This is a genomic window from Psychrobacillus sp. BL-248-WT-3, from assembly GCF_012843435.1.
Classification (GTDB): Bacteria; Bacillota; Bacilli; order Bacillales_A; family Planococcaceae; genus Psychrobacillus.
Genome location: NZ_JABAFC010000001.1, coordinates 230,687 through 288,357, shown reverse-complemented (window position 1 = coordinate 288,357; position 57,671 = coordinate 230,687). Strand labels below are relative to the sequence as shown.

General features: G+C 36.6%; 69 protein-coding genes and 1 other annotated feature (2 of these 70 running past the window's edge). Of the genes, 12 read left to right on the top strand and 57 right to left on the bottom strand.

Annotated elements, in window-relative coordinates; genetic code table 11:
* The 4 genes in view from HF876_RS01480 to HF876_RS01465 are tightly spaced (at most 38 nt apart) and all read right to left on the bottom strand, a layout consistent with a single transcriptional unit that may run on beyond the window.
* Positions 1-18, bottom strand: partial view of an alpha-ketoacid dehydrogenase subunit beta gene (locus tag HF876_RS01480; protein ID WP_169358257.1) — the beginning only. It extends 999 nt beyond the left edge of the window; only the first 18 of its 1,017 coding nucleotides appear in the window; the start codon lies at positions 16-18; its stop codon lies off the left edge, out of view.
* A gap of 3 nt (positions 19-21) precedes the next feature.
* Positions 22-1,077, bottom strand: a complete 1,056-nt coding sequence (pdhA, locus tag HF876_RS01475) for a pyruvate dehydrogenase (acetyl-transferring) E1 component subunit alpha (RefSeq protein ID WP_169358256.1) — start codon at positions 1,075-1,077, stop codon at positions 22-24.
* Positions 1,078-1,097: 20 nt separating this feature from the next.
* Entirely contained in the window at positions 1,098-2,237 is a 1,140-nt protein-coding gene (locus HF876_RS01470; protein ID WP_240949559.1) for a Leu/Phe/Val dehydrogenase, read from the bottom strand.
* Between the two features lie 38 nt (positions 2,238-2,275).
* Positions 2,276-2,671, bottom strand: coding sequence for a thioesterase family protein (locus tag HF876_RS01465; RefSeq protein ID WP_169358255.1), 396 nt, complete (start codon positions 2,669-2,671; stop codon positions 2,276-2,278).
* A 379-nt stretch (positions 2,672-3,050) separates the two neighbouring features.
* Here HF876_RS01465 and HF876_RS01460 point away from each other — a divergent pair, with 379 nt between their 5' ends.
* Positions 3,051-3,683, top strand: a complete 633-nt coding sequence (locus tag HF876_RS01460) for a GntR family transcriptional regulator (protein WP_240949557.1) — start codon at positions 3,051-3,053, stop codon at positions 3,681-3,683.
* 27 nt (positions 3,684-3,710) lie between these two features.
* Here HF876_RS01460 and HF876_RS01455 read toward each other — a convergent pair whose 3' ends face one another.
* Positions 3,711-4,679: an NAD(P)H-dependent flavin oxidoreductase gene (locus HF876_RS01455; RefSeq protein ID WP_169358253.1), complete on the bottom strand. Its 969-nt coding sequence runs from the start codon at positions 4,677-4,679 to the stop codon at positions 3,711-3,713.
* Between the two features lie 81 nt (positions 4,680-4,760).
* Here HF876_RS01455 and HF876_RS01450 point away from each other — a divergent pair, with 81 nt between their 5' ends.
* Positions 4,761-5,300, top strand: a complete 540-nt coding sequence (locus tag HF876_RS01450) for a gamma carbonic anhydrase family protein (protein WP_169358252.1) — start codon at positions 4,761-4,763, stop codon at positions 5,298-5,300.
* Positions 5,301-6,250: 950 nt separating this feature from the next.
* On the opposite strand, the gene paaX is transcribed toward HF876_RS01450, so the two are convergent.
* The 4 genes from paaX to HF876_RS01430 all read right to left on the bottom strand — a co-directional run bounded on the left by paaX (position 6,251) and on the right by HF876_RS01430 (position 9,685).
* Entirely contained in the window at positions 6,251-7,132 is an 882-nt protein-coding gene (gene paaX / locus HF876_RS01445) for a phenylacetic acid degradation operon negative regulatory protein PaaX (RefSeq protein WP_169358251.1), read from the bottom strand.
* Between the two features lie 219 nt (positions 7,133-7,351).
* Positions 7,352-8,317 carry a hypothetical protein gene (locus HF876_RS01440; RefSeq protein ID WP_169358250.1) on the bottom strand — a complete coding sequence of 322 codons (966 nt, stop codon included), beginning with the start codon at positions 8,315-8,317 and terminating at the stop codon, positions 7,352-7,354.
* 90 nt (positions 8,318-8,407) lie between these two features.
* Positions 8,408-8,914 (bottom strand): hypothetical protein, encoded by a 507-nt coding sequence (locus HF876_RS01435; RefSeq protein WP_169358249.1) that lies wholly within the window; start codon positions 8,912-8,914, stop codon positions 8,408-8,410.
* Between the two features lie 228 nt (positions 8,915-9,142).
* Positions 9,143-9,685 carry a TetR/AcrR family transcriptional regulator gene (locus HF876_RS01430; RefSeq protein ID WP_240949554.1) on the bottom strand — a complete coding sequence of 181 codons (543 nt, stop codon included), beginning with the start codon at positions 9,683-9,685 and terminating at the stop codon, positions 9,143-9,145.
* 166 nt (positions 9,686-9,851) lie between these two features.
* Between HF876_RS01430 and HF876_RS01425 the strand changes: the two genes are divergently transcribed.
* Positions 9,852-11,291: a DHA2 family efflux MFS transporter permease subunit gene (locus HF876_RS01425; protein ID WP_169358248.1), complete on the top strand. Its 1,440-nt coding sequence runs from the start codon at positions 9,852-9,854 to the stop codon at positions 11,289-11,291.
* A 79-nt stretch (positions 11,292-11,370) separates the two neighbouring features.
* On the opposite strand, the gene HF876_RS01420 is transcribed toward HF876_RS01425, so the two are convergent.
* The 10 genes from HF876_RS01420 to paaA all read right to left on the bottom strand — a co-directional run bounded on the left by HF876_RS01420 (position 11,371) and on the right by paaA (position 19,524).
* Positions 11,371-12,573 (bottom strand): acetyl-CoA C-acyltransferase, encoded by a 1,203-nt coding sequence (locus HF876_RS01420; RefSeq protein ID WP_169358247.1) that lies wholly within the window; start codon positions 12,571-12,573, stop codon positions 11,371-11,373.
* 2 nt (positions 12,574-12,575) lie between these two features.
* Entirely contained in the window at positions 12,576-13,436 is an 861-nt protein-coding gene (locus HF876_RS01415) for a 3-hydroxyacyl-CoA dehydrogenase (protein ID WP_169358246.1), read from the bottom strand.
* 74 nt (positions 13,437-13,510) lie between these two features.
* Positions 13,511-15,028 carry an aldehyde dehydrogenase family protein gene (locus HF876_RS01410; protein ID WP_169358245.1) on the bottom strand — a complete coding sequence of 506 codons (1,518 nt, stop codon included), beginning with the start codon at positions 15,026-15,028 and terminating at the stop codon, positions 13,511-13,513.
* A 12-nt stretch (positions 15,029-15,040) separates the two neighbouring features.
* Positions 15,041-15,814, bottom strand: a complete 774-nt coding sequence (locus tag HF876_RS01405) for an enoyl-CoA hydratase-related protein (RefSeq protein ID WP_169358244.1) — start codon at positions 15,812-15,814, stop codon at positions 15,041-15,043.
* Between the two features lie 15 nt (positions 15,815-15,829).
* The gene (locus HF876_RS01400) at positions 15,830-16,603 is read right to left on the bottom strand and encodes an enoyl-CoA hydratase/isomerase family protein (RefSeq protein WP_169358243.1); all 774 of its coding nucleotides are present in this window, start codon (positions 16,601-16,603) and stop codon (positions 15,830-15,832) included.
* A complete protein-coding gene (locus HF876_RS01395; RefSeq protein ID WP_169358242.1) occupies positions 16,603-16,905 on the bottom strand; it encodes an EthD family reductase in 303 nt (100 codons plus the stop codon). Before HF876_RS01395 ends, HF876_RS01400 begins: the two co-directional genes overlap by 1 nt.
* A gap of 13 nt (positions 16,906-16,918) precedes the next feature.
* Positions 16,919-17,419: a 1,2-phenylacetyl-CoA epoxidase subunit PaaD gene (gene paaD, locus HF876_RS01390; RefSeq protein WP_169358241.1), complete on the bottom strand. Its 501-nt coding sequence runs from the start codon at positions 17,417-17,419 to the stop codon at positions 16,919-16,921.
* A gap of 26 nt (positions 17,420-17,445) precedes the next feature.
* Positions 17,446-18,249, bottom strand: a complete 804-nt coding sequence (paaC, locus tag HF876_RS01385; protein WP_240949553.1) for a 1,2-phenylacetyl-CoA epoxidase subunit PaaC — start codon at positions 18,247-18,249, stop codon at positions 17,446-17,448.
* A complete protein-coding gene (gene paaB / locus HF876_RS01380; RefSeq protein WP_169358240.1) occupies positions 18,246-18,590 on the bottom strand; it encodes a 1,2-phenylacetyl-CoA epoxidase subunit PaaB in 345 nt (114 codons plus the stop codon). Before paaB ends, paaC begins: the two co-directional genes overlap by 4 nt.
* Before the next feature lie 16 nt (positions 18,591-18,606).
* A complete protein-coding gene (gene paaA / locus HF876_RS01375) occupies positions 18,607-19,524 on the bottom strand; it encodes a 1,2-phenylacetyl-CoA epoxidase subunit PaaA (RefSeq protein WP_205963960.1) in 918 nt (305 codons plus the stop codon).
* Between the two features lie 451 nt (positions 19,525-19,975).
* Between paaA and HF876_RS01370 the strand changes: the two genes are divergently transcribed.
* From HF876_RS01370 to HF876_RS01360, 3 genes are read left to right on the top strand one after another with little or no spacing between them, the layout of a single operon-like run.
* Positions 19,976-20,545, top strand: a complete 570-nt coding sequence (locus HF876_RS01370; protein WP_346764017.1) for a bifunctional transcriptional activator/DNA repair enzyme AdaA — start codon at positions 19,976-19,978, stop codon at positions 20,543-20,545.
* Positions 20,542-21,273, top strand: coding sequence for a DNA-3-methyladenine glycosylase family protein (locus HF876_RS01365; RefSeq protein ID WP_169358238.1), 732 nt, complete (start codon positions 20,542-20,544; stop codon positions 21,271-21,273). The genes HF876_RS01370 and HF876_RS01365 overlap by 4 nt, the downstream gene beginning before the upstream one ends.
* Positions 21,273-21,761: a methylated-DNA--[protein]-cysteine S-methyltransferase gene (locus HF876_RS01360; RefSeq protein ID WP_205963946.1), complete on the top strand. Its 489-nt coding sequence runs from the start codon at positions 21,273-21,275 to the stop codon at positions 21,759-21,761. The genes HF876_RS01365 and HF876_RS01360 overlap by 1 nt, the downstream gene beginning before the upstream one ends.
* 400 nt (positions 21,762-22,161) lie before the next feature.
* Here HF876_RS01360 and HF876_RS01355 read toward each other — a convergent pair whose 3' ends face one another.
* The 4 genes from HF876_RS01355 to HF876_RS01340 all read right to left on the bottom strand — a co-directional run bounded on the left by HF876_RS01355 (position 22,162) and on the right by HF876_RS01340 (position 24,529).
* Complete coding sequence (locus tag HF876_RS01355; protein WP_346764016.1) at positions 22,162-22,656, bottom strand: hypothetical protein; 495 nt, start codon at positions 22,654-22,656, stop codon at positions 22,162-22,164.
* 167 nt (positions 22,657-22,823) lie between these two features.
* Positions 22,824-23,414 (bottom strand): SMI1/KNR4 family protein, encoded by a 591-nt coding sequence (locus tag HF876_RS01350; RefSeq protein ID WP_169358236.1) that lies wholly within the window; start codon positions 23,412-23,414, stop codon positions 22,824-22,826.
* 63 nt (positions 23,415-23,477) lie between these two features.
* Complete coding sequence (locus HF876_RS01345; RefSeq protein WP_481900271.1) at positions 23,478-23,681, bottom strand: hypothetical protein; 204 nt, start codon at positions 23,679-23,681, stop codon at positions 23,478-23,480.
* A 266-nt stretch (positions 23,682-23,947) separates the two neighbouring features.
* Entirely contained in the window at positions 23,948-24,529 is a 582-nt protein-coding gene (locus tag HF876_RS01340; RefSeq protein WP_169358235.1) for a GNAT family N-acetyltransferase, read from the bottom strand.
* Between the two features lie 153 nt (positions 24,530-24,682).
* Here HF876_RS01340 and HF876_RS01335 point away from each other — a divergent pair, with 153 nt between their 5' ends.
* The gene (locus HF876_RS01335) at positions 24,683-25,042 is read left to right on the top strand and encodes a VOC family protein (RefSeq protein WP_240949551.1); all 360 of its coding nucleotides are present in this window, start codon (positions 24,683-24,685) and stop codon (positions 25,040-25,042) included.
* A gap of 99 nt (positions 25,043-25,141) precedes the next feature.
* Here the strand turns inward: HF876_RS01335 and HF876_RS01330 are convergent, their stop codons facing one another.
* Genes HF876_RS01330 through HF876_RS01310 form a run of 5 tightly spaced genes read right to left on the bottom strand, consistent with a single transcriptional unit; the run spans position 25,142 to position 28,956 of the window.
* Positions 25,142-26,179, bottom strand: a complete 1,038-nt coding sequence (locus HF876_RS01330) for a collagenase (protein WP_169358233.1) — start codon at positions 26,177-26,179, stop codon at positions 25,142-25,144.
* 9 nt (positions 26,180-26,188) lie between these two features.
* Positions 26,189-27,214: an aldo/keto reductase gene (locus HF876_RS01325; RefSeq protein ID WP_169358232.1), complete on the bottom strand. Its 1,026-nt coding sequence runs from the start codon at positions 27,212-27,214 to the stop codon at positions 26,189-26,191.
* Positions 27,211-27,765: an NUDIX hydrolase gene (locus HF876_RS01320; protein WP_169358231.1), complete on the bottom strand. Its 555-nt coding sequence runs from the start codon at positions 27,763-27,765 to the stop codon at positions 27,211-27,213. Before HF876_RS01320 ends, HF876_RS01325 begins: the two co-directional genes overlap by 4 nt.
* Positions 27,766-27,822: 57 nt before the next feature.
* Complete coding sequence (locus tag HF876_RS19225) at positions 27,823-28,164, bottom strand: zinc ribbon domain-containing protein (RefSeq protein WP_169358230.1); 342 nt, start codon at positions 28,162-28,164, stop codon at positions 27,823-27,825.
* 18 nt (positions 28,165-28,182) lie between these two features.
* Entirely contained in the window at positions 28,183-28,956 is a 774-nt protein-coding gene (locus HF876_RS01310; protein ID WP_169358229.1) for a phosphotransferase family protein, read from the bottom strand.
* A 179-nt stretch (positions 28,957-29,135) separates the two neighbouring features.
* Here HF876_RS01310 and HF876_RS01305 point away from each other — a divergent pair, with 179 nt between their 5' ends.
* Complete coding sequence (locus tag HF876_RS01305) at positions 29,136-29,918, top strand: hypothetical protein (RefSeq protein ID WP_169358228.1); 783 nt, start codon at positions 29,136-29,138, stop codon at positions 29,916-29,918.
* Between the two features lie 217 nt (positions 29,919-30,135).
* Positions 30,136-30,927, top strand: coding sequence for a M15 family metallopeptidase (locus HF876_RS01300; RefSeq protein WP_169358227.1), 792 nt, complete (start codon positions 30,136-30,138; stop codon positions 30,925-30,927).
* Between the two features lie 104 nt (positions 30,928-31,031).
* On the opposite strand, the gene HF876_RS01295 is transcribed toward HF876_RS01300, so the two are convergent.
* The 22 genes from HF876_RS01295 to HF876_RS01190 form a co-directional block, all read right to left on the bottom strand.
* Positions 31,032-31,472: a YhfM domain-containing protein gene (locus HF876_RS01295; protein WP_169358226.1), complete on the bottom strand. Its 441-nt coding sequence runs from the start codon at positions 31,470-31,472 to the stop codon at positions 31,032-31,034.
* 160 nt (positions 31,473-31,632) lie between these two features.
* Positions 31,633-32,202 (bottom strand): 5' nucleotidase, NT5C type, encoded by a 570-nt coding sequence (locus tag HF876_RS01290; RefSeq protein WP_169358225.1) that lies wholly within the window; start codon positions 32,200-32,202, stop codon positions 31,633-31,635.
* Positions 32,203-32,277: 75 nt separating this feature from the next.
* On the bottom strand, positions 32,278-33,378 hold the full coding sequence (ribD, locus tag HF876_RS01285; protein WP_169358224.1) for a bifunctional diaminohydroxyphosphoribosylaminopyrimidine deaminase/5-amino-6-(5-phosphoribosylamino)uracil reductase RibD: 1,101 nt from the start codon (positions 33,376-33,378) through the stop codon (positions 32,278-32,280).
* A gap of 10 nt (positions 33,379-33,388) precedes the next feature.
* The gene (locus HF876_RS01280; protein ID WP_169358223.1) at positions 33,389-34,135 is read right to left on the bottom strand and encodes a GTP cyclohydrolase II; all 747 of its coding nucleotides are present in this window, start codon (positions 34,133-34,135) and stop codon (positions 33,389-33,391) included.
* Positions 34,136-34,668: 533 nt separating this feature from the next.
* On the bottom strand, positions 34,669-34,950 hold the full coding sequence (locus HF876_RS01275) for a hypothetical protein (RefSeq protein WP_169358222.1): 282 nt from the start codon (positions 34,948-34,950) through the stop codon (positions 34,669-34,671).
* Between the two features lie 318 nt (positions 34,951-35,268).
* Entirely contained in the window at positions 35,269-35,520 is a 252-nt protein-coding gene (locus HF876_RS01270; RefSeq protein WP_169358221.1) for a hypothetical protein, read from the bottom strand.
* 44 nt (positions 35,521-35,564) lie between these two features.
* Complete coding sequence (locus tag HF876_RS01265; protein WP_169358220.1) at positions 35,565-35,924, bottom strand: hypothetical protein; 360 nt, start codon at positions 35,922-35,924, stop codon at positions 35,565-35,567.
* A gap of 344 nt (positions 35,925-36,268) precedes the next feature.
* On the bottom strand, positions 36,269-36,991 hold the full coding sequence (locus HF876_RS01260; RefSeq protein ID WP_240949549.1) for an HAD-IIB family hydrolase: 723 nt from the start codon (positions 36,989-36,991) through the stop codon (positions 36,269-36,271).
* A complete protein-coding gene (locus tag HF876_RS01255) occupies positions 36,954-38,177 on the bottom strand; it encodes a glycosyltransferase (protein ID WP_169358219.1) in 1,224 nt (407 codons plus the stop codon). The genes HF876_RS01260 and HF876_RS01255 overlap by 38 nt, the downstream gene beginning before the upstream one ends.
* 243 nt (positions 38,178-38,420) lie before the next feature.
* Positions 38,421-39,230 carry a YitT family protein gene (locus HF876_RS01250; protein ID WP_169358218.1) on the bottom strand — a complete coding sequence of 270 codons (810 nt, stop codon included), beginning with the start codon at positions 39,228-39,230 and terminating at the stop codon, positions 38,421-38,423.
* Between the two features lie 290 nt (positions 39,231-39,520).
* The gene (locus HF876_RS01245; protein ID WP_169358217.1) at positions 39,521-40,300 is read right to left on the bottom strand and encodes a sulfite exporter TauE/SafE family protein; all 780 of its coding nucleotides are present in this window, start codon (positions 40,298-40,300) and stop codon (positions 39,521-39,523) included.
* A 65-nt stretch (positions 40,301-40,365) separates the two neighbouring features.
* Positions 40,366-40,593 (bottom strand): sulfurtransferase TusA family protein, encoded by a 228-nt coding sequence (locus HF876_RS01240; protein WP_169358216.1) that lies wholly within the window; start codon positions 40,591-40,593, stop codon positions 40,366-40,368.
* A gap of 90 nt (positions 40,594-40,683) precedes the next feature.
* Complete coding sequence (locus HF876_RS01235; protein ID WP_169358215.1) at positions 40,684-41,811, bottom strand: MBL fold metallo-hydrolase; 1,128 nt, start codon at positions 41,809-41,811, stop codon at positions 40,684-40,686.
* Positions 41,812-41,886: 75 nt separating this feature from the next.
* Positions 41,887-42,282: a DsrE/DsrF/DrsH-like family protein gene (locus HF876_RS01230; RefSeq protein WP_169358214.1), complete on the bottom strand. Its 396-nt coding sequence runs from the start codon at positions 42,280-42,282 to the stop codon at positions 41,887-41,889.
* A gap of 1 nt (position 42,283) precedes the next feature.
* Positions 42,284-42,844, bottom strand: a complete 561-nt coding sequence (locus tag HF876_RS01225) for a sulfurtransferase TusA family protein (RefSeq protein WP_169358213.1) — start codon at positions 42,842-42,844, stop codon at positions 42,284-42,286.
* Between the two features lie 53 nt (positions 42,845-42,897).
* Entirely contained in the window at positions 42,898-43,194 is a 297-nt protein-coding gene (locus tag HF876_RS01220; protein ID WP_169358212.1) for a rhodanese-like domain-containing protein, read from the bottom strand.
* 12 nt (positions 43,195-43,206) lie between these two features.
* Complete coding sequence (locus HF876_RS01215; RefSeq protein WP_169358211.1) at positions 43,207-43,548, bottom strand: rhodanese-like domain-containing protein; 342 nt, start codon at positions 43,546-43,548, stop codon at positions 43,207-43,209.
* Positions 43,549-43,558: 10 nt separating this feature from the next.
* The gene (locus HF876_RS01210) at positions 43,559-44,035 is read right to left on the bottom strand and encodes a DsrE/DsrF/DrsH-like family protein (RefSeq protein ID WP_169358210.1); all 477 of its coding nucleotides are present in this window, start codon (positions 44,033-44,035) and stop codon (positions 43,559-43,561) included.
* A 50-nt stretch (positions 44,036-44,085) separates the two neighbouring features.
* The gene (locus HF876_RS01205; RefSeq protein ID WP_169358320.1) at positions 44,086-44,346 is read right to left on the bottom strand and encodes a metal-sensitive transcriptional regulator; all 261 of its coding nucleotides are present in this window, start codon (positions 44,344-44,346) and stop codon (positions 44,086-44,088) included.
* A 166-nt stretch (positions 44,347-44,512) separates the two neighbouring features.
* On the bottom strand, positions 44,513-45,544 hold the full coding sequence (locus tag HF876_RS01200) for a TlpA disulfide reductase family protein (protein ID WP_169358209.1): 1,032 nt from the start codon (positions 45,542-45,544) through the stop codon (positions 44,513-44,515).
* Positions 45,545-45,596: 52 nt separating this feature from the next.
* Positions 45,597-47,288: an FAD-dependent oxidoreductase gene (locus HF876_RS01195; RefSeq protein ID WP_169358208.1), complete on the bottom strand. Its 1,692-nt coding sequence runs from the start codon at positions 47,286-47,288 to the stop codon at positions 45,597-45,599.
* 767 nt (positions 47,289-48,055) lie between these two features.
* Positions 48,056-48,460, bottom strand: a complete 405-nt coding sequence (locus HF876_RS01190) for a VOC family protein (RefSeq protein WP_169358319.1) — start codon at positions 48,458-48,460, stop codon at positions 48,056-48,058.
* A 111-nt stretch (positions 48,461-48,571) separates the two neighbouring features.
* Between HF876_RS01190 and HF876_RS01185 the strand changes: the two genes are divergently transcribed.
* Together HF876_RS01185 and HF876_RS01180 are read left to right on the top strand one after the other, a co-directional pair.
* Positions 48,572-49,267 carry a Type 1 glutamine amidotransferase-like domain-containing protein gene (locus HF876_RS01185; protein WP_169358207.1) on the top strand — a complete coding sequence of 232 codons (696 nt, stop codon included), beginning with the start codon at positions 48,572-48,574 and terminating at the stop codon, positions 49,265-49,267.
* 232 nt (positions 49,268-49,499) lie between these two features.
* Positions 49,500-49,664 (top strand): Spo0E family sporulation regulatory protein-aspartic acid phosphatase, encoded by a 165-nt coding sequence (locus HF876_RS01180; RefSeq protein ID WP_346764014.1) that lies wholly within the window; start codon positions 49,500-49,502, stop codon positions 49,662-49,664.
* Positions 49,665-49,713: 49 nt separating this feature from the next.
* Here the strand turns inward: HF876_RS01180 and HF876_RS01175 are convergent, their stop codons facing one another.
* Positions 49,714-50,466 carry an SDR family NAD(P)-dependent oxidoreductase gene (locus HF876_RS01175; RefSeq protein ID WP_169358206.1) on the bottom strand — a complete coding sequence of 251 codons (753 nt, stop codon included), beginning with the start codon at positions 50,464-50,466 and terminating at the stop codon, positions 49,714-49,716.
* A complete protein-coding gene (locus HF876_RS01170) occupies positions 50,453-51,397 on the bottom strand; it encodes an MBL fold metallo-hydrolase (protein ID WP_169358205.1) in 945 nt (314 codons plus the stop codon). The genes HF876_RS01175 and HF876_RS01170 overlap by 14 nt, the downstream gene beginning before the upstream one ends.
* Before the next feature lie 120 nt (positions 51,398-51,517).
* Positions 51,518-51,727, top strand: a binding site (T-box leader).
* Positions 51,728-51,994: 267 nt separating this feature from the next.
* On the opposite strand from HF876_RS01170, the gene proC reads away from it, so the two are divergent.
* A complete protein-coding gene (gene proC, locus HF876_RS01165) occupies positions 51,995-52,807 on the top strand; it encodes a pyrroline-5-carboxylate reductase (protein ID WP_169358204.1) in 813 nt (270 codons plus the stop codon).
* 224 nt (positions 52,808-53,031) lie between these two features.
* On the opposite strand, the gene rnz is transcribed toward proC, so the two are convergent.
* The 5 genes from rnz to HF876_RS01140 form a co-directional block, all read right to left on the bottom strand.
* Positions 53,032-53,976, bottom strand: coding sequence for a ribonuclease Z (gene rnz, locus HF876_RS01160; protein WP_169358203.1), 945 nt, complete (start codon positions 53,974-53,976; stop codon positions 53,032-53,034).
* 180 nt (positions 53,977-54,156) lie between these two features.
* The gene (locus HF876_RS01155; protein ID WP_169358202.1) at positions 54,157-55,017 is read right to left on the bottom strand and encodes a YitT family protein; all 861 of its coding nucleotides are present in this window, start codon (positions 55,015-55,017) and stop codon (positions 54,157-54,159) included.
* Positions 55,018-55,054: 37 nt separating this feature from the next.
* Entirely contained in the window at positions 55,055-56,296 is a 1,242-nt protein-coding gene (locus tag HF876_RS01150; protein WP_169358201.1) for a DNA polymerase IV, read from the bottom strand.
* A gap of 117 nt (positions 56,297-56,413) precedes the next feature.
* Positions 56,414-56,902: a chemotaxis protein CheW gene (locus tag HF876_RS01145; protein WP_169358200.1), complete on the bottom strand. Its 489-nt coding sequence runs from the start codon at positions 56,900-56,902 to the stop codon at positions 56,414-56,416.
* Between the two features lie 21 nt (positions 56,903-56,923).
* Positions 56,924-57,671 carry the 3' portion of a M20/M25/M40 family metallo-hydrolase gene (locus HF876_RS01140; protein WP_169358199.1) on the bottom strand. Its footprint extends 365 nt past the window's final position, so 748 of the gene's 1,113 nt are visible here — the last part of the coding sequence; its start codon lies off the right edge, out of view; the stop codon is at positions 56,924-56,926.

Here is a 57,671-nt window from a genome sequence, read left to right as displayed (position 1 = left end):
TTGTTTTAACTGGGTCATTGATCATTGCCTCCCTAAATATGCAAGATAAGCATCTTTTTGTTCGGTTAGCTGAGCAGGCATTTCGGCAAACACATGGTTAAACACATCTTCTACTTTTGGAGCTGGAAAACTTTCCATTTCTTCTATAGCTACATCTATTTCATTACTAATCTCTTCAGTAGTAGCTTGCAACCATTCTTCATTCCAGTAACCGTAGTTTTTCATAAATAACTCCAGTCTTAGAAGGGGATCTACAACATGGTCTCCCATGGTAGCATCTCTATATTTGGATGGGTCATCTGCAGTCGTATGAGCACCTTTTCTCCATGTGACAGCCTCTATTAAGGTAGGTCCATCCCCTGCTCGTGCTTTCTCTACTGCTTTAAGCGTTTCAAAATATACAGCAAGGCTATCATTTCCATCTACTCTAACACCAGCCATTCCATAAGCCACTGCTTTTTGTGCAATGGTTTCTGAATTCATCTGTTTTTCAGTAGGAACAGAAATTGCAAAGCCATTGTTTTGATTGAAAAAGATAGCAGGTACTTTAAAGACGCTAGCAAAGTTTAAGCCCTCATGGAAATCTCCCTCGGATGTAGCACCATCACCAAAATAAGCGATTGCTATATTTTTTGTGCCCTTTCTTTTTTCTGCCCAGGCTGCTCCAGCTGCATGGGGAAGCTGAGTAGCTATTGGTACAGCAGGAGGGAATATGTTTCTATTCTTTGGGGATAAGCATCCCTCTATTCTTCCATTCCAGTATAAGAAAGTTTTGGCCATACTCTTACCAAAAGTTAAAGTTGCCCCATGATCACGATAGGTCGGAAAAACCCAGTCATCTTCCGTTAATGCAAGCGCGCTACCAACCTGAGCTGCTTCTTGGCCCTCAAATGGTGCATAGGTTCCTAATCGACCTTGTCTCTGTAGGTTAATAGCCTTCCGGTCGAACGTTCGAATGCGGAGCATGTGAAAATAAAGTTCTTTGACTAAGCTTTCCTCAATTTGTTCTTTGAATTGTTCATCTAGTAGTGTCCCTTCATCATCCATTATTCTTTTTAAAGGATAATTATGCTTCACTTAGCTTCCCTCCAAACGACTTATTTGCGAATACTCCACTTTGGCTTTAATGGTGCTGAATAAAAGTTATTGCGAGCTTTTCTGTTCTTAATACGCTTTTCACACATCGTATTTGCTGCTTCTTCCGTTGTATTTCCGGTTAGGGAAGCCTCCTTATATACCTCTAATAAGGTATGATATATTTGCTTCGTTTTAGCTAGAACTCGCTCATGGTTAAAGCCATATAGCTCATCAGCTACTTGAATCAGACCGCCTGCATTGACGATATAGTCTGGTGCGTATAGTATTCCTTTTTCTCTGAGCATTCTTCCATGTCGATCTGCTAGTAATTGATTGTTGGCAGAACCTACTATAGCCTTTACTCTCAACTTAGGAATCGTCATATCATTTATAATCCCACCATGTGCACAAGGAATAAAAACGTCGGCATCAGTAGAGTAAATTTCATCATTTGATACAATCTTTACGTTTCCTTTTAAATTTGCTGAAATCTGCTGAATGGAATGAAGGCTTTCGTCATTTATATCAGCTACAAAAAGGTTCGCTCCAGCTTCTAGTAAACTAACAGCAACTTTATATCCTACTTTTCCTAGTCCTTGAATTGCATAGCTTTTCGTTCCGAGTTCTTCATCTCCAAACAGTGTTCGATTTGTAGCTTTTAATCCATTTATAACTCCAGCTGCTGTTGGGATCGATGAATCCCCTCCACCACCATAGGCCTCAGGTAGTCCATTAATGAAATTAGTTTCCTTCATCGCATGTATGAAATCTTCCATCGTCGTGCCCATGTCTGTACCTGTGTAAAAACGGCCGCCAAGTGAATTGACAAATTGACCAAATGCTCTGAATAGCTCCGGTGATTTATCCTTTTTAGGATCACCAATAATGACTGCTTTTCCTCCCCCAAAGTCCACATCTGCTGCTGCACACTTATACGTCATACCTTTTGAAAGCCTTAGAACATCCTCGAGCGCATCTTCCACACTATTATAAGGTTGCATTCGACATCCACCGAGAGCTGGACCAAGGGTCGTATTATGGATAGCGATAATCGCTCGTAGGCCAGTAGTGGGATCATTACAAAATACAACCTGCTCATGAGAAGCCATTCGATCGAAAAGCTCAAATTCTTTTGTCATTGATAATCTTTCAGCTAGCATTAGATCAGTTCCTCCTTAGGCAATTTCAGTGTACATTCTTACGCTGTAGCCTCGTTCCATTTTGTTTTTATTGTAGCCTTTGGCAAAATAACCTGAGTTACCTCACCCAGACCGATAACACCAGCTTGACTCTCAGCTACCACTTTTGTTATTACTTTATTGTCTCGAAGCTCTGTAACAGTAGCAGTTAAAGTAACAAGACTTCCATAAGGAGCGGGTGAAACATGCTTGATCTTAACTGCAGCTCCCATTCCCTCTTGTTCAGCGCTTAAAAAAGGTAAAATTATTTTCCTAGAAACCCATTCCATATGATATGTCATACTCACCGTCGAATAGACAGGGTGTACTACTTCTCCTTCAAATGCAGCAAACATCAATTCTGTAACTGTGATTTGAATGGTCTCTTTACTCCCAATCTCTAAGCCTTCTAACATATAACTCACCTACTTTAATCATTTAGTTTTTAAGGAACACACATCACACTTTTGGAAGCGCTTACAAGTAGATGAAATGAATTACTCCTTTCTTTTATCGAGCAAGCAGGAGAAATTTCGTTAAATATTTACAAATATCATATATCATTTTATATATTATTACAATATTTTATCAGAATTTATTTTATTATCAGAATATATATTTGATATTATGTTCTACTCTACTAATAGGAAGCGTATAAATCTCACTATTTTCTATATTTAGTTCGTATCTTGACAAAATAACTGTATAAATTGTTTCAGTAATTTTTAAATAATCTATCTATTTATTGATTTCATATATTAAATGATATACAATTCGATTATTATGAAAACTAATATGAATAAACGCCAATATGCTTACAAAGTTATTCGTACAAGAATAGTAGATGGTACTTACGCACCTGGTCAACGAATCATTATCAATCAAATTGCAAAGGAGGTCGGCTCTAGTCATATTCCCGTCAGGGAAGCAATTCATCAGCTCGAATCAGAAAAGCTTCTTGAATTTAAACCTAATATTGGAGCAATCGTCAAAGGAATTGACAATCAACTATATAAGGAATCATTGGAAGTACTCGCTTTGCTTGAGGGCTATGCTACGGCTATTAGCGCCACAAGCATTACAGCTGATGGTATTACAAAGTTAAAAGAAATTAACCGAGAAATGAAAATCATGCTTGATAACTATGAATTAGATAAACTAGGAGCACTTAATAGAGAATTCCATTTTCATATTTACTCATTTTGTCCAAACGAATTACTAATAAAAAATATTGAAGAAACATGGGGGCGACTAGATATAGTGAGACAGGCTGGTTTTACGTTTTATCCTAAGAGAACCCCCCAATCCATTGAAGAACATGAGACCCTTATACAACTACTAGAGGATAAGGCGAGCAGTTCTTCTATCGAGCAGTATGCTAGAAATCACAAACTAAAAACGCTTGATGCCTTTAAAATGAGAAGTTAAATTCGCTGACCGGAGTGGTCTTCGTTTTTAGCTTTCTTTTTTTAATTGTCTAATTTCTATTAAATCATTTTGAAGTTTTTGTTCTGCTTCGATCATCATTCTATTGAACAAATCTTCTACTGAAGGCAGATCATCCAACAAACCAGCTATTTGGCCACTGTTTAAAAAACCACTTTCTAGGTCTCCCTCTATCGCTCCTTTTTTATGGTGCTCCTCCGTCGTACTTTTTAAATAATCATCGATAGTCAGCCCCTGTTTTTCTCGGTCAATCAACCGACTCGCATAAGGAGTATTTAACACTCTCCGAATTCTACCAACACTTCGCCCAAGCAATAGCGTATCTAAATCACCAGCTTGAATTACTCTTTTTTTATACATTTCATGAAAGGGAGCATCTTTCGTCGCCACTAGCCTTGTTCCTAGCTGCACCCCACTAGCACCTAGAGATAGTGCGGCCGCCAATCCTTTCCCATCACCAATTCCTCCTGCCGCAATAACAGGTACCCTCACATGTTTTACTAGCTGAGGAATTAACGTGAAGGTGGTCAATTCAAGACTAGAATTAATACCTGCAGCTTCAAAACCTTCACCAATTATCATATCTGCCCCTGCTTGTTCTGATTTTAACGCCTGTTTTACAGAAGCGACAACCGTCATCACTTTAATCCCGTTTGCTTGTAAAATAGGAATATAGGGTGCTGGGTTTCCAGCCGATAAAGATACAATCGGAACTTCGTGTTTTATAACAAGTTCTATCAGTTCTTCTACAAATGGTGAAACATTAATGGCAATATTAATAGCAAATCTTTTTTTGGTTATCTCTTTTGTTACTAGTATGATTTGTTCCACTTCTTTGGGTGTCATCGTACCACAACCAATTGTACCTAATCCTCCAGCTTCAGACACTGCAGCTGTAAGCTGAGCGTTACTTATGTTTCCCATCCCTCCCTGAATGATTGGATAGGAAATACCTAACAACTTACAAACGTATATCATTATTTATCAACCCCTATAAAAATATGTTATATTATAATTAGTAGAATGACAATTGCTAATATTTAAAAAGGAGGAAATTATTTGATTATTTCATTCAAAGGAAAGTCACCTAGTATAAGTGATAACGCAATGGTTGCACCAGGAGCGAAGATTATTGGCGATGTACGAGTGGGTGAGGAATCCACTATATGGTTTAACGCTGTTTTACGTGGTGATGAGGCACCAATAACGATTGGTAATAGATGTAGCATACAGGACAATTCAACGATTCACTTGTATGAAGATGCTCCAGTTATTATAGAAGATGAAGTGACTGTAGGACATAATGTCATTCTACATGGCTGCAGGATTGGTAAACGGTCCATTATTGGAATGGGATCTACTATTTTAGACCATTCCGAGATTGGTGAGGAATGTATCGTAGGGGCTAACACCCTAGTGCCATCAGGTAAAAAATTTCCTCCTCGTTCATTAATCGTCGGCTCCCCTGGAAAAGTTGTGAGGGAGCTTAACGATAAGGATCTTGAGCTTATACAACTATCAATTGATACTTATGTACAAAAAGGGTATGATTACCGAGAAATTTTTGAAGACACCTTGTCAGTTAAAACTGCAGATTAGTCTACGAACAAGACTTAGTTAAAAATGATCAAAGTCACTTAGAGCTTGGAGATACAGTTCCCAGCTCTTTTTTAAGTGTATCATTAAATATATGTCTACATTTATCAGTGAAGGGATTTTCAGTTTAAAATGTAAATGATGTTCTCAATAAAATGGTTTCCATTTTTATAGACACCCGAACTTGAAAGTGACAAATTTATTGCAAACAAGAAAAGCGGAATCGCCTGTCACTGCCCCGACAGGCAAATGGGAAAAGCGAGGAGGCAGTTCCTCAGCCACCGGAGCTTTTACCCATTTGACCCGAGAGGCAAGGCGATGAAGCTAGACATCAAGAAAAGCGGAATCGCCTGTCACTGCCCCGACAGGCAAATGGAGAAAAGCGAGGAGGCAGTTCCTCAGCCACCGGAGCTTTTATCCATTTGACCCCGAGGGGCAAGGCGATGAAGCTAGACATCAAGAAAAGCGCAATCGCCTGTCACTGCCCCGACAGGCAAATGGATAAAAGCGAGGAGGCAGTTCCTCAGCCACCGGAGCTTTTATCCATTTGACCCCGAGGGGCAAGGCGATGAAGCTGGACATCAATTTACCCACAGATTCATAACTTTATAATTTCATAAACAATTAAAAAAGACACCATTTGGCATGGTGTCCCCATCATATTATATCCCATCAAAAAGATTTCCTATCGCTCTACCAATACCTCGAAGTATCCAAAATACAAAACGAATTGGCAGTATAATAATATCTGCTAAAGTGAAAAAAAATCAAAATAACTCCACTTTGATACTTGGATTTTATTCTTTTTTCTTTTAATGCTTACCTCTTTTTTACGCTTCCACCATTCCATCATCTAAGTAAACCTCCATTTTGTATTCATATACTTACGAATAACTGTTAAAGAAGTTTCTACTATTTATTTATTTATTTATTTATTAGGAATAGCACTACTCCTAGAGTTCTTTTAATAGAGGGTGATAATTAACATCATATTCTTCATCTCTTCTTTTCAAATCATTATCCTCTTGGAAAACACCCTCAAAAAATTCACTTGCTAATGGTGCAAGTAATTTATAGTATTGCTCGAACAAAAGAGCAGCATGATTTCCGTTCCAGATCTCTGGCAGTAGCTCCTTCGGAAGACCAGGATCAATAAAAAGAAACTTTCGGTATTCATGGACTAACCTTGTTCGTTCTACAAAACAGTCTGCAGAGGACATTTTATTATCATTTATCATACTCTGATGCACAATATACTGATGACTATAAGCTGCTATAAATTCCTTGTACTTTGCTTCTATTTCAGTAAGTGGCCAGCTTTTTTCAACCAATGCTTGGTTCTCTTTCGGACCTTTATAGTCAGATACAAAAAAATCAACATACTCATGTGTTTCATATTTATCTATTAAAAATTTGACTTCTTTTTCTAGATTATTCGGAGAGATCCAGCAACCACTAGAAAAACTTCCAAAACCACTCCAAAGCAGCTCTTTTCGAAGCTCATCTCTTATTTGTCTTTTTTCCTCGGGAATTGTGTACATTAACATACGCCATTTCCCATCCCATTCGTTAGGCATAAGCTTAAATATTCGATTTGCCGCTTCTTCCATTCTTACTTTGCCTCGATGAGTTAGAAAATAATAGCTTTTATTACCTTGTTTTTCAGACTCAAGCCAACCTTGTTTCATCATTCTAGAAACTGCTACGCGTACGGATTGCTCATTATGTCCGAATTCCTTGAGTAGGCGAATCAGACTTCCAATCCATATTTTATTGCCGTAGTGCCTTATATAGTCACCATAAACAGTGAAGATCATTGACTGTGTATTAGACATGTTATTAATCACTCATTTCTATTTTACCTAATTAATAATATATCACTTTTTCAGAATTTTTTCTTTAATTTGTTATAAGGGTATACTAATTATTTCCCCGAAAATAATTTAATTTTCTGAATTAGTTTTCACAATATTGTCGGGCCCATATTATTGCACGAGATTCAGAAAGAACTACTACATATTGTTCGTCATTCTGTATATAATTTCTATGCCATCTTAACTCTCTTGTTGTATATGTGTAATCATACAATTTGTAAATAAGCTTTTTACTTTTTCAAAATTTAGTACACTCTGTAGGACAATCCCTTGTGCATCATGATCGAATGTTAGAATGATTTCATCACCTGATTTAAAAATTCGATTACGGCCAGTTCGTATATTCAGCTTATTTTGAGACACGATGAATGCATCGTTTTGATAGGCTAAGTAAAATAGCTCTTCGAACACAACTTTTAATTCATCGGTGTTTTTTACTGTTAAAAAGAAGCCTGGGACTTCCGCATGATACATTCCTTTTGACGAAAGGGTAAACACCCGCTGCCCGGAGTCTATATATTCTACACCATACTTCGCCCAATCCTTTTGCATTTGATACTGCTCTCCATCGTGCTTTTCAATATAGATAGACAATGGATAAAAATAAAGGTTTTCAATTGTTTCAAAAGCAAGTTTCTCAATCCAATCATAGTGCGTGCTAATATAATAAGATTTAGCCTGGTCTTGTAACTCTATTTCCCATTCCCTATCTATTTCACGGTTATAAATTTCAATTTGAATTGGTAGCTCTTTGACCAGTAATATACTATTTGCCATAGACACTTTTTCATAAAACGACACATGTCTATTAAAATCCGCAATCACATTCTCATTTTTATCATATATAACGCTTGTACATTCACTTAAATTATTTGCTAAAATCCATTTTTTTGCAGTATCATCTAAAAAGAACTTGTAGCATCTAGCTCTATGTTCCGTTCTTATTTGCTTATTTTTAAAAAGCTTCTTCATTTGCTTTATCGTCTTCTCTTCATTTAAACCTTGGTATACCAATATATCCACTGTAGAGGCCTTCATAATAAAATAATCAAAAAGCATATCTCGTTGATTTTTAATTTCGTCATTCCGCACATCAAACTCAGGTAAATCTACATCCCATTCGTTCGTTTGATCTAAAATATACACAACTTCACCTCAAGCTCGTTCATTAAATTTTTTTTATTACACCTTTTCATACCCATCTTGAAGTCATCTACCCGTAAGTTTAACAACTTACTAACCATTATGAATTTCAAAGCAAAAATACCCAAATGGCAAATGTTCTTCTTTTAACTTCATTTCTGACTTTGCTATTTTCATCATCCTCGGTAATGTCTGCCTTAAAGACTCCTTATATTCTACAAGTGCCTTTTGATATGAAGCAATATCGTTATGTTTACATAATGGATAAAGTAAGGCACCTAGCTTCACATCATTAAGTCTTCTAGGGGAATCTAGTGGATTAAGACAATCTAAGATATGTTTCTTTTGGTCTTTCTCATCAAAACCATCTCTACATTCTATATAAAACATGAATTCCTCGAATTCAATTTGCATATCCACTTCCTCATTTATGTAGAATGGAGTAATCCTAATATATTCGGTAGTTGAATCAGAACTAATAATCTCATCTAATATTCCTTTTAACTCAGTAATAGTCGGGTAAATCTTATATTTTCCATTATAATAAACTGTATTATTGTAAACTATTTCGTTTATTTCACCTTTGTCTATCCGTTTCATTTTCATCTCCCCTTTATTACATATTTCAGCCCACTTACTTTAAATCTAAAAAAAAGTTACCGAAGCAACCCCACGAACTGTACTACCGCCCTTTAGTTCAAAAAAAATATCGTTTCTTCACAATCTCACTACCTTCAAGACTGTATATGACAACGTCAGATCCCAAATGCATTTCTATCCATTAAAGCAACTATTACTACCTGTATGTTATTAAAACAGCAAATAAATTTATCTTCTAAATAGTAATTCGATTTGATTGACGATATATTCTGAGCTATGCTCCGTACCTTCTTCCAACCACCATTCAATCACCCCAAACATTGCAGAAGCAAGTATATCCAGTGAGAAACGTTCTGGCCCATCCAATACTTGTCTGTTTGTTCTCCTCGCTTTGATAAATGACTTTATTTCTTTATGCATTTTGCGCTTAAAACGGTCTTCTTTAAATAAAACGGAGAACATGATGCGATGGTTATAGAAATAGTCTAAATATGATAATAACTGAGTTCGTTCATTAGAGCTTTCTAATAGGAGTAAGGGTTTTAACTTTTCTTCTAAATCTGAAAATATGTCCTTTACTAGATCTTTTAATAAGTCATTTAAATCTACGAAATGTAAATAAAATGTTGCTCGATTCAATTCTGCCTTGTCTGCCACTTTTTTAACCGTCAGCGCTTGCAGTTCAGTTTTTTCGTTCAACAATGCTACTAATGCCTCTTTAAGCATCCTCTGAGATCGCATTGCTCGCGGATCTTTTTTATTTGTAGACATGTTTTGATCACTCCATCTATGATCTGTAACTTCTTTGACACTATGTCTATTATTGTAGTTTAAACCACATTATTATGTAAACTGTTTATGTTATTTCATAAAAATAGTTGGTATAATCAACTTCATTGACACGGTGTCGATGAAGTCAAATAGGAAGGATTTTTGTATGTCTACTAATATAAATAAGAAAGTATTAATGACAGTTTTAATCATAGGATGTTTTTTATCAACATTAAATCAAACTCTATTAAATGTTGCGCTTAGTAGTTTAATGGACGTATTTAAAGTATCCCCAAGTACAGTACAATGGCTAGCGACAGGATTTATGTTAGTAAATGGTATACTTATACCATTTACAGCTTATTTAATGAAGCGCTTCTCCACCAGACAGCTATTTATAAGCTCAATGACCCTTTTGCTGTTGGGCACCATTTTTTGCGCACTTGCTCCGAACTTTAGTATTCTTCTAACTGGTCGAATGATTCAAGCAGCTGGAGCTGGAATAATCATGCCGTTAATGATGAGTATTGTTATGTTCATATATCCACCTGAAAAACGTGGAAGTGCAATGGGCTTAATCGGTTTTGCTATTATCTTCGCTCCAGCCATCGCTCCTACATTAGCTGGATTTATACTTGAATATTTTTCATGGCGCTGGCTATTTATTGGTTTATTGCCTTTTGTCGTATTCATTATCGTACTTGCACTTAAATACTTGATCAATATATCTGATCAGGAAACCGCTCAGCTAGATTGGCTAAGTGTTATATTATCTACACTTGGATTTGGATTTTTACTTTACGGTTTTAGTAGCGCAGGCAGTCAAGGCTGGACTAGTCCAATTATTATAAGCTCTATAGTTGCTGGAATAGTCATTACCTACATTTTCTGCATGCGTCAATTACGATTAGAGGATCCGTTGCTCAATTTAAATGTCTTTACAAATAAGACATTCACTATGACATCCATAATTAATGTGCTTGTTACGATGATTATGTATGCAGATATGATTTTACTGCCCATTTACTTGCAGGACGGTAGAGGCTTTACAGCTCTTGATGCTGGGTTATTATTATTACCAGGAGCGTTAATCAACGCTTTCATGTCACCAGTTACAGGAAAACTATACGATAAGTATGGTGCCAAACCATTGTTTATAACTGGATTGTTATTCATTATTCCAACCATGTGGGTCGTGACAGATTTAAATGATTCGACGTCCTTTACATTTTTAATGATTCGAACGATTTTCTTGCGTATTGGGCTAAGCTTCATCACGATGCCGCTAAATACAGCTGGGCTAAATGCCTTACCTAAATTGCTTATAACACATGGTACTGCAGTTAACAATACGGTTCGTCAGCTTGCTGGCTCGATTGGAACAGCAGTTGTTGTTACTATTTTCACGGTTCAGTCATTAAAGCATACCGAAAATATCTCGAAGGAAATCCCAACAGCTGGTATCGATCAGCTTAAAGCGTTTGCATCCATTTACGGTTCAAGCGACGCCTATATTTTCATGACTATACTATCCATACTGGCGTTACTTATCACCGTATTTTATCCTAACAAAAGAGCGTTCCAACTAAATAATCTGGTAGTTTAATGTAGCCAAAAGACCTCGCAGATATCTCTACGAGGTCTTTTGGCTTTAAGCAATCATTTTCTTTGTTTATAACTAAGAATTACTGTATATTTTCGAATACTGCAGCTATACCTTGACCTACGCCTACACACATAGTGGCAAGACCGAATCTCACTTCTCTTCTCCTCATCTCATATAGAAGTGTAGTTACTATCCTTGCTCCGCTAGCACCTAACGGATGTCCGAGAGCGATTGCGCCACCATTCACATTCACAATTGCAGGGTCGAGTTCTAATTCCCGAATGCAAGCCAACGACTGTGAAGCAAATGCCTCATTTAATTCGACTAAGCCAATTTCTTCTTTTAAAACTCCTGAGCGCTTAAGTACTTTGTTAGTTGCATATACAGGTCCTATTCCCATTATACCAGGCTCTACGCCAGCAGTAGCGGATGCAATATACCTCGCTATTGGCTTCAAACCTAATTCCTTCGCTTTGTCTGCGCTCATTAGAAGCAAGCCTGCTGCTCCATCATTTACACCAGACGCATTTCCAGCTGTTACAGTCCCTCCTTTAAAAATAGGAGGAAGGTTGTTCAACTTTTCCAAGCTTGTTTCTGGTCTCGGATGCTCATCAGTATCAATGATCACTTCCTGACCCTTTTGATTTGTATACTTCACTGGTATTATTTCATTCAAGAAGCGATTTTCAGCCATTGCTTTTTTAGCCCTTTGCTGACTTTCAAAGGAATAGAGGTCCTGATCTTCTCTAGTTATTTTATATTTCTCGGCAACGTTCTCAGCTGTTTTAGGCATCGAATCTGTACCATACTTTTCTTCTAACAATGGATTTATAAATCTCCATCCAATTGTCGTATCTATAAGCTCCATATTCCCTCGGGGAAATTCTTTCATAGGCTTTGCCATTACATATGGGGCGCGAGTCATGCTCTCTGTTCCGCCAGCTATGTATATATCGCCTTCGCCAACTGCTATGGCTCGAGCAGCATAAACGATAGCATCTAAGCCAGAACCACAAAGTCTGTTTATTGTCGTGCCTCCAACCTCTATTGGAAGACCAGAAAGTAATGCGGACATTCTTGCCACATTACGATTATCCTCCCCTGCTTGGTTTGCATTACCTAGGACAACTTCTTCTATTTGGTCAACTGGAACGCGTTCGTTTCTTTCAAGAAGTCCCTTAATAACCATGGCAGCCAAATCGTCGGGTCTAATACTTCTTAAAGAACCATTATATCTCCCGATAGGAGTACGAACAGCATCGACTATTACAACCTCTTTCATCTTCACTCCTCCTCACCGGTATAGCTATAAACTCCCTTGCCTGTCTTCCTTCCAAGACGCCCAGCCTTGACGTACTGTTCAAGGAGGGGGGCAGGCCGATATTTTTCACCAAGCTTTTCATGTAAATATTTTAAATTGTTCAGTCTAGTATCTAAACCAACGAGATCTCCTAGCTCAAACGGACCCATTGGATAATTCAAGCCGAGCTTAATCGCCTTATCAATTTCCTCTGGCGTACCGATTCCTTCCTGAAGCATATAGAACGCTTCGTTACCAACCAAAGCACTGATTCGACTAGTTATGAAGCCTGGAAATTCTTTAACTACTACCGTTTCCTTTCCCATTTGCTCAGCAACCTGTTTAATAGCAGCAACTGTTTCATCACTCGTCTCAAGCCCTCTTACAATCTCTACTAATGGCATTTTATGTACCGGATTAAAAAAGTGCATGGCAATTGTTTTATCCGGACGATTAGAAAAGGAAGCAACTTCCGTAGGACTCATGGTAGACGTATTAGTAGCAAAGTAACATTTAGCCGGAGCATGCAATTCTAATGCTTCAAAGACGGATTTCTTAATCGCTAGTTGCTCAGGCACAGCTTCTATAACTAAGTCAGCAGTTTCCGCTGCAAAAGAAAGATCTTTTTCATACCTCAGCTTGTTTAAAGACTTTTCCGCCATCTCAGAAGTTATCTTTTGTCGTTTAATACCTTTTTCAAATAAGCTCTCAATTTCTTTTTTAGCCTGTTCTAAGGCAGTAGATTTTGTGTCCACCACCGTTACGGCAAAACCAGAAAGTGCTGCTACGTAAGCAATACCTCGCCCCATTACCCCAGAACCCACAACAACTATGCAGTTAATCAATATAAGCACCTCCATATTTTTTATTACTATACTAAAAAAGGACAGGAACCACTCTTAGCTCCTGTCCTGTTATTTTATAGTCCTAAAGGGTTCAAAGGACGGCTACCATAATATGATAAAATACTCTTCGTTTCTGAGTATAAATCTAATGTTTCAATACAAAGCTCTCGGCCAAAGCCTGACTGCTTATAGCCACCAAACGGAGTGCCTGGAAATGCAGAAAACGGACAATTTACCATTACAATTCCTGCTTTTATTTGATTAGCTACTCTTGTTGCTCTTGCTCCGTCTTTAGACCAAACCGCAGAGCCAAGACCAAAAGTAGTATCATTAGCTAGCTTAATAGCTTCTTTTTCATCTTTAAACTTCATTACCACCACAACCGGTCCAAAGATTTCTTCCTTCACTACGTTCATGTCGTGATTCACATTAGTAATGATCGTCGGCTCAAACCAGAAGCCTTTTTCATATCCTTTAGGAGAACATTTATGACCTCCAGCTAGAATCTCTGCTCCGTCCTTAATTGCCGACTGAACATATCCATTTATAGTGTCCAGCTGGGTTTGATCTATAATTGCCCCAACATGTGTCCCTTTATCAAAAGGGTTTCCTAATTGAAGCCTTTTTGTCTTTTCTACAAACTTACTCATAAATTCATCATAGATATCCTCTTGGACATACAATCGAGAACGGGCTTCACAGGATTGACCTGAGTTATAGAAAATACCAAACAACGAGCCATCTACTGCTGCATCAATATCAGCATCAGAAAATACTATACTCGGAGACTTCCCGCCTAGTTCAAGAGTTACTCGCTTTAAGCTTTCAGATGCCTTCCCCATAATATCCTTACCAATAGGCGTGGACCCAGTAAAAGCAACCTTATCCACTTGGGAATGCTCTACTAAATAGTTACCTATATCCGACCCTGACCCTGGAATGACGTTCACAACTCCGGCTGGCACGCCTGCCTCTAGGCAAATTTCACCCAGTACAATGGCAGTGAGAGGAGTTAAAGATGCTGGTTTTACAATAACTGAGCAGCCAACAGCAATTGCAGGAGCAACCTTCCAGGCAGCCATCATTAGTGGGTAGTTCCACGGTATGATTTGTGCACATACGCCAATAGGTTCTTTTTCGGTGTAGTTGTGAAACTGACCGGGTACGTTATTAACCGTCCCTCTATGACCAACAATGGCCCCTGCATAAAACTCAAAATCCTCTATCGCCTGTGTTACTTGGCCCTGAGCGGCGTGTAGTGATTTTCCCGTATCTAAAATTTCTAGCTCTACTAGTTCATTAAACCGAGATCGCATGATGGCAGCTATTTTATTTAACACTTGTGCTCTTCGACCAACGGGATACATTTTCCACTTTCCATGATCAAATGAATGACGGGCAGCAGCTATTGCCTTTTCTGCATCCTCTTTTGAAGCCTTTGCAACTTCTGCCACTAGCTCGCCCGTTGCCGGATTGTAGGTTTTTATCGTTTCCCCACTCGACCCTTTCATTTTTTCTCCATCTATTATTAAATGATAAAATTCTCTTTTAATAGTTTCTTTTTCCGTTTTGTCGTCTTTAACAGTTGTCAAAGTACCCACTCCTTATTTCCCTGTGAAAACAGGTTTTCTTTTTTGTAAGAAGGCTTCAACACCTTCATGGTGATCAGTTGTTAGACCGGCAATACGCTGCGTTTGTGCCTCTAATTCTAAGTAATCTTCTAACCTCATATCTGAAACCGCTTTCAAATTTTGTTTTATAAGAGCAATTGCTTTTGTTGGTAGAGATGCAAGATGCTCTGCAAAATTAATTACTTCGGTTTCCCAGCTTTCCATAGGTATTATCTTGTTCGCTAAACCTAGGTCCATTGCTTTTTGTGCCGTAACTTTCTCTCCTAATATAGATAGCTCTAACGTTTTCGCATACCCTATTAGTTTAGTTAAGTAATACAGGTTCCCACAATCGGGTACGAGTCCCACGTGTATAAAGGCGTTGATAAGACTAGCCTTTTCTGATATCACTCGAAAGTCACATGCTAACGCCAGACTAAAACCTGCTCCTGCCGCTACTCCATTAACAGCAGCTACTACTGGCTTTTCACATTGCCGGATCTGGAGAAGCATTGGATAATAGGACTCTCTGAGTAGATTACCATGATCCATCTGATCATCTACTTCAGCTAAATCCTGCCCTGAACAGAACGCTCTTCCTTCTCCAGTCAACACGATGCATCGTACTTCCTCGTTAGATGATGCCGATTTAAAGATAGTCTTAAGTTCTCGATTCATATCCCAGGTAAAAGCATTTAGCTTATCTGGTCTGTTAAGAGTAATCCATGCTACTCCATTTTTCAGTTCAAACTTAATCGTCTCATACATACGCTCAACACCTCGCTATTTCCCTTGATAGTTCGGTTTTCTTTTTTCCATAAATGCATTCATTCCCTCTTTTTGATCTTCGGTACCAAATAGCAAATAAAAGTTTTTTCTTTCATATTGCATACCTTCATGGAGGGAATAATCTACCGCCTTGTTAACGGAGTCCTTTATGAGACGGAGAGAAATAGGCGGTTGTTTAGCAAGCTTCTGGGCCAGCCTCGTTGTTTCTTCCATAAGCAGCTCGCTCGCTACTATTTTGTTGATAATACCATGGTCGAGAGCCGTGGCTGCTAGGATTCTTTCCCCTGTCCAAAGCCATTCTAGCGCTTTCGTTTTACCGACTAGCTTCGTCAATCTCTGGGTGCCACCAGCGCCAGGCATTACACCAAGTCCTACCTCCGGGAATGAAAACTCCGTTCCTGTAGCTGCTATCAAAAGGTCACAAGCAAGAGCAAGCTCAAAGCCTCCACCAAAAACAAATCCTTTGACTGCTCCAATAATTGGCTTTTTAACAGTAGCTATACGATCCCAATCAGAAAATTGATTTAGTAATTCAAGACTGATTGGATCGTCCTCCATCATTTCCTCAATATCAGCACCAGCCGAGAATGCCCTGCCTCTTCCTGTTATGACAATAACCCGAACTTCCTTTTCACATTCAAATGCTAACAGTGCATCCATTATTTCACTAACCATTTTTCTATTTAGTGAATTGAGCCGATCAGGACGATTTAATTCGATTAACCCTATATGATCATTAATGTTTGTTTCAATGAAGTTGAAGGACATTATGCATCCTCGCCTATCATTAGTGTAACTAAGTCTCCTGCAAATCCCATTAAATCCTTTCCTGAAGCCCTTCCTTCCGTTGATTTTAATCCAGCTTTCAAGGAATCCATATCATCATAGATCATTTCACACATTAAATAATATTCCGACTCTCCCCCCATTGGAGATCCCGTAAATTTAGTTACTTTCATTTCTCGTAAACCTGGGATTTTTTGTGTAATGGGAGCGTGGACATTAAAATAGTGTTCATCAAATTCCTTTTTGTTTTCTGGTTGCTTATACATCGCGACTAATTTAGCCATTCATAATCCTCCTTTACATAATCGTAGATATTGGTTTCATTGCTTCAAATACGTTTTTACAGCTTTTACAGTACAGAATGCTTCTGCAAGCTGTTGGACCAAAGAGATTCTCTAAAGTTGTATATGTGGACCCACAATAAGCACAGTCCACCTGCCACACATCTTCTCCTTCCTTAAATATAGGAGGAGACGCTATGCCAAACTTCCTTAGATTTACATGCCCTTGTTTTGTTATCCTTTCCGAAGTCCAGGGCGGATGAAAAATAAAATCTACCTCCACTCCCAGTACACCTGGTATTCGCTCAATTGCAGACCTAGTATTGCCTTTAATAATTTCTAACGCAGGACAGCCTAAAAAGGTAGGCAATAAATGGATCTGAACTTTCCCACCATCTATCTTTATCTCCTCCACCATACCAAGATCCATAATACTAACTGAGTCTATCTCTGGATCCATTACTTCATAAAGGGCATTGATCACTAAATCCTTTAAAACTATTAAACTTTGGGTCACTCTTGTCACCTCTTTTCATTTGAGCCTTACCAGGAAGCCGCCGGATCCATCCTATATACCTCTGAAAGAGTTTCAATCGCATCATCTAAGTCCTTCAAATGCATTCCATTGCGACCGTTTTTATTGGGGACGGTGGAGATATTTGGTTTAGCTAGCTGAAGAAATTCAAAAGTAGGAGCTACGCTTTGTAGCCATCTTTCCATTAATACATTCTCTGGTTCTATTAACTGATGCTTTTCTATAATCTCCTTGTCTGCTCCAAAGGAGAAAAAATCAGCAAAGTCATCACTTATTAGCATTATTGCATCTGTCATTTTCTTTTTAGCTAAGTCGGTTGAATTCAATAGTTGCTTAAACCATGTTTCCCAATGCAAACGGTGGTAGTAAATTTCCATCTTTACCTTTTTAGCAATTTCAGCCAAAGGAATATATGAACTAGAACACAGGGAATCGACTTTAACCTTTTTGGCAGTAATATAAAAATAGCTTCTGACTACTTGTAAAGCCCAGTCATATTGTGGAACCTCCATGTAAGAGCCTTTCCCGTTGGCTCTTTCCGTCAGTATGCTATTCTTTCTATTATTGGACTCCCTCAGATGAGCAAGATCATCAGCATTCCCCAACCCCAATTCTTCAAGTAGGCTGTAATACATGACGGCATGCCCCATGCTATCCTGGCTAATGGATGAGGAAGCGACGTCCTCTTCTATATGAGGGGCGAGGCCAAGCCACTCTGATCCACGATACGCATACATAAAGTCATCATCTGCTAACTGAAACAGCAAGCTGGCTATAGCTTCCTTATGTTCCTTGCTCATCTCAACAGTCATTTCCGATCCCCTCCCCAAGATAGTATTTCTTTTTCATCTAATATTTGCTGCTCATAGTGTCGCCATTTTTTCTTTAGGTACCCGTAGCCCTTTGTCGTTCGATAATCCTTGTTGTCTAGTCTTGCTAACGTTTCCTTCTCCTCCAGGTCAAGCTTACGGATATGCTTGCGATTGACGATCCATATGTCAGCTACCGGTTCTCGTCTCATAAAGTTTTCTTGAGCCATTATAAAAGCCATATCTTCATTCGGAGCGAGTAAACTAAATTGATGTAAAAAAGCTGAGCTTGGAGTTCGTTTGCTAAATATTTCATATTCTTGATAAAAATTTTCTTCTTTCATATTAGCTACTCCTTTCTTAGCTTACTGTCGCACTAAGTGCATCCCGGACCCATGCATTATTTTCATATGAGATTCTTCTTAAATTTAGGCGCGCCTCTGATCTAGGACCACCATTTTTAATAATTTTCTTAAATTCATTCCAATCAGGCTGCTGGTATATCCACGTATTTGTAGATTTATCGAATGTTAAGGTTGGGTCAGGAACAGTCAGCCCCAAGGATAAAATTCTAGGGATGTATTTATCAAAAAAGATTTGTCTAAATTCTTCATTTGTTTTCGTTCTTATTTTGTATTTAATCGTTAAATCCTGTTTAGAGGAGCCTGTAGTTTCCTTAGATGCGGGGCCAAAGAACATAAGGAGGGGCTCCCACCAACGATTAAGGGCTTCTTGAATCATCTCTTTTTGTTTGCTTGTACCTTCAGCGAGAGCCATGATAATCGATTCCCCATGCTGCGCGTGAAACACCTCTTCGGCACAAATTCGCTGCAATGCTCTTGAGTACGGACCATACGAGGCACCCAGCATATTTGTCTGAGTTATGATAGCCGCTCCATCTACTAGCCAGCCAATAATCCCTGCATCTGCCCAAGTTTTTGTCCCCATATGAAAGACATTGTGGAACTTTAGATCTCCTTTAAAGAGATCCTGCATCAAATCAGCCCTATTCTTCCCATAAGGCTTTAGCAAGTCCTCTGTCACCCTAAGTAACAGCTGACCATGACCCATTTCATCTTGCACTTTCGCCATAATACCTAACTTTCTAGATAGAGAAGGAGCACGTGGCACCCATTCCTTCTCTGGCAGAGCCCCCATAATTTCACTCATCCCATGCATAGAGATCAATTTAATTAATGTGACGCGATATTCCTCAGGCATCCAATCATCGGCTTCAATCTTATCTCCCATTTCAATTCGTTCCATAAAACGATCCATTTGCTGCTGCTCATCTTGTGAAGTTAGAACTATGCTCACTTACCTTCCTCCTTTATTTAAGCTATGCTTTTCTAAAATAACTCATAACACCATTAAAACGCCTTAACATAAAAGTATATAACATACTTTAACCCCCAAATAAACGAATGCTCTTAAACCCAGTAATTTTCATAAAAAATTACTATAGTAGTCTCTATGATTAATCAGTAATTTATATAACAAATATTAAACGTAAAACTCAAATTTAGTGATACTTTTATTACAGATTAATAGTATCCTTAAAATTAGTCAACTAAAAATTCAGAAAATAACAATAAATATTGGACCATAATAGCAAGAATTAAGACGATTCCTTCTCCTATATTTGTTAAAGTAGACATAAGGCAATTACAAACGAAAAAAGTTATATGATATGATGAATAAAATTTACTGAAAAAGGGAGTGAAAATTCGTGGCTAAAGTAAACCTTTCTTTTGAGGAAATGTGGCAAAGGATTATATCTTGCGATCGTAATTATGATGGATGCTTTTATACAGCTGTAAAAACTACTAAAATTTATTGTAGGCCCTCCTGTAAATCCCGAAAACCCAAAAAAGAGAACGTACAGTTTTATAAAACTAAATCTGAGGCAGAGAATGCTGGTTTTCGAGCCTGTAAAAGATGCAAGCCTGATATAGATCTTGCGCCTCAAGAGGATTTAGTAAGCGAAGTAATTTCTTTTCTGACCTGCAATTACAAAGAGGTTATTACGCTGGAGAGCCTCTCTTTACATATTGGAGTAAGTCCATTCCATCTGGAGCGAGTCTTTAAACAAGTTACGTCCGAGAGTCCACGTACGTTTTTAGAAAAAGTTCGCATAGAAAAAGCAATCCATTTATTGAAGAATACAGATAATACAAACCTAGAAATATCATTGAAAACAGGCTTTAAAAGTACATCGACTTTCTATAAGGCTTTTAAAAATTCCTTACAAACCTCTCCTAGTGAATATCGAAAACAATGGAGGAGTTCGCAAATATGAATGAGAGCCTAAAACCAAATACACTAAATATACCTACACCTTCTGACTTTTGCTTCGAGGAATGTCTAGCTCATTTAATGAGATCGGAACAAGAAACGATGCACCAAGTAATAAATTACTCTATTTATAAAGCTATTAAATTAGATGATGATGAGCCAATTTTGTTTATAATTGAATGGAAACCTGATGCTCTACATGTACGATTTTTTGAAGCGTTAGCCTGGGCCATTATCGGTCAACAAATTAATTTAACATTTGCCTATACTTTAAAAAAGCGATTAGTAGAAAAATACGGAGACTTTGTAGAATATGATGGGAAAAGATTTTATACATTTCCTTCCTTTGAAATGGTTGCTTCTTTAACAACAGATGATTTAAGAGCCTTACAATTTAGTTCTAGAAAAGCAGAGTATATCATTGGTATTGCTCAGCTGATGAAAGGCGGAAAGTTAGACAAGGACCTATTATTTAAACTAGAGACATTTGAACAAAAGCATTTGTTTTTAACGACTATAAGAGGTATTGGACCTTGGACTGCAGACTATGTGTTGATGAAAAGCCTACAAGAGCCCTCTGCTTTCCCTATTTCAGACGTTGGATTGCATAATGCCCTGAAAAAACAATTAAATTTAGACCGTAAACCTACGGTGGTCGAACTAAAAGAACTAGCCGAAAGATGGAAAGGCTGGCAGGCATACGCTACATTTTATCTATGGAGGTCCTTATAATGTATCAAGTAGACTATCAATCACCGATTGGAGTATTAGAAATCTCAAGTACGAGCGAGGCTATTGATGCGATTCGCTTTACGGAAAGAAAAGAAGTAGAACGCGCGCTTGAGGTCGATCATCCTCCTATACTTCATACTTGTATCGAGCAATTAAATGAGTATTTTTATGGAGACCGTATGGAATTTACTTTTCTCTATAACTATGAGGGCACTGCATTTCAGCAGTCGGTTTGGCAAGCACTTACACAAGTTCCTTATGCGACAACTGCTACCTATAAGCATATAGCAGAAACAATTGGGAAAAATCGTGCAGTTAGAGCTGTAGGAAGTGCTAATAACAAAAACAGATTGCCTATTGTTATACCCTGTCATCGGATCATAAGCGTTGGAGGAAAGTTGACTGGTTACGCTGGAGGACTATGGAGGAAAGAATGGCTTTTACAGCATGAACGAGCTAAATTGCAAAATATAAAAACTACTTTATAAATGTCAAGAAGGAGCCCAGGAGAAATATCCGGGGCTCCTTCTAAGGGTTGATTTATGATGAAAAGAAATCTTAGATCAGAGAGTAGAATTGATTTCCGCCCCAGCCGGAAGCTTTCCGCGGGGTGAGCGATAAGCCATCACAATCACTTACGCGCGTGGTTGTGATGGCTTATCTGTATCCCTCATCCCGTAGGAGTCGCAGTCTGGCGCTGCAATCAATAAATGGGAACCTCTTTAGCATCCATAAAGCGCACAAATTTACTCATTTAAACATAGTGAAAAACTGTCACCAACTATATATGTTCTTAATAGCTATTTGAAAGTTCCTTTGTTTATGTTTACAGTCACTTTAAAAAAGAATGGTTAGTCAAAATCAACCAATATCTTTAAGCTTATAAGATTAAGGCGATTTCTTAATTCGTTTTAGGACATATATCATTACCAGTAATAAACCTAAGGCGAGCAGACTAATATATATACTATTCATATTTGTTAAACTTTTGGGAGTTAACTGTTCTTCATCCTTGCTAGCAGTTGAATTATTTGAAACTAGTTCAATTGTTTTTTCACCTTTTCCTAATTCGGATAAATCCTTATCTGCTAAAGACAACAGAGTAGTTTTGGAACAGTAATTCACTTGAATTTCTCCATTTGATTCAATTGCATATACTAAATACTCTTGATTCAATTCAAATTCGTAGCCACAACTTTCCGTATTTCTTACAGTATAAACTGTAATTGGTGACTGATTTGGCCCTTTCCAATATTCATTCATATCAAAATGTACAGCAATAGGATCAGCAGAAGATTGTATGGACTTATTTTTGTTCCCATCTATTATTTCAACAACTTTTCCAGAAAAAACTGTGGAACTAAAATCTAATTCTTCTTTCACGGTGTTTGGTCCATCACATGAACAAGCGTAACCTGTAACAGAGAAAAAATTAAAAAAAGGAAAAAAAAGTAGTATCAACAACAAAACAATATACTTAACTTTATTGTAAATTATAGAATTGATGTTCAGGTAACCTCCCCTTTAACACTGTACAAGCTTAGAATATATTACTGTTCTTCGTTATCAAGAAAAATAAAGTTACCGTCAATAATATCCTGTAAATACTCGTCAAAGCTGTCTGCAATCACTTTGTATTCATCTGGATCGTGCAAAAATCGAACTATTTGACCGCTTACACCATCAGCTGAAGGGTTAAAGTCGATAAAGAGTCTTGATGTCCCACCGTTGTTCATACAGTCGGCAAAATGAATATATTTACCAGGTAGCAGTCCCTCTGGATTTATCTTAGGGTCAACAGCCTCCTCGTCATCTTGATATTCTAATAGATAGGAGACATCTTCTTCTTCCTTAGAACTATCGAGCATCTGTTGTGTAGATAGCAAATAGTATGGATATTCGCCATCAGCAACATCAGCGCCTAAAATACAAATCGCAATTTCATTTTCTTTATATTCCCTCCAATATGTACCGTCTATATTTTCCAGTAAACAGATTAGTGATTCTGGACATTCTGGATATTCTGACCTGAGGGTATTAAGATCCTCTTTTGAAGCCCCCTGTGCTGTATTTAATTCGTTGAGCTCAACTTTTGATAATGCTCCTCTTAAACTGATTAAAAATTCGTTAACCAAATTCATTATTTTTACCTCCTAAAAAAAATATTTGCAATCTCTATTTGACTTTATATGTATCTACTTTCTTTACTTAATCATTTGCTCCTTAATGAGACGTTCCTTATCGTCCAAGTTAAATACGCCTGGCACCCATGTCCGAAGTACTCCATAGCCCCCAATAATTTCTTTGTATACTTCGAATATCACAGCTTGCAAACGTTCTCCATTATCATCTTTTTCTTTTAACTCATAAGTATGCCGTATAACTTCTTCACTTAAATACTCACTCAAAAATGTAATTCCACTTGCTTCATAGTTACTAAGCAATTCATCGGGAATATCTAATATATAAGTTTCAACTTCAATTGAATCTTTTATCTCCCAACCTTTTTCTGATAAATATACTTCGTGACGTTCATTAAGACTTTCCTACCCACAAGCTGGAATGAATAATATTCCTACAATCATCATAAAGAGCATTCTGATTTTCATTACAACACCTCACTTTACAATCGTGGTAAAGCATTTTAACGCTTTAGGAAAATAAGATGTATTTTTTATTTAAAATATTTTTCATAGCAAACGCATTCATGAATTCGTTGGTTATCTGAAAATTGTTCAATATCTTCTCCTACATAATGAGCAAACGTATTCTGTAAGTGAAGATTAGGAATAGTACTTTGAATTCTATTTTTCATTTCATTTCCTTCGAAATAAATATGGTAATAGGAATAGACTTTTTTAAACTGCATTTTTTCATACCAATTCCGTACCCAACGATCATCTCTAGTCCACGCTTCAAATCGATTCAACCCTATATTGATTGCTCTTTTTTCTGCTTCTTGGAGAAGTTGCTCACCAATTCCCTGTCGTTGGTAATCTGGATGTACTGCAACATGCCAAACCATACCTCCTAAGCCGTGACCTCTTGAGCAAACGGTTTTTTCTTCCTTTTCATACTCTATATCAATGAGTCCAATAATTTGTCCATTTAATTCTGCCACGAGTTCGATTGCAGGATTTTCATAGTTTTCTTTTTTATTCAATACGTTATCAAAGTAGGCTGTATTTAGAAATGATAGTGTTCTACATCTTACCCAACCTATCTCATCTGAATCGTTATAATCCCGAATAAACACTTAATATGTCCCCCTTTTTTTAAATGTTGTTGAACTATTAAAATATTATTTCTAACTTATGTTATTCGACTAAGGAAATTTATATCCTCTAAAAAGGACAATCAATAAGTAATGTAGAATATGTATAAAAATACTATTAATAGGAGGGATAATTTGAAAAATCAAATTTGTGTTATAAGCATTTATGTGCCAAATTTAAATAAAGCAATTGACTTTTATACTAATACGTTAGGTTTTGAACTACATAAGCAGTATGGTCCTAAGCTTGCATCACTCGTTAACGGAAACTTACCTCTTGTTTTGGAGGAAAATGATAGTGCAAGCAATAACCAAAATGCTTCAGGAGTTGCATTGGGATTGCAAACGGAAGATATTTATGAAAAGGTTAAAATCTTAAAAGAAAAAGAAGTACATTTTATAATAGATGAACCAACTGATTGTCCTCCAGGAAAATTCATTAGTTTTCGAGACCCTTTTGGTAATATTTTAGAATACCTGCAATTTGAAGATTAATAATCTAATTAAAATAAAAATTGAGTTACGGCGTGCATTAAAAAAGAGCTAGAATTAGTTATCTAGCTCTTTTTAATTTGATAATAAAAGAGAAGTCTTTTAATAAGTTGCTAGAAGAGTTTTCTGAAATTCCTCTGTGCTTTGTCCAGTAGTTTTCTCCATGGTGCTATAAAAATCATTTAAAGACTCCGATAATAACAACTTCGCTATGACTTCTGATCCATATAAACTATCCAACTTTTTCACTGTGAAGTAGCCTTGTAAATATACTTTATAATGTTCCAGAGTCGCTGGGATGGTTTTATTTGTGTCTAGTAAGCGATAATCCACTGTTTCACCTAGGATCTGATGGTTAATCACCCTATCCTGATAACCAACGTACTCACTTAGCCCCTCTATGAACCAAAAAGGCAGATGCTCCATTTTACTACTCAATCCATTAACCTTTGCAAATTGGTGAATACGATAGTGGGTATATTCGTGTAATAATATTCGTTCCCATCTTTTTTCATCATCCATCTTCATTAGATGAATAGATTGATTCCTACGTTTGTAATAACCTACTGCTCCAGGGGACACTTCCTTAATAGCCGAAGAATCATTGTATATTTCAATCTTTAAAGGGTCCTTTAGCTCTGACCCGAAAATCCGATCTAACTTTGCCTTTTCCTTAGCTAACAGCGAGGAGTACTCCTGCACAGAAGCAATATTATCTGCTGCAAAATAATAAGAGATACTATCAATCTGCTTAGACTCCACATTTTTTTGGATTGAGTCTCCTGAAAATAAAGAGAATAATTTTCTGCTTTTCTTCTCTTCTGCTTTGGCTCCAGCAGCTAGAGGCGCTATCTCTTTATAAGGTTCTTCTATGAAATTAGACCATGCGCTACCTCCTATGTAAAAGGAGCAAAATAAGGTGGCTGTTAATATAAAGCTCACTGGAGGACGAACAATAGACAGCGAAAAGTCTCGTTTGGTATCCAAGTAATACATATAAAAGATAAAAAGTAAGCAGCTAATTAATATGCTCCACACTAGATTGCTCCAGCTATAATACATAGTAAATGCTTGCACGGTATACGCTCCAATGACGAAAGGAAACAACAGACACAAAGCTCGCTTGATGATCGTTCTCAATTTATCCTCCTATTGAATGGTTCTACGTTTACTCGTTGCTATGTTGCACTTGGCATGGTCGATTTGCTTCATGCCAACCATTGTTGATAATATGCCTTTCGTATTCATTAGGAATCGCAAGCTATCATCTTTTTTTTGTATTTCTTTTCCTAGGTTAAAGGGTGCGCTGGTCGTTACGTGTATTCCTAACTGTCTTGCTGCTTCGAGTACTGTCATTTCAATTCCAGCAACTGATTGAGTTTTCTTTTTGATTGCTTCAGGAAAAACTCTATTTACAGGTAATTGCACAAATCTAAAATGATGGTATTCCCCTCCGACATTTCTGGCTATACTTTCTGCTATTTCTAAAGAGATATAGCCTTTCTCATCCTGATCACCAATAAGTCCAAGCCATGTAGCCATTCCATAAAAGCGGATATTTTGTTTCTCTACCTGTTTCTCAAAAAAGTAAAATAAATCCTCCAGCTGGTTGTAGAATGCATCTTTTCCAAGAACCTTCATAGAAAGCTCTGGAACATGTAAATAATATATATCAATCGTATCCAAATAAAGGTGCTTTCTGCTTTGCTCTATAGCAAACCGGAAATAATTAGGAGTAAGTACATGCTTTTGATGTTCAAAAGTTTGTATATCTGTCTCTTTAATAATTGTATTTTGTAAAAGCACCGACTCTAAATAATCTTTTGGAACAAGTCCTGCATCTTTATCCCCAGGTAGGAGCCCACCTTTAGTGGAAAGGACAAATTCTGATCTGTTCAATTTTTTGTTTTCTGTTATTTCTAAAAGAACCTTGCCGATGTCTCTTTCTGATTTCATACCACGATAATTTAAGGCGGTATCAATAAAGTTTAGTCCGTTCAATAGACTATAACGAATCGTTTCTTGATATAAGGCAGAATGTGCCTCCGTCATCTCTCCTAAATGTGTTCCAAGTGCAATTGGAGAGCAATAAAACCATGGCGTTTCTCTAAAATTAGATTGATGAAGACTCAGGTAACCAAAAGTATTTTCTTTTGACGCAAAGCCTTTGATCATTTGACTGCATACTCCTTTAAAAAATCTAAAGCCATATAATAAGCATTGGCTGTGAAAAGCTGTTGAATTTCACCATTCTTTATTAAAGAGTGCATTTCTTTAAAATCAAAAGTATGAACATCTATAAATTCTGTAGGATCCAGGTGTTGGTCGCTAGTTTTATACGTATCTAAAAGCAAATAGGTGTAAACCTTATTGGTTTGAGTAGCTGGGTTTACGTAAAATTGACCCAATAAAACTGGGTCGCGATCGGTTGTATAGCCAGTTTCCTCTTGAACTTCTCTAATAATTGCTTCCTGGTAGCTTTCTTGTCCCTCTGGCTTTCCAGCTGGAATTTCTAAAAAGATATTTTGACCTGCATAGCGATATTGGCTTACTAATATAATCTGCTGTTCCTTTGTCAGTACAATGGCGTTGACCCAATCCGTATACTCATTGACATAGTAGCTTTCAATTACCTGTCCATCTGGTAGTTCACAAATGTCTTCTCTTAAGTTTCCAAATGGGGTTTTAAAAATATACGAGGAACTTAATGTTTTCCAAGCGCTCAATCATTTCACTCCTTTATCTTGTAGTTCAGTAGATAAGCCATACTAATGACTAAATACTTACATTTGCAGTGAGGTACCACAGTCGGAGCAAAAATTGGATGATCGACGAACTGGATGGCCACAGTTTGAGCAATAGGCTTCCGCTTTTAACTGTCCTTCCTCCCATCCTTGGCTGGCTGCAGCCATTTGTTCACGTATTACCTCGTTATTTAGATCTTTTAGTTTTTTAAAATTACCTACCCCAGTTAAAACAAATCCGAAAAAGATAAGGGGAGCACCAACAAAGAATAACCAAAAATACTGCGGTTCCTCAAAAAACTCCAGCGTAAAAAATTCAAACAAAGAAAACCCTATGCAGCATATGCCAACTATCATCATAAATGGACCTATTAGCTTCACTTCAAGGTCACCTCATTTTCAAAAAAATTCATAAAGACCTCCATCAAAATATTTAAATTCTTCTATTGAAATTGGTGTAGAATCATAACCCTCATAGAAAGCTTCCACTAATAATGGATTGGATTGTATGGATCTAGTAGCAAGAGCGAGGTCATACCTAGGGTCACCATGTGCTACTCCAGCAAGATCAATAAAAGCATATACCATACCATCCTTCACAAGTACATTATCAATCGTACAATCCCCATGTATAAGTGTTTGAGGTATTGGCTTAGGCTGGTTCAATTTTAAATAGGTGAGTAGCTCTTCATTTCCATCCACTTTGTAATGCTTTACGTTGTAAGCGGCTGTATGTAATTGTTTTTCAAGCCAAATATTTTTAGTTAGCAATGCACCTGGAGGTCTAGTAGTGTGTAATAATTTTAGAAGAGTTCCAAAGCTGAGAAAAAGGGATCTCTTTTCCTCGATTGAATTTGCATCGTGTAAGGCTTCTCTTAAAGGTACGCCTTCTAACTTACTCATTAGAAGTGAATTCTCTTCGGGTTGCTCTTTGTAATGCATGAATAATGGAATCGGAAGTTCTGTCTCTTTATTTAGAAGTTCCATTACCTCTGCTTCTTTTTTTAGCCATTCTCGATAAGGTAGCTCAGTTGCTACTTTCCATACAAATTGTCCTTTTTTAGTTTGTAGAAAGGTGGTAAATGATGTTCCACCTTGACGCTTTGGGAAAGACTGTGCAAGTATTTCTCCAGTTATTTTTATATCCAAACTATCATTTATTTGTTTATTCAAAATAAAACACCTCTAGGTCATATTATACAATAGCTTAATAATAAATAACTATACCTTTTTCATTATTTTGTAAAAATTGAAACTATTTCGCTATTCCAATTGATGCATGCCTCGCAATCCCTATATTTAACCTACATGCATATTCTAATAAATATGATAATTCATAAGGAGGAAATTTAATGGGATTATTCATCAACGATAGCCAGCATCCAGGTGTTTTTAAAAATAATGGCGAATTAAAAGCTAGCAACCAAGTCGAGTTTCGTAGTAACTACTTAACCGATTTCATGCTTAGCCAAGAAGCAACTAACCAGTCTTTTTTAGATAATATTATTCGATTAAATAATTCGCAACAACAATATGGAGAACAACAAATAACCCATTGGAATGAACTTAACAAAAGACTTGAGTACTTAAAGAAATTAAATATGCAGCATGAACAGGTTGAAAAACAAATACAAACTGGTTTAAAGAAATTAGAGCAACAAAACGAAAAGTTGCACCACTTAATAACAGAAGAGCAGCTTGGAAAACAATGTTTAATGGAACATATTGAGCATCTAGATGAAACACAACACCATATAAAGGTTCGATTAGACAAATCTGAAGAAACTTCCGGAGTGATTGTTCAAAAGATAGACGATCTTTCATTAAAAAATGTAGAAGTACTTTCAAGTATGGAGCAGGTGTCAGCGTTTCAACATGAAGCAATGGCCAAAATGGACGAACAGCATCATTTCCATCATACGATTACCCAACAGATTAGTGGTTTGGAAGAAGCTCAAAAGGATTTAACAAGTCGAGTAGATCTCCAAGAAGGCTTGTTGGAGAAAATAATGAGGCAGATCGACCATATTCGATTTTCATTATATGAAAGAACGAATTTCATAGAGGAAAAAATGGAGAAGCTGTATCAGGCTTCTATAGCAAGCTTTCAAAAAATAAAAAATGGGTCTAATTAATTTAAATTGCTTTGGGAGTAAATTGCAAAGATATTCATGTACAGCATGGATAATTTCAATTTACTTTCTAGCAACCTGAATAGATTATTAATTACGTTTTTAGTGAAGAGGTGATGTTTATCAAAATGATAACCTTAAGAAAAAATTAAGAATTATCGTACCATAATCTTAAAGTCTACTTGCTATGCTAGATATATCTAGTAAGGGAGTGAGACAGTTGAAAAAATTCTTCTTATTATGCTGCCTTTCAACATTTGGGTATTTGATCTTTACTAACTATACCAATGAAGACAGACAAATCTTTACAATTGAAGAAGAACAGATTTATGAAGGGAATCTTATATTAATTAATAACGAGGTAAAACTTCAACAAGAACCAACCGAAATCGAAGCGGTACCTAATGACTTTGCAAATAACGTAGAAATACAATCAGAAATGACTGTACATAAGGATTTACTGACCCCTATGCAGGAAATGTTCGAGGCAGCTGAAAAAGATGAAATTATGCATTTCAAGCTTAATAGTGGTTTCCGTACTGGTATCGTCCAACAACAACTTTATGAAGAATTAGGTTCACAGTATGCCCTGCCAAATGGCTATAGTGAGCATCAGTCAGGCTTGTCCATTGATATTGGTTCAACCGAAGGAATGATGGAATATACACTGGAAGCCGACTGGTTAGCACAACATGCACCAGAATTTGGCTTTATTTTACGTTATCCGGAGAACAAAGTGGACGTAACTGGAATCGCTTTTGAACCTTGGCATTTCCGCTACGTTGGAAAACCCCATAGTCTTATTATGACCAATGAAGATTTAGTGTTAGAAGAATACCTCGCATTTTTAAAAGAAAAAAGCGAATATGACACAACCATTGAAGGTAAGCAATATCAAATAAGATATGTAAAACAGGAACTATTAAAAAGTATGGAGTCATCCAAAAGCAATAAATTTGAAATTTCAGGGGATAATTTGGGCGGGATCATTATAACTGAAGTAATGAATTGAACTTATACTCCAACGCTAGAGTACATAGAATGACAAAAATATATTCTAATCCTATATCTTTTTTTACTTTTAAAAACAGTCAAGCATGTAGTTGAACCCAAAGTCTATTGTTTCCTTTGCAACAAATTGCTAATTTTTTTATTCGTTTCTTCATCAAAAGTATAAATCGTATGGGTATCATCAGCTTTCATTAAAGATCCGTTTTCCCTGTTCTCTCCTAACCATAAATAATAAGTTTGTTTTTTATCTTTTTTAAACATAATATCTATATAATGATCTGGATTAGACATATTAACAATTCCAGCTTGTTGTACTGAACTTGAAATCATATCTTTAAACTCTTTTATACTGGCTTCATCTTTAAAAATAATAGTGTCTTCCAAAGTTGAGCTTGATAGGATAACTTCCATTACCTCACCTTCTACTTGTTCATTTGACGATTGCTGAGGGTTATCGTGATTTGTTTCTTTGCTTTCAATTGATTGACATCCTATTAGTAAAATAGATAAACATGTTAACAGGATAATGAAATGTATTTTTTTCAAAATGTCACTTCCTTTGGATTTTAACTATTTTATAATTAGACGGCCCTTCCCTTGCTTTGTTTCAAATTTAAAAATTATTCCATTTAAAAAATACCCCGTGCATATTAGTTGGCGACTAATGTGCATGGGGTATTCGAATCACGAAATATATTATGTCGAGTTAGACTGTTTCCTCTAAAATTTTCCTCAAGTCAGACCATTGTTTCAGCCTTGGCATATCCATTAACTGATTATACGATTGATCCTTTATGAATACTTTTGTTTTTACGTTTTGGAGCGTTTCTAAAACAGCTGGCTTATCATCGAAATAATAATCTAACTCTAATGCCTTGATTGTTGCTATTTTTTCTTCATCCTGCATCCCGCAGTAGAAGTTTTCATCTGTTATTGGAAAGCCTTGTGCTTTCATCCAATCTCGTGTTTGAGCGCAATATTTTTTAGGACGAGAGGTAATGTAGTAAATCTCATGTCCATCATTTTCTAGAGCATTTAAAGTTTCCAAGGCTCCCTCAAAGGATGGGCATTCGGTAAAATATATTTCCTCCATACAATCTTTCCACATGGTGTTTCCAGCTTCTTTTTCCAAACCAAAAGCTTCATGAATCTCTACCGTTTTTAAAGCATGAAATACGTCAAGATTCACATTTTGGTTAAGTTTCTTATTGTACAAGTGAAAAGCATGTTCTCTCAAATTAATTAATGTATCGTCAATATCAAAGCCGAATTTCATTTTTTATTCTCCTACTCTTATACCATTGTTACTTTTTATTTATTTTTCTTAATACTGGATCAAAAGTTATGTAGCTCATTTATTTTTAGGGTAGGCAATTATACGAAGATCCTCTCCAAACTTTTGGAACTCGTCAAAATACAATTGCTTGGCAGCATCCATTGACTCTGGATTTTCCCCAGTAAAAGGGGTAATGGATTCTTTGCCTCCCAATACTTTTGGAGCTATATAAATATAGTATTTATCTATTAAACCAGCATTCAAAAAGGCCGAATTTATCGCCCCTCCACCTTCCACTAGTATGTCGGTTAACCCTTGCTGATATAATTCACTAAGTACCTCTTCTAAATCCAATCCACTATTTCTCTTGGAAACAAATAATACTTTTGCTCCCTTTGATTCATACTCCTTAACACGGTTTGAATCTACTTCTTTACTTGTTACTATAATCGTTTTGGCTTCCTCTGTTTGAAGGACCTGTGCATCTAAAGGAGTCCGTAGGCTGCTATCTAAGATAATTCTTGTAGGATTTTTTCCATCAAGCTCAGTAAGTCTTGTAGTTAAGGCTGGATTATCTGCTATTACTGTACCTACCCCTACTAAAATACCGTCTACTTCATTTCTTAGCGTATGCACATCTTTACGTGATACTTCTCCAGTAATCCATTTAGAATGTCCATTGTAGGTTGCGAGTTTACCATCTAGCGTCATGGCAAATTTTGAAATGACAAATGGACGCTTGGTAAGCATATTGTGTATAAAACGCTCGTTTAACTTTTGCGCTTCTTTTTCTAATATCCCGACATCAACCTGAATGCCCGCGTCACGGAGCAGCTGAATGCCTCTCCCAGCAACCTCAGGATTAGGGTCCCTAGTCGCTACAACGACTCTGCTTACCTTTGATTCCTTTACTAAATTTGCACAAGGTGGTGTTTTACCGTAATGTGAGCAAGGTTCTAAGGTTACATAAAGAGTGGAACCCTCCGCATGCTGTTGCGCCATTTTAAATGCATGCACTTCTGCGTGTGGCTCGCCTGCCTTGCGATGTAGTCCCGTACCAACAATTACTCCATTTTTCACAATTACTGCACCCACTACTGGGTTAGGATTCGTGTTGCCTTTCGCACTAGCCGCCAAGTCTAATGCAAGCCTCATATATTCCTCGTCGGTTTTCATTGTGTACACCTCACACTTTTAAACTTGGACTCTCTTCTACAATATGTCCAGATTTTTTCACTTTCGTATTCAAATAAAATTCATTTGTTTCAGTCAGTCCACCCCATAAAGGCACGTGATCCTTAGCAAGAAGACCATGGTTCTTTAACGCAGCCAGCTTCCTAGGATTATTAGTTATTAAAGTCACCTGCTTGCTTCTTAATACTTCCAACACGCGAATTGCATCTTCATAGGAGCGACTATCGTCTTCAAAGCCTAGTGCATGATTGGCTTCAACCGTATCATAGCCTTCCTCCTGTAAAAGATAAGCCAGTGATTTAGAAAATAAACCAATTCCTCTGCCTTCATGGTCTGCTAAATAAAAAATGGCTCCACAGCCATGATTTACTACCATTTTCATCGATTCATGAAGCTGGAAACCACAATCACAGCGTTGACTACCAAATATATCTCCTGTATGACAAATACTATGCATACGAATAAGAGCATCTTCCTCATTCGCGAAGTCACCATAAACAAGAACAGAGGATTGTTGGCCAAAAGCTAAATTTGATTGTGGCAATGATGTTAAAATATCCTCTTTTGATAAATTTTTATCAATTTTAACCCAGGTATACCATTGAAAGGTTGTTTGGAAATCGCCTTGCTTAATAGGCAAGTTAACTGGCCCAACTAAACAAAGATCAAGCTCCTCAACCGTTTCTATTATTTTTATTTTATCCTGTAACAATGTCAGCGTTTCTTTATTTATATTCATTTTCATTCACCTATCATTCATATTCATCATTTTTGTCTATTATATTCTAATTATTTTTAAGCACTTACATAACGTAACCTAGTATATAATTGCAACCTTGCCGTGTCAACTTTTCTTCCCTTTTCCATTAGGGAATGGTGCGTACAAACATAAACATCTTACCATAACTTTTAACCTAAGATAACATAATCTTTCTTGATTCGATCTGACCAAAAGGAATAAAAATAATAAGCATCTTTAATCGTTCCAGGATGTTCATAAAAACTAGATTCGTACAAATTAGTTAATAAATCAAAACGTATAAAGAGCAACTTGAGTTCCTGTTAAAACGTCTCTATATACTTGGCTCTGGAGTGGACGACTCTCGATGAAACAGTACTAGCTAGTTCAGACTGTTGTAGTCCTATTATTATGGTATGAGTAAAGGTTAATTTTAAAACAACTAAAAAATGAGCTAGGATATTTTTATCTTTGCTCATTTACTTTGTTATTACTTTTATGTTTTTGTAATAATTTGTTAAATTACCGGTTAGTTAAGTAATATTTCTAAACCAAGTCATCATTCTAATAACTTGAAAAGGTTCAAAACAAGTAACTAAAAATAGTAGAATAATAAAAGTAGCAATTGATATATATTTCACGCTTCCTTTTTCTCTTTTAGAGATCGCAACAAAACTAAACACTGCCCCTATAACTATAAAAATAACTCCAGTAAGTACAATAGGTTCGACGTAACCATCTATTAACCAGTTTAATATAAAGAATAGAATTCCAATAAACATTAGGACTATTGAGCTTATACTGAATCGTTTCATATATAACACCCCTATTAGTTTAACTTCTAAGTATGACTTTAAAATTTCGTAAAAGTTCCCATTCGTGTCCAGCTAACCTTTTGCATTAAGATCAATAAAAAAGGCATTACTCCAACTTAAAGTAATGCTCCCATAAGGTGTACAAAATCATTCACTTAAACCAAGTAAATATTGAATATGCTCCAAAACATTTTTTGATTAATATCATATCCTGTTGCCCGTTTTCCATACCAACTAACTCCCACTTATAATCCGCACTGCTTACTTTAGTTCAATAAGAAAAAGCCTTTACTCATTCTTGTGGCTGGCAGCTGTAGCTTAAAAAGAATTTTTTACTTTATTCTTCATTTTCTTACGATAAAAATAACGCCACAAATAAAAAACAGTCCAAACTATTACTAATACTACCAAAGGAATATACTGATATTTTTGTTCACCATAAAATATAAAGATGCTTCCTATAATAAACGTTGGTACCATCAAATAGAACCAGATTCTTACTTCCTTATTTTTAAAACTTAATTCAAATCGTTCACTCATATACTCCACCCCTTTTAAAACTTTCTTCATCTATCTTTTCCTCTAATACTTTTGAAAAGAATTAAGGTTCCTATTTAAAAAAGATAGATATAAGCAATTAGTACGGAAATCCCTATTAATATCTTAGTAATACACTTAAAGGAATTTTCCTCTCCTTTTATTAAACCTACTCCCCAAATTACAAACCAACCAAATAGTGCTAAAGCAATCCCTAAATCCCGTAAGACTTTCATGTCAGATGCTGCAACAGAGCCTGTAAGATATACGAGGAAACCAATAAAACTGGGAATAATCCCTAAAATAGATAAAGGATTTCTCAACTCTTTTATAACCTTTTTCTGTTTCTCATTCTCCATTTTCCTGAAGGAATACCAAGAACCTAGACTAGGTATTGTCCATATAAGCACTATATATATAACTTGAGTTAAACTCAATCCATCACCTCTCCTGCCACCTGCATCGCCTTACATAAAATGTAATATTATGGAACGTATTTTAAAAAACACCTTTGAAATAACCTACTCCTATACTTTAATACGGTTGAAATAATTAGAAGTTCCAATATTCAAACTTACAATATATATTTCGTAAACATGCATTTGGCATATGTCTTGTACAAAAAATCAAACATAGCCATGTATTATAGACAAATTTAATAAGAAGTATTAACGTATCAATATAGATAAAATGCTTATCTTTGACGCAAAAAAAAGACTATAGACAATTTTAAATGTGTCTGTAGTCTTAATGAGTTTACTTATGTGATTTAAAAAAGGATTTAATTATCATAAAAATGCAACCAAGCCTCATGAATTCCGCCTGCACAATTTTTAGTTGCTCTAAATAATTGGGGGTGATCTTGAATGGCTATTAGCTCTGGTTGTGCATTTGCTACTATAACAGATGGATATCCAAGACTTATCATTTCTTCATCATTCCCTGAATCGCCTGCAATCAGTATAGATGCTTGATCATCTACATATTTTTCAATCACGTATGTCAAAGCAGATCCTTTTCCACTGTTCTCAGGGAGTATATCAATATCCCTACCAGAGCTGAAGATAAATTTGTGTGGTATATTAGCTTCTAGCAATTCTTGCTTAAGCTTGTTAACACTTCCTTCATCTTCTTGTACAGTATAAGAAATCCTAGATTCATCTGGTAGCTTTTGTTGAACAATAGTTGGATAATGAGAAGCTATTTTCTTTATAGCCTCTGGATTCCAATTTTTCTTCATTAAAAGATTCCATTCTTCATCTGGTTTAAGGTCATTGCCTATATATATGCCTGTTCCCACATCCGAGATTAAAATACTCGGCATTGGAATGCTAGCCTCATTAATAAGTTCTAGGGCTGACTGCCGATGCCTACCTGTGACATAAACTAAAGTAACTTTCTTTTCAAGACCCTCATAATAGGTAAGTAAGTCTTTTAACTGTTTTTCATCACCAACAAGCGTTCCATCAAGATCGGTTGCTAGCATTTGCGTAATCATTTGCATATAACAATTCCTCATAAGTATGATCTATTTCTTTTGCAATGGAAGACCAATTAAAGATACGTTTTGCACGTTCTCCAGCTTCTCTGCCTAGTCTTTTTGCTAAAAGATTGTCTTTTAATATAGTTTTCATAGCTGAAGCCAGCTGAGACGAATCCTTGGGCTTTACCTGTAAGCCTGTTTTTCCATGAGACACTACATCTTTGAGTCCGCCGACCCCAGAAGCAATAACAGGTGTCCCACATGCTTGGGCTTCTGCTGCCACCATCCCAAAGGATTCATAGTATGACGGTACGATAACGGAAGTTGCTTTAGAAAAAAGATTACTTAATCCTTGTTGAGATTGAGGTCCTATGAATTCAATGTATTCCTCTATACCTTTAACTTGCTCCCTTAAATGGGGGTTGATAGGTAATCCTGAGTTGATGTCTATTTCTTCCTTATCACCACCAGCTAACACTAATTTAGCATCCAGTTCTGGATTTTCCTTTTTTAATTTCTTAAAGGCATCTAATAGTGTGCCGATTCCTTTTGTCTTCTCCAGACGACCAGCATATACTAGCAACGGTTTAGTTACTGATTTTTTCTTAACTTGTGATTGGAATTCTTTTGCAACTCCAATAGATATTACTTCTATATTGGTAAGTGGACCTGCAAAGTCTTGAATTATTTGCTGTTCAACTTCAGTAGTGGCGATCACCTTATTCGCAGATGTTAAAATTTTCTTTTCTGCGGCTAAACGAATCGGGTCTGCAGTTCCAGTAGCTTGTTTTTTTGCGATACCTAATGAATGAGAAGTGTGAACGAGGGGAATACCAAACTCTTCTTTTAAAGATAGCCCTAGTAACCCGGACATCCAATAATGAGAATGAACAACATCATATTTTGGTATAGATAAATTGTTTTTTATTTCATCATAGAATTGTGGTAACAAATCATATATCTTATCTTTTGCTATATATCCTTTATGACCTGCAGCAAATCTAATGACTCTTGACATATTTCCTAATTTCTCCACCTGAGGAGCACTGGGGTTACTCCAATGAGTAATTACATCTACTGCTATACCTCTTCTTCCAAGGGCAAGGGCAAGTTCTTTTACATAGTTGTTTTGTCCACCAGCCTGTTTACCACCTAAAGTTTCAAGTGGATCCCCATGCTCGGAGATAAATAAAATTCTTTTCCACATAACTAGCATCTCCCCTTTTCTTAAATAGTAACTATAATGTATTTACCCCGTTTTCAGACAATTAAACTCTAAAAATATATTTATATAGAATGTTAATTACAATGGACCCTTTTGCAGTTACGTGGTGGAGAAGAAAATACTATTTTAAAACTGTATGTTTATCACCTAAGAGGTAATTTCATAAATATCATTTTTAATAAAAATGCAAATTAAAAAGCCCAGAGTTTTCTGGACTTTATAAAATCAATTTTTATTAAATGCTCCCATAACCTCAATCGTTTCAGTAATATTTACAAACGCATTACTGTCTACTTCCTTAATCATTTTCTTTACTTCCCCTAGTTCATATCTCGTAATGACGGTAAATAGCACTTTTCTTGGTTGCTTAGTATATGCTCCCTCTCCGTCCAAAACAGTAATCCCTCGGACTAAGCTTTTAAGCATCTTATCTTGAACTTCCTCACCTTTTTCAGTGATGATCATAAGTGTTACTTTTACATGTTTGGTATGAATGACATCTACTACTTTTCCAAATACATATAGAACTAATAATGTATACATTGTTTGCTCCCAGCCTATGAAGTAACCAGAAGCTAATACAATAACACTGTTCATGACCAGCATTAAAGTACCTAAGGAGAAATCCTTCTTTTTGGTAATAACAAGCCCAATAATATCTATTCCACCAGTAGAACCATTGAATTTAATGATCATTCCGGTAGCGGCACCACCTATTACTGCTCCAAAAACAGAGGACAATAAAATATCTTCTGTAATTTGATAAACCGGAATATATTGCATTGCTAAACTCGTAAGGAAAACAGAATACATACTATATGCTACAAATTTTTTCCCAATACTTATAAAGCCAAGAATAAACACGGGGATGTTCAAAAGGAAAATTATCCAACCAATATTCCATCCGGTTAGAATACCTATTATCATCCCAATACCAGAAAACCCACCTAGAATAACTTCATGAGGCACTAAGAATAAGTTCAGTGCAACAGCCATTAATAACGAACCCAAAGTAATAACAATAATATTTTTCATGTCTTGCTCCTTAAATTTAATCGAACTTAACTATACATCATTTTATTAAAAAAACGTATATTTAACAAAAAATAGTTTATTGAGTCAATTTAAAATTTCATGGGTTGTTTCATTAATAACCATCTTTCCATAAAATTATTACTGTATTTGATGGAACTGGATTATCTAGGAACTAATTAGGATATAGATTTATAATAGAGATTCATAGAAATCTTAGCTAAATTGAAACGTTAATCCAAAACAAAAACCTTGATTCACGAGATACATCTTTAAATTCTTTTCTTTGTGTATTACTGTAAAATATCGATCCAAATTTTAATAGCTGTTGCACCAATCATAATAGCTAACAACCATTGTAGAATTTTCACATTCATTTTTTGACCAATTTTTGCTCCTAAAGGTGCTGCGATGATACTTGCGATAATCATAATGAACGCAGGCCAGTACTCAATTTGACCAGTAATAATTTTACCTACACTACCACCAATAGAAGAAATAAAGGTGATTGCTAAACTGGTCGCAATTGTAACACGTGTTGGAATTTTTAAAACGGTAAGCATAATCGGGACGAGTAAAAAGCCACCCGCTGCTCCGACGATCCCAGATCCAACTCCAACAATGAGCGCTAGGCTACTTGCAAGAACTTTATTGAATGAAATTTTAGCGTTTTCCTCTATAGTTTTACGTGGAATAAACATCATAACCGCAGCAATTATAGCGAGTATTCCGTACACAATATTAACAGCGTCCTCCGATAAAAATCCTGAACCGTAACTACCAATAAAGCTTCCAAGTAAAATTGCCCCACCCATATAAATAATCAATTCCTTATGGAGCAGCCCACTTTTTCGGTATGCCCACACACCTGCAATAGAAGCGAAGAATACTTGAATCGCACTAATTCCTGATACTTCATGGGCAGAAAATGCCACCAGTCCAAATAGTGGTGGAACGTATAATAGCAAGGGGTATTTAATGATGGAGCCCCCAACTCCTAACATGCCCGAAACAAATGACCCTATAAATCCAAGGGCAAAAATAACAACTATAAATGTAATGGAAAGATCCATAATGTCTGTCCCTTCTTTCTGTAAAAAAAACGAGTAGAAGAATATTCTACTCGCAATTTATACTGTTAAGCTTTTTGAATATAAAAGAATAACACGCCGTCTTCCTCTTTTTGTTCAACAATTGTATGCCCACCAGCTGCTGCCCACGCTGTAAAGTCATTTAACGCACCTTTATCAGTAACTAATACTTCTAGTATTTCTCCAGAATTAATCGTATCAATTGTTTTTTTCGTACGAACGATTGGCATTGGACATGCTAATCCTTTTGCATCTAATGTTTTAGTAATGTTCATGTTATATTCCTCTTCTCGTATTATTTGTTGTCAGTATAAACTTCTCTCCAAGAGACAAGTGTATGAATAATATTTCCTTTGTTATGAAAATTAACGTACTGCACAACGGTTTGGTCCGATTTCCATTTCCGTTTGTTCTTCATTACTTGGTGTAATTTTGCCCATGTTCACGTGGCGAATTTCTTGATAGGCATTTGGTTGAGGAGGCAAGTTGTCTGTTACCATTGAACGGAATACTTCCTCGTCCTCTACATTTAAGCCATGATTTTCTGCAAATAGATCTCCTAAACGTTTTGCTACAGTACCATTTTCGTTTAGCTCTTCAATAATCATAAAGTGTGCTGGTAATACGATTAGATCTTCAGCTAATGAACGATAGCGAGAGTATAATGTTTCGCGTAAATCTGCTACCCAATCCTCTGCCAGACCGGCTAAATCAGGACGCCCAATCGAATCGATGAATAAAATATCTCCTGTTAATAAGTACTTTTCATCAATCACAAATGAAGTTGAACCAATTGTATGACCTGGTGAGTAAAGCGCACCTACATCAATTTTTGTTGACCCAAGCTGTACAGTTAAACCGTCTGTAAGGGCTGTGTAGTCAAACACAACCTCTTCTGCATCTTTCGGTGGTAAATAATAGGTTGCTCCTGTTTCAGCAGCGATATGACGTCCTCCTGAAATATGGTCGGCGTGTAAGTGAGTATCAAATACATGCTTGATTTCTACACCTTTTTCCTGTGCAAAATTTGTAAATACTTCTGTGAAACGGACTGCATCTATAAGCGCTGCCTCACCTTCAGAAATTGCCATGTAGGATAAGCAGCCTTTTCCTAAACGTACGAATTGGTATAGCTCGCCACCATTTGCAAGATTTCCTACTTTAATTGGCTCTAAATACATAGACCAGGATTTCATCCCACCGGCTAAATAAGCAACTTCACGACCAGCATCCGACAACATTTCAGCAATCATAATAGAAGAGCCTTCCTTAGCACATACTACTAAAACATCTTTGTCGGTAGGAATTTGCTCTAGTATCTCTTCTACACCATCTAAAAGATCAAAATATGGAATATTTAAATACTCAAATTTATGACCTTCAATCTTCCAATCCTCAAATGCATCTGCATTTCGGACGTCTAATATAAATAATTCTTTATTATCAATTACTTTTCGAGCTACATCAGCAGCTGTCCATATATTTACTGTCATAAACAAGTACCCCCATAGGTATATTTTTTATTAAAAATTTTTAGGTCGGAAGGGAACTCCCCTCCCATTACCTAATTAAAATGTTAATGTTGGTGATGCGTCTTTCGCGAATTCTAGGAACGTAACTGCTCCGCCTACATCAATACCGTCTACAAAATCATTTTTTGTTAAGCCCATAACATCCATTGTCATTTGGCAAGCAATAAATTTTACACCTAGCTCCTGAGCCATCTCAACCAATTGCGGAATTGCTGGGACTTGTGCCTGAGCGAAGCCTTCTGCAAAATGCTCTTTGCCTGCTGGCATTTCAAGTGCGTGCATACCTTGCTTATGGATAAGGTTCAAGCCTTCAAAAGTAAAGAAAATTGCTACTTCCTTATCAGAAGCTGCCGCTGCTGTTGCAATGTTAAATACTTTATATGCATCAAATAAACCGCCGTTAGATGCAATTATTGCTACTTTGTTTGACATATTATTCAACCTCTTTCTGTAATTCGCCTTCATACCCTGACATACCAGGTAAGACATTATATATTTTTTTATAACCTGCTTTTGTCAATTGCTGTGCAGCCATATCCGAGCGAGTACCAGTACGGCAAATGACATAAATGGTTTGCTCTTGATCTAATTCAGATAAACGATTTTCTAACTCACCCATTGGGATCGATTTCGCACCGGGGATATGGCCGAATCCATACTCTGCTGCTTCACGCACATCTAAGATTAAGCCATCACCAGCGATTGCTTCTTCATTTGAAACCGTTTGTTTAAATGACTTTTCTTGTTGCTCGCTAATTTCTGGATTGCATTTTCGTATATAATGATAAAATACACCATTTTCTTCATGAGAACCGATGTATTGGTGCCCTACTGTTTTTGACCAAGCTGCTAAATCCGCGACAGAACCTTTATCTGTTGCTTGGATTTCTAAAACTTGACCTTCTTCCACTTCATTCATTGCTTTTTTAGTTTTCACTATTGGCATTGGGCAAGCTAAGCCCTTTGCATTTAATTGCACATCTGATTTAACCATTTGTTACCTCCACCTATACCGGTTAGGGTATAATTTTTTTGAAAAAATGTAATTTATTTAACTTCTCCATTCCATTCAAGCATCCCGCCAGACATATTCGTCACATCAAAACCTTGAGCTTCTAAAAACGTTGTTGCTTGGCCACTGCGACCACCTGAACGGCAAACCATAATGTACGGTTTAGTCTTATCTAATTCGTGTAAACGAAATTCTAACAAGTTTAATGGTATATGGATGATACCCGGTATATGACCTGCCTCAACTTCAGAAACCTCACGCACGTCAATTAAATTTAGATTTTCCCCTGCTTGTAGCTTTTGTTGTACTTGCTCTGGTAAGATTGTTTTCATTTTAATATCCTCCTAATATGCACTCATGCCGCCACGGACATTCGTTACTTTAGTAAATCCCAATTTCGTTAATTGCTTACACGCTTGACTTGAGCGCATACCACTTTGACAGATTACAATGATTTCCTTGTCTTTTGGTAACTTCGAAAGATCAGAACCAAGTGGTATATTTTTAAATTGGGGTATATTTCGTGATTTGAATTCACCTTTTGTTCTTACATCGACAAATACTTTATCCTTATCGTTAATAATTTGTTTTAACTGTCCGGTAGATATATTTTGAATCCCTTTTGTCGGTTTAAAGCGCCACATTAAAAACACTGCTACGACCGCTATAATAATTATTGTTTCCATATGTCACCTCTTATATGAATAAGTTTACATTGCCATTTTCTGCATCTGCTAAATAAGCTGCAACACCTGCATATTGAATACCATCTAATAGCTCTTCTTTTTGAAGTCCTAGTAAATCCATTGTCATCGTACAAGTTACTAATTTAATGTCTTGTTCTTGAGCCATCTCCACAAGCTGTGTTAGCGTTAATGCATTGTGCTTATTCATTACATGTTTAATCATTTTGGGACCCATCCCAAGCATTTGCATTTTTGATAAACCAAGCTTTTCAGCACCTCGTGGCATCATCTTAGCAAACATTTTTTCTAAAAATCCTTTTTTTACTGGAACTGATTCTTGCTTACGTAACGCATTAATTCCCCAGAACGTGTGAAAAATAGTAACTTCGTGGTCATAAGCTGCTGCACCATTCGCAATAATATAGGCAGCCATTGCCTTGTCATAATCACCACTAAACAAAACGATTGTTGTTCTTTTCTTTTCCATAATTATCTCCTTACCCGTATAGGTATATCTTATTGTAAAAATAAAAAGTCTTATCGACTTTTTACTAATAGATCAACTGCTTGCTTAACCATTGCATTTTTATCAAGAGTTTCTACATTTTCTTTAGATAAACACTCAACTAAATTATCTGTGACAATAACACCAATTGTACGATCTACAGCAGAACGAACAGCACTTAGTTGTGTAATCACATCTTTACAATCTTTTTCTTCTTCCATCATACGTAGTATACCTCTAAGCTGGCCTTCTACTTTTTTCATCCTTGCTGTAACCTTCGCATCATATTGCATCATCTCACCTCATTTAATCAATATTTGTTCTAAACACATATTACTACCCCATAGGGTATATGTCAACACAAAAGAATAGAAGCTTTGGACCTCAATTGCGAGAGACAAGAATATTAAAGTCATTATAGGATGTAGAGGGCCACATCCCATAATTTAAAGATATAAATCATTTATACTTGTTCGTTAAATTTCGTAAAACCTCTTCACTTACCGGCCCTATAATCCGTTCTAGCTCTTGCCCATCCTTATTTAGAACTACCGTAGTGGGTATAGAAACAATATTATAGGACTTACCAAACCGATCCTTTTCATCTAACAACATGGGATATGTCACTTCATATGTTTCCATAAACTCTGCTAATGCCTTCGGACCATTATCACGGTCAGTCAAATTGATCCCAATCAATTCCACTTGATCTGGTAAATCTTCAGCAAAATTTTGTAAATGTGGCATCTCTGCCTGACATGGTGGACACCAAGTCGCAAAGAAATTCACCACTGTGAGCTTCTGGTCTTTCTCCGACAAAATATATCTATCATTTGAGGTAGTATTTAAATCGATTACAACTCTGTCAGTTGTGGAAACGGTCGATTGTAAATCAGTCACTGTCATAGCCATTAAGCTAAGTACACCAATTAAAGCAATTTGCTGATAGCTTTTCTTTTTTAAAATTAAAGACAAAATGACCATTAAATGTGCTATGACTAGTGCGTTCATCCATCCACTTATCCATAAAATAATTGGCCACTGAACAATTATTAACCACTGTTTCTCTTTCATTTCGAGTAAAACTAATAGTGCTAACCATATAATTGCAATGACCCATTGCTCCATTAAGATATAGTTTACGAATTGGTGGGCTGCTACAAAGCGGATCCAATATTGCCATAGCACCTCCCACTCAATTCCCGCTCGATGCTTCACAAGTACAATTATCATCACCATGAAGGCTAATATATTTCCTTTTAAACCTCCATCAAAATATAGTATTGACATAGGTGCTTGGACAAAGCTTTCCCAGGAAAATAGGATATAACTTAATTTCCAGATTAAAACGTAAAACCAAAAAAGACGACTAATTATTTTGTCAGTACGATTATCTTTATTTTTGTTTCTAAAATCGCTGTAGAGAATAGCGATAAAAAATGCAATCCATGCAATGGGTATTGAAAATTGCCCCACAGTTATATAAGTCATAAACATCTCCCTTCATGTAAAAAGGTAGCCCAATCCGCAAATGGTGAAATCATTATTTAAAATTATATTTCGTCACGATTGGTTCACGATGTTGCTGTTGGTCATTAAAATATTCGTATAAGCTTATTCCCAAAAATGAACCCGAAATATTAAAAACTTTATCATAACCGCTATGTTCTAATGCCATGACAGCATTATAACTCCGCTGTGCTGAACGACAATGAACATATACAGGGATATCCTTTGGAATCTCATGCATACGCTCACGTAACTGACTTAAAGGAATATTCTTTGCACCCTTCACTGCTCCATTTGCAAATTCATTAGGCTCACGCACATCTACAATAAAAGCTCCCGATTCAACTAATGAACGTACTTCACTTACACGTACTTGTTTAAAACGACCTGCCATCATATTCGTTGCCACCAGTGCCGCTAAATTCACAACATCTTTAGCAGTAGAAAACATTGGGGAATAAGAAAGCTCTAAGTCTTTTAAATCTTCAATTGTTCCATTCATTGTAATTAGAGTTGCTATCACATCGATACGCTTATCTGCATTACCTTTTCCGATAGCTTGTGCACCAACAATACGTCCAGTAGGAACTTCATAAATCAATTTAAAATGTAATGGATTGCTGGATGGCATCAGCCCAACTTTATCTGGAGCAATTACGTATACCGCATCCACTGGTATACCAATTTCTTTCGCAGTACGTTCATTTAATCCTGTAGCGGCAGCTGCATAATCAAACACTTGAATACTTGAAGAGCCGATTACACCCTTATTTGCATTAGGAATACCATAAATATGATCTGCAGCTGCACGTGCTTGGCGCTGTGCTGGCCCAGCTAATGCTAAACGTGTTGGTTTATTCATTAGGCGGTGATATACTTCGATTGCATCTCCCACCGCATATATATTTGTATCATTTGTTTGGTAATTTTGATTTACTTTAATGGCACCTGTTTCACCAATCTCCAGTCCTGCTTCCACTGCAAGTGATGTCTCTGGACGAACACCAATTGCCAATACTACGATATCCGCTTCGAGTACTTTACCTGAGCTTAAAGTAATCGAGGACATATTAATCTCAGCTAAGCCATCGTCTACCACCAACTGAATACCTTGATCCATCATTTCCTTATGCAATATTTGTACCATATCTCCATCGAATGGTGTGAGAATCTGAGGTGCATGTTCGACCAATGCTACATCACGCCCAGCTAAGCGAAGGTTTTCAGCTACCTCTACACCTATAAACCCACCACCAATAATCGCAATATTTCTTGCGTCTTTTTTGACAATCGCATCTTGTAATTTTTCAATATCTACTACATTTCGCACAGTAAATACGTGTGGTAAATCTGTTCCAGGTAGCTTTGGTATAATTGGGCTTGCTCCTGGCGATAAGATTAACTTATCGTATGATTCATTAGACAGCTCACCTGTTTCCACATTTTTAATGGTTACAGTTTTTTCATCACGGTTAATTGAAACGACTTCATTGTTAACACGTGCATCAATATTGTATTTCGATTCAAAGGAATCTGGTGTCATCATAAGTAGACGTTTACTATCTTCTACGATCCCACTTAAATGAAATGGTAATGAACAATTTGAAAAAGATACATGCGGACCTTTTTCAAACATAACAATATGTGCTTGCTCATCTAAACGTCGAATTCTGGCAGCTGCCGAAGCTCCGCCAGCCACACCACCAATAACCACTATTTTCTTCATCCATATTACCTCCATATGATTATTTATATCATTAGCTACATTATCAAGAACCTTAATTTCAAACACACGATGTTTATATTCTGCTCTGGTCATCACGCATTGCTTACTTAAGCCAGTTATAATAACTTCTGCGACTACAATCCATACATGAAAATGTTCTTGATAAGATTAATTATCAGGTTTAATTTCACTTACTTTCATCATTTACATTATACCCCTATAGGTATAATGTCAACAAAAAACTATTCTTTAAATAGAATCTATTGCTCATAGATGATTGTACAGCAATACTAAACCAACATAACTTATATATATAATGAATTCCCCAAGACCAGTAGTCGTCATACGCTGTTCACATTGTTTAAATACTATGATAATATTTCATTATCTAAAAATTCTAATTACACGACTGGCATTCTTAAATAAAAATACATTCGTCTCAAAGATGTGCGGTGTTAGTAGGGGCGTCCTGTTGTATATAAAATTGAAGAGGCTGGGACATACCTAATCAATAAATTAAAAGACGTCAAATAAGCAACTTGATTTCACGTCTTTATTATTTTCGGTAACATATTTTTTAATAAAAATTCTCTATTATTGTTGTTTGGAGAGAAGGCGGCGACTCCTGGGGGAACAGCACGAGCTGAAAGCCCCGCAGGAGCAAAGCGACGAGGAGATTGAAGCCGTGCCCCCGGAAAGCGTCCGCTGGAACGGAAAACAACTATGCTTTATTTCCCAGCTTCTTCATTTGCAATCTTTTTAATATGTCAGATTCCTGAATCGTTCATGAGGACCACTCTCCACCCGTCTGGATCTTCAAATGTAACCCCATTCTTCTCCCAATATGGATTTTCTGATGAGACAGTAGGGTATCCCATATCAATTAATTGATTAACTAGAGTGTCTAGAACGAGTTTTTGAGGTATATAAAAAACGAGAAGATTATCCTTAGACGGACTAGGACATGGAGAACCGTCCTTATGAGCAGTAAATTCTAAGTGGTACAACTTGTTTGGCAAACCAATCATCACCCCATTGTAGCCGTCATGATCCTTGAAGCTTCCAATTATTTTTAATCCTAAGCCTTTATGGTAAAAATCAACAACCTGACTTAACTTATCAGTAGGTCTTGCAATTCTAATTTGAGCTATGCTATTTTGCCAATGATTAATCGCACTGTCCCCTTTTCCATAAATTGTATCATGTAATATAAAATCCTTACTTCCACCATTAGAATGAACTTATGTAGAACAATAACTATTAACCATAGAAGGAGTGTTTAAATGAGACAAATTATTGCAATGGGCGGTGGTGGTTTCTCCATGGAGCCCGACAATCCACTGTTAGACCAATACATACTAGAGCAAGCAAAGAAGCAATCACCTAAGGTTTGCTTTATACCAACTGCAAGTGGGGATCAAGATAACTACACAAACAGGTTTTACGAATCTTTTAATAAGCTAGAGTGCTCGACTTCTCATCTTTCCTTGTTCGAGCCCAACTTTAGTGACTTGGAAGCGTTTATTTTGGAGCAAGATATTCTGTATGTCGGTGGAGGAAATACTCGAAATATGTTAGTGCTTTGGCAGGAATGGGGACTAGATTCTATTCTTTTAAAAGCATATAAAAAAGAAATTATTTTAGCAGGTCTTAGTGCAGGTTCTATCTGCTGGTTTGAGGAAGGACTGACTGATCCATTAAACGGTCCGTTATATAAGCTTGACTGTCTTGGAATTTTAAAAGGAAGTAATTGTCCCCACTACGATGGAGAAAGTAAAAGAAGACCAGCTTATAAAGAAATGATTGCTGAAAACAAAATGAAGCCTGGTTATGCAGTAGAAGATGGAGTTGCTTTACATTTCGTGGATGAGCAATTACATATATCCGTCAGTTCTCGTATAGACCGTAAAGCGTATTTTGTCAATAGCATGGAGTATGCAGTTGAAGAACTTGAAATAAGTACTAAGTACCTAGGTTAATAATATCCTTATACTTGAATTTTAAAATACTAGTCAAATTCTCTTTAATAGAGTTGAAGGAAGCAACATTTCTACTACATAGATGCATAAATACAATAAAAAAATAAAAAATATTTTAGTTTCCTCCACAGTTTGACAAATTTTTCATTAATGATACTTTACAATAAAAAAAGTTCATCATTATACCAAGAAACCATTACAGTAAAAATCTGTTAAACGGAGGAAATTATCAGTGGAAACCAAGTGGCATGAAACATCTTTATTGATCTTAATAACTAGTAAAAGAAATGATATGTACAAAAAAGCAAAAAGTCTCGGGTTTACTCATCCTGTTGTAGTAGCATGTAGCCAAGAGCTCGATCAACTATTGAATGTTTATCAAGAAAATGTATCTTGATCATACAAAAAACCAATCAACTATTGCTAAGCATTGATTGGTTTTTTCGTTATTTTTTATTGAAAAAGCTTTTACCTAGTAATTCAACGGTTTTGGGAAAAACAGCATATAACTTACTAGTGAAACTCATATAAAAAGGTAAATCTACCTCTCTAACAGGCTTATCAATGACTTTCTTAATAGCATCTACGACATTTTGAGGAGAAAGCAAATGTTTGCTCATTTTCTCACGGTAGCCCCCTGTTTGGTCTGCTAAATCTAAAAATGGAGTATCTATCGGACCAGGATTAATAGTGCTCACTTGAATACCATATTCCTTTAATTCCATTCGAGCTGCATTTGCAAACCCAATGATTGCATGCTTAGATGCTGCATAAGCAGAAGCCTTAGGTGTGGCAACCTTACCTGCCTGTGATGCTACAAAAATAAAATGTCCTGTATTTCTCTCTTTCATCAGCTTAGCAAAATAGTTGGTGAGCATAATAGGTGCTTTTACATTCACACTCAGCATTTGATCTATCTGTTCTTCCGTTAAATCTGTTAGATAAGCAAAGGTACCCACTCCTGCGTTTAATATGACAACATCTGGAGTTTCCACCTTCTCAAAGAGATTTTCATAAGCCGTTTCTTTCGTTAAATCAGCAACAAGGACATGGACTCCTTGCTTTTCCAGCTGACCTAGGGCATTAATATTTCTCCCTGTTGCATAAACCTGATGACCATCCTTATGCAGTTGTAGCGCCAGCATAAATCCTATACCACTTGTGGCACCAGTAATGAGAATCCTCTTACGCTTGTTCATATAAAAGAATCCCTTCATCTGTCCGCTTTTCTTGAATGAGATCTTCGTCCATTAAATAATCTATTTGACCGATTGTTTCAGATAATGTCAAACCAAGCTCTTTTTCGTAGACCTTTGGAAACAACCTCTGAGTTAGTTCAAAAATAGTCTTTTCCCCATCCTTCATCATTTCAAGAACATGTAATGCTCTCTCCCGTTGTCTTACTAAACGAGAAGATATTAAATCAGCGACTCCAAATACCTCATTTCCATGGCCACTGTATACCTTTTGAATGCCCAATGCTTGCACTCTTTTTAACGCTTCATTATACTGAAGCATCGATTTTGGGCGAGGTGCGGATTTGTCCAACGGTGGTTCTATTAATGGATTAGAAGAAATTTTTTCAAGGATTAAATCCCCACCAATTAACACCCCATTTTGTTCGTCCCATAAGGAAATATGACTCTGCGCATGACCCAAAGTTTCTAAAACCTGCATATCTGGATGACCTGGTATGGCATCTCCTTCCTTCAACACCGCATCTAATGAACGATTACCGATGAAGTTTAATGGTCTTCTCATTTTTTCAATCCATTTTAAGTATTGTTTAGGAACACCTTCCTCGACCAGACATTTATAATAAAATTCATCATGATAAGATAAAAATGCTTGGTCTTTTCTTAGCCACACTTGGTTATATTCATGTCCTAGAATCCGGGCTTTTTCAAACGCCTCGATCCAACCCGAATGATCAGGATGATGATGACTAAGGATGACTTGTTCTATATCATCGAGTTCATAACCTGCTTCGTTTATACCATTTTTTAAAGCTACTAGTGCTTGTTCTGTTTTTGGTCCTGCATCTACTAGAGTAAGTACGTCTCCTTTTATAAGGTATGCATTAACATCCCCTACAGCAAAAGGCGTCGGAATAATTATCTTATGTATCATCTTTGTGTTTCTCCTTTACATGAATGACTATTCATTTATTTTACAGGTTAATAAGTTAGGAGTCACTAAATTAGATTGACTTTTTATAAAATGACCTCTATAATTTCATTAATTCAGATAATTCTTGCTATGAAGAAGACTAGTACATATATGATGGAGTAAAGAGAGTGAAATGCCTGCTGAAAATTTCATCTCCCTCTCATATAAGGAACCTGCTTCGGAGCAACTATGTAAACATAGTCGTGACCTTCGCGATAAGAAGGAAAAAGATGTGCTATTTTATAGCAAACTTAGGTGGTACCGCGGAAATCAAACGTTTTCGTCCTTATTTAATATAGGGACGGGAGCGTTTTTTTATATTCAAAACTAGGGGTGAGTTGATGGAAGACTTCCAAAATATGATACATGTACTGGATATGGAATTCCCTATTCAAAGCAATAAGAAGGATTCTTTTTTATCCTCTTACTCCCCATATGATATAACTCGTTGTTGATCATTGAAAGGATATTTAGATGATAATTTAATGTTATCTAATGTTTGCTTATTATTACGAAAAGAAAATTATAGATAAAACTTACTTGAAGGAGGATAAACGTATGACTAATATAGTTTTTGTAGGGGCTGGCTCCATGGCTGAAGCTATTATCCACGGCTTATTGGAGGAAAATAAAGTTTCTCCGGATTCCATTTGTGTGATGAATAAATCAGATCAGAAACACCTTCAGTATTTACAATCTAAGTACCAAATCGATATTATGTGCTCAGAAAAGCTTGCTCTGCAAAAAGCTGACATTGTATTTCTTGCTATGAAACCAAAAGATGCCATAGACGCTTGCAAAGATATCTCTTTATATATAAATAAGACGGCTACAATTGTATCTGTCATTGCGGGTGTTTCCATCCAAACAATAGAGTCGTACCTTGGAGAGCGACCAATTGCACGTGTTATGCCTAACACCTCTGCCTCTGTTGGTTTGAGTGCTTCTGCCCTTTGCTGTAATGACAAAATAAATGATTTATCTAAAAAGGTAATAATAAACTTATTAGAATCAATAGGAACTGTCATGCTAGTAGAAGAGGAGGATATGCATGTAGTAACTGCCCTGTCCGGAAGCGGACCAGCGTATCTATACTATTTTGCTGAACAATTTGAAGCAGCGGCTGTTTTGCACGGGCTAAGTAAGGAAGATGCCCGTCAATTGTTCTTTCAAACGATGAAGGGGGCAGCGCATATGCTTATGAACGGCAGTGTGGAGCCTGCTGAGCTTAGAAGAAAGGTTACGAGTCCAGGAGGTACAACAGAGGCAGGCATTGAGCAGCTCATGTCACACAAGGTCGACGAGGCTATTTTTGCATGCATAGATGCTGCTCAGCAAAAATCACGTATACTTGGGAAACAGTATGAATAGGCAATCAGACGAATATCTGTAAGAAACCATCCCTAAATCCTATATTAGAACAAAACTTGGAAAAACTAGTTCATAAATATAAAACAGTGAAATCCTCAATTTGATTTCACTGTTTTATTTCTATATGAATCCTGCTGAATTTTCGTAAGACGACATCTAACCATTCTAATTGTTTGAGGCAGTACCTCCTAGCTATTATTGTAACGGGAATTCTGACCCGCCATTTAGTTTTCCAATTTTTCTAATTGACCGTTTATATAATTGAACTCATTAAAATCATCTGCAATATAAATAGGGAAATTATAGGAAGAAACTTGATTTAGCAAGGTTTTTAAATCCTCTGCCATGAAACGAGCACTTATATGGTTGACTATTAAATGCTTAGCTCCAGCACTTTCACAGACATTTGCAGCATCAGTAATTGTCGAATGCCCATATTCTCTGGCAAGCTCCTCCGTCCCAGTGTCGAAGGTACCCTCATGTATTAATATATCTGAGTCCTTTGCTAAAAGAATAGAATTTTCGCAATGTCTCGTGTCACCTAAAATGGTAACCTTAAACCCATTTTTGGGTTGTCCTGTTACATCAGAGCTCTTGACTGTTTTCCCATCTGGTAATATAACATCCTCACCGGATTTTAATAGCCTTAATAATGGACCTCTTGGAACCCCTAGAGCATCCGCCTTCTCGATTAGTAACTCAGGAGGAAGTTGCTTTTGGGTTACACGATACCCATAACAAGGAATAACATGCTCAAGCATTCTTGCTTCTACAATAAACTGTTCATCCTCAAAGATTATTCCCTCTTCTATCTCTACGATTTGAAGAGGATATTTTAATCGAGTTTGGGACGTAGATAAAGTAACTTCTAACCAATCTTTTACACCCTTTGGACCGTATATAGTTAGCTGCTCGTCGCCAGCTAGAAAAGACCTAGAGCCTAGCAGCCCTGGCAAACCATAAATGTGATCTCCATGCAAATGAGTGATAAATATTTTTTCTAGTTTTCTCGGTTTAATAGTTGTTCGAAGAATTTGATGCTGGGTTGCTTCCCCACAATCAAACATCCAATAAGTCCCTCTTTCCTCCAGTAGCTTTAAAATCATTGAGCTTGTGTTACGTTGCTTAGAGGGCATACCTGCTCCGGTACCTAAAAACAAAATTTGCATATATATCCAACTTCCTTATTTTATATAATCTTCGTTATATATCATTTTAACATTATGAGCGCTTGGGACAATAGTATGTTCATGATTAGCACTTATACAAACATGCTATTGTTTCCTGAAATATTTATCGTAACCTAAAAAACCGTTAAATGAGTTTTAAACTCATTTAACGGTTTATGCTTAATGAATGTCACGCTTTTTGAAACTGCCACCGCGAACCTCAGCTACATCGGTAATTACTACAAATGCACTTGGATCCTTTTCTTTAATAATTGTAATTAGTTTGTTTTCTTCCATTCGAGTAATGACACACGTAACAATGTCAATTGTTTCGTTGGTAAATCCGCCTCTTCCATTCGAATAGGTTACCCCTCGACCAAGTCTATCCTGAATAGCTGCTCCAATTTCCTCTGAATGCTTACTAACAATCCTAGCAGATTTGGATTTTTCAAGACCTACTTGAATAACGTCAATGACTATTTTAGCAATATAATAAGTAGTAGCCGAATACAGTGCACTCTCTAGACCATATATGAACCCTGCACCAACAAAGATAAATGCATTTATAAATAATATAATATCCCCCACTGAAAATGGTACTTTACGTGAAACTAGAACGGCGAGTACCTCTGCTCCATCAAGTGCACCACCGTTACGAAGTACAATACCAATACCTACCCCAAGCATTACACCACCGGATAATACTACAAGTAACGGGTCTTCCGCACTTAAAATCGGATTAATATGATGTAACAAAACAGTGGAGACTGATAATGCAGCGATACCAATGATACTAAATAAAGCAAACGTCTTACCAACCTGTTTATAACCTAAATAAATAAAAGGAATGTTTAAGACAAATAGTAGGATTCCTAATGGGATTTCAAATAAATAATTCCCCATGATACTGACACCTGTCACTCCGCCGTCAATTACAGAGTTTGGGATTAATACAGCTTCTAGTGCATAGGCAGCAATCACAGCGCCTATAATTATCATAATAATTCGACCTATCGTTTCTGGTGTTTTTGTTTTCTTCATCTACTCGTAAAACCCCTGTTCTTATTAAATTGATTTTTTATCTTTCGTGGTCATCTAAAAAGTCTTTACTAAAACTTGTTTTAGATTCAAAAGAAGGCTTTTTATCCAACTTAATACCTCTTTTAATAATCCCTGCTCCAAATTTTGTTTGAAGCTGTTCCACAAGCTTTAATATTGGCTCCTCTTTTGCATGCTCTTCATAGTTAAAAATAGATAATTGCTCTACTGATTCTCCCTTATCAAATACATTGTTAACTGTGACGCCAAGCAGTCGAATAGGCTCGCTATTCCAAGCTGATTCAAATAATTGAAAGGCTAGCTGAAATATTTCATCCTCTTTAAAGAGGCGATTAGTTACAGTCTTACTTCTCGTTTTATTTTTCCAACTAGCATCCCGAATATGTATTGTGATAGAACGTCCAGCGAGGTTTTTAGATTCTAACCGTGATGCGACTTTCCCAGATAGTCTTCTGAGTACTTTTTGAAGCTCATCCATATTTGTTTCATCATATGGTAATGTAGTAGAATTACCTACGCTTTTTGTTTCAAAAATAGATTCTGGATTTACTTCACGATCGTCTATGCCATGAGAACGATTATATAACCTAGCACCAGCTTTACCTAGCTTTGATTTTAAAATTTCAGGATTGGCACTAGCTATATTTCCAATGGTTATAATACCCAATGATTCTAGTTTTTTAGAGGTGCTTTCCCCAACGCCATGCATTTCGATTACTGGTAAGTGCCATAGTTGTTGTGAGACCTCTCGTTTTCTCAGCACAGTAATACCCATCGGCTTTTTCATATTGGAGGCTGTCTTAGCTAAGAATTTATTAGGAGCAATGCCAATAGAGCAAGGTAAATCTAACTCTCGCAATATTCTTTGTTGAATGGATTTTGCAAATCCTACTGCATCATTTTGTATATCAACATCGGTTAAATCTATATAGCCTTCATCAATAGAGACAGGCTCTACCATTGGAGTATAAGACCGTAAAATATCAAACATTGCTTTTGAGGCGGCTCTATAACTTTCAAAATTAGGAGGCAATAAAATTAGTTCCGGGCATTTTCTTTTAGCCTCCCATACTGACATGGTTGTATAAATGCCCCTTGCTCTTGCCTCGTAGGAGCATGTTACTAATATTCCTCTACGTTCCTTCGGATTCCCAGCGACTGCGATTGGCTTACCTTTTAAAGAAGGGTTATGTGCTTGTTCTACAGATGCATAAAAGCTATTCATGTCTAAGTGAAAAATGATTCTGTTTCGTTTAGTCAAGTCTCTTCACCTCTTCTACATCTTTAACTCCTTCAATATAAAAAGGGAAAAAAGGTAGCCATTTAATAGCTACCTTCCACTGTCCAATCGTAAAACAGAACTTACCCATGTCTAATATTATATACTACTTACTTCAAGGTTTCCTTTATTGTCTTCTAAATAAGATTGTATATCTTGTATGCCTTCTAATGAACGGACTAAAATAGAAGGGTCTATAATTGTAATCATTCTATCTTCAAGATTAGCAATATTCGTGAAATATTTTGTCTTAGAATAATTCATAATACCCAGCTGTTTTAAAGATTCAGAAGGGATATCTAAAATCTCCTTTGCCTCTTTTACAAGAATACCAACTGACATTTCTTCCGTATGCATCGTAACAACACGGGCATTAGCATTCATAAGACCACTTTGATTATATAGAATCTGTTCAAAATCAATTATAGGCACAAGCTCTCCTCTAATTTTCATCAATCCTATCAAATAAGTCGGTAAATGAGGGATAGGATTAACTTTTTCTAGCTTTTCGATAGAAACTACATGATCAATAGATACTGCATATTCTTCATTTCCGGATTGAAACACAACTACCTTTTGAGAAGACATGGATTAAAACCTCCTGGTGCATTATTCTGCGGCAACCTTTACGATTTCTACAAGTAAATCTGCTAGTTTTTCAAGTTCCTCCACTGGCATTCTTTCATTTGTGGTATGGATTTCCTCATAACCGACTGAAAGAATTACTGTTGGTACACCAAAGCCAGCTATTACATTGGCATCGCTACCACCACCGCTTGTTTTTATATCGGCTTTTCTTCCTATATTTTCAACCGCACGCTTTGCAACCTGTACGACTTGATGATTTTCTTCAAAACGGAAGCCTGGATACATTAATTTAGTTTCCGTAGTAGCTGTTCCACCGAATTGCTCTGCTTTTTCTGCAAATGTATTTACCATATGCTCAACCTGTGCATCTAGCTTTTCTTTATCGATAGAACGAGCCTCTGATAAAATATGAACAGTATCGCAAACAATATTTGTTGCCTGACCACCCTCGAAGCGACCTATATTAGCAGTTGTTTCATAATCTATTCTACCTAATTTCATAGCTGCGATTCCTTTAGCAGCTAATGTAATCGCTGAAACACCTTTTTCAGGAGCAACACCGGCATGCGCAGTTTTTCCAGTAATGGTAGTCCAAAGCTTTGCTTGATAAGGTGCTGCAGTAACAATACCGCCTACTTCTCCATCACTGTCTATAGCATAACCGTAAGTTGCAGTTAGCAAGGAAGGGTCCATTTCCTTAGCTCCAACTAGGCCACTTTCTTCTCCAGCAGTTATGACCACTTGTATATCTCCATGCTCGATGGACTGC

Excerpts from the sequence above, each read along its gene's own strand:
- HF876_RS01470 (WP_240949559.1), bottom strand. The coding sequence starts at position 2,237 with ATGCTAGCTGAAAGATTATCAATGACAAAAGAATTTGAGCTTTTCGAT.
- HF876_RS01465 (WP_169358255.1), bottom strand. The coding sequence starts at position 2,671 with ATGTTAGAAGGCTTAGAGATTGGGAGTAAAGAGACCATTCAAATCACA.
- HF876_RS01460 (WP_240949557.1), top strand. The coding sequence starts at position 3,051 with ATGAATAAACGCCAATATGCTTACAAAGTTATTCGTACAAGAATAGTA.
- HF876_RS01455 (WP_169358253.1), bottom strand. The coding sequence starts at position 4,679 with ATGATATACGTTTGTAAGTTGTTAGGTATTTCCTATCCAATCATTCAG.
- paaX (WP_169358251.1), bottom strand. The coding sequence starts at position 7,132 with ATGTCTAATACACAGTCAATGATCTTCACTGTTTATGGTGACTATATA.
- HF876_RS01435 (WP_169358249.1), bottom strand. The coding sequence starts at position 8,914 with ATGAAACGGATAGACAAAGGTGAAATAAACGAAATAGTTTACAATAAT.
- HF876_RS01430 (WP_240949554.1), bottom strand. The coding sequence starts at position 9,685 with ATGTCTACAAATAAAAAAGATCCGCGAGCAATGCGATCTCAGAGGATG.
- HF876_RS01425 (WP_169358248.1), top strand. The coding sequence starts at position 9,852 with ATGTCTACTAATATAAATAAGAAAGTATTAATGACAGTTTTAATCATA.
- HF876_RS01420 (WP_169358247.1), bottom strand. The coding sequence starts at position 12,573 with ATGAAAGAGGTTGTAATAGTCGATGCTGTTCGTACTCCTATCGGGAGA.
- HF876_RS01405 (WP_169358244.1), bottom strand. The coding sequence starts at position 15,814 with ATGTATGAGACGATTAAGTTTGAACTGAAAAATGGAGTAGCATGGATT.
- HF876_RS01400 (WP_169358243.1), bottom strand. The coding sequence starts at position 16,603 with ATGTCCTTCAACTTCATTGAAACAAACATTAATGATCATATAGGGTTA.
- HF876_RS01395 (WP_169358242.1), bottom strand. The coding sequence starts at position 16,905 with ATGGCTAAATTAGTCGCGATGTATAAGCAACCAGAAAACAAAAAGGAA.
- paaC (WP_240949553.1), bottom strand. The coding sequence starts at position 18,249 with ATGACTGTTGAGATGAGCAAGGAACATAAGGAAGCTATAGCCAGCTTG.
- paaB (WP_169358240.1), bottom strand. The coding sequence starts at position 18,590 with ATGAAAGAAGAAAATTTTTATCAAGAATATGAAATATTTAGCAAACGA.
- paaA (WP_205963960.1), bottom strand. The coding sequence starts at position 19,524 with ATGGATCGTTTTATGGAACGAATTGAAATGGGAGATAAGATTGAAGCC.
- HF876_RS01365 (WP_169358238.1), top strand. The coding sequence starts at position 20,542 with ATGAATGAGAGCCTAAAACCAAATACACTAAATATACCTACACCTTCT.
- HF876_RS01360 (WP_205963946.1), top strand. The coding sequence starts at position 21,273 with ATGTATCAAGTAGACTATCAATCACCGATTGGAGTATTAGAAATCTCA.
- HF876_RS01350 (WP_169358236.1), bottom strand. The coding sequence starts at position 23,414 with ATGAATTTGGTTAACGAATTTTTAATCAGTTTAAGAGGAGCATTATCA.
- HF876_RS01325 (WP_169358232.1), bottom strand. The coding sequence starts at position 27,214 with ATGATCAAAGGCTTTGCGTCAAAAGAAAATACTTTTGGTTACCTGAGT.
- HF876_RS01305 (WP_169358228.1), top strand. The coding sequence starts at position 29,136 with ATGGGATTATTCATCAACGATAGCCAGCATCCAGGTGTTTTTAAAAAT.
- HF876_RS01290 (WP_169358225.1), bottom strand. The coding sequence starts at position 32,202 with ATGAAATTCGGCTTTGATATTGACGATACATTAATTAATTTGAGAGAA.
- ribD (WP_169358224.1), bottom strand. The coding sequence starts at position 33,378 with ATGAAAACCGACGAGGAATATATGAGGCTTGCATTAGACTTGGCGGCT.
- HF876_RS01280 (WP_169358223.1), bottom strand. The coding sequence starts at position 34,135 with ATGAATATAAATAAAGAAACGCTGACATTGTTACAGGATAAAATAAAA.
- HF876_RS01275 (WP_169358222.1), bottom strand. The coding sequence starts at position 34,950 with ATGAAACGATTCAGTATAAGCTCAATAGTCCTAATGTTTATTGGAATT.
- HF876_RS01270 (WP_169358221.1), bottom strand. The coding sequence starts at position 35,520 with ATGAAGAAAGTTTTAAAAGGGGTGGAGTATATGAGTGAACGATTTGAA.
- HF876_RS01260 (WP_240949549.1), bottom strand. The coding sequence starts at position 36,991 with ATGCAAATGATTACGCAAATGCTAGCAACCGATCTTGATGGAACGCTT.
- HF876_RS01255 (WP_169358219.1), bottom strand. The coding sequence starts at position 38,177 with ATGTGGAAAAGAATTTTATTTATCTCCGAGCATGGGGATCCACTTGAA.
- HF876_RS01250 (WP_169358218.1), bottom strand. The coding sequence starts at position 39,230 with ATGAAAAATATTATTGTTATTACTTTGGGTTCGTTATTAATGGCTGTT.
- HF876_RS01245 (WP_169358217.1), bottom strand. The coding sequence starts at position 40,300 with ATGGATCTTTCCATTACATTTATAGTTGTTATTTTTGCCCTTGGATTT.
- HF876_RS01240 (WP_169358216.1), bottom strand. The coding sequence starts at position 40,593 with ATGAACATTACTAAAACATTAGATGCAAAAGGATTAGCATGTCCAATG.
- HF876_RS01235 (WP_169358215.1), bottom strand. The coding sequence starts at position 41,811 with ATGACAGTAAATATATGGACAGCTGCTGATGTAGCTCGAAAAGTAATT.
- HF876_RS01230 (WP_169358214.1), bottom strand. The coding sequence starts at position 42,282 with ATGTCAAACAAAGTAGCAATAATTGCATCTAACGGCGGTTTATTTGAT.
- HF876_RS01225 (WP_169358213.1), bottom strand. The coding sequence starts at position 42,844 with ATGGTTAAATCAGATGTGCAATTAAATGCAAAGGGCTTAGCTTGCCCA.
- HF876_RS01220 (WP_169358212.1), bottom strand. The coding sequence starts at position 43,194 with ATGAAAACAATCTTACCAGAGCAAGTACAACAAAAGCTACAAGCAGGG.
- HF876_RS01215 (WP_169358211.1), bottom strand. The coding sequence starts at position 43,548 with ATGGAAACAATAATTATTATAGCGGTCGTAGCAGTGTTTTTAATGTGG.
- HF876_RS01210 (WP_169358210.1), bottom strand. The coding sequence starts at position 44,035 with ATGGAAAAGAAAAGAACAACAATCGTTTTGTTTAGTGGTGATTATGAC.
- HF876_RS01205 (WP_169358320.1), bottom strand. The coding sequence starts at position 44,346 with ATGCAATATGATGCGAAGGTTACAGCAAGGATGAAAAAAGTAGAAGGC.
- HF876_RS01200 (WP_169358209.1), bottom strand. The coding sequence starts at position 45,544 with ATGACTTATATAACTGTGGGGCAATTTTCAATACCCATTGCATGGATT.
- HF876_RS01195 (WP_169358208.1), bottom strand. The coding sequence starts at position 47,288 with ATGAAGAAAATAGTGGTTATTGGTGGTGTGGCTGGCGGAGCTTCGGCA.
- HF876_RS01185 (WP_169358207.1), top strand. The coding sequence starts at position 48,572 with ATGAGACAAATTATTGCAATGGGCGGTGGTGGTTTCTCCATGGAGCCC.
- HF876_RS01175 (WP_169358206.1), bottom strand. The coding sequence starts at position 50,466 with ATGAACAAGCGTAAGAGGATTCTCATTACTGGTGCCACAAGTGGTATA.
- HF876_RS01170 (WP_169358205.1), bottom strand. The coding sequence starts at position 51,397 with ATGATACATAAGATAATTATTCCGACGCCTTTTGCTGTAGGGGATGTT.
- proC (WP_169358204.1), top strand. The coding sequence starts at position 51,995 with ATGACTAATATAGTTTTTGTAGGGGCTGGCTCCATGGCTGAAGCTATT.
- rnz (WP_169358203.1), bottom strand. The coding sequence starts at position 53,976 with ATGCAAATTTTGTTTTTAGGTACCGGAGCAGGTATGCCCTCTAAGCAA.
- HF876_RS01155 (WP_169358202.1), bottom strand. The coding sequence starts at position 55,017 with ATGAAGAAAACAAAAACACCAGAAACGATAGGTCGAATTATTATGATA.
- HF876_RS01145 (WP_169358200.1), bottom strand. The coding sequence starts at position 56,902 with ATGTCTTCTCAAAAGGTAGTTGTGTTTCAATCCGGAAATGAAGAATAT.